This window comes from Virgibacillus halodenitrificans JCM 12304, from assembly GCF_001310895.1.
In the GTDB taxonomy this organism is placed as follows: Bacteria; Bacillota; Bacilli; order Bacillales; family Amphibacillaceae; genus Virgibacillus_Q; species Virgibacillus_Q halodenitrificans.
Genome location: NZ_BAZS01000027.1, coordinates 1 through 57,671, shown reverse-complemented (window position 1 = coordinate 57,671; position 57,671 = coordinate 1). Strand labels below are relative to the sequence as shown.

Below are 57,671 nucleotides of genomic sequence, written 5' to 3'. Positions count from 1 at the left end.
AATTGCCAAAGGAAACTTCCCTTCATATTCCTTGCTGAGCTGCTGTCCAAGCGCTTTGCACTTCTCCTTTATGTCTTCTTCAGAGATAAGGACCTCTTTTATATCGTTATGCATGTATGCTCCTCCTACTTTTAGCCTCTTTCGTAATATATATGGATATACGGGGCATTATTAGCTTGATGTTTAGGTTGTCCTTTTTTCAATCCGATAAGCCATAAAATTTCACCTTGATCATCTACCAGAATTGGCCAGGAAGCCCGTTCTAATTTTGGAATTTTAGCATCTATAAAAATGTCTTTCACTTTTTTACTACCTGCTAAACCCTTCCAACGCATTCTATCTCCCGGTTTGCGAGTACGAATATGTAGAGGGAGCTGAATTTCTTCCAGTTTGCAAACATAGCTATCCCTTTCCCCTAATGGAAGCTGCTCAATCATTTCAGCATGGATCACGGTTCCATCAGGTAACATTGTAGTTCCTGGGATATTTAAAGTTTTGCAATAAGAGGAATCGTGGGGTCCTTGATCAGAGAAATAAAAAGATAAATTATTATATGACTTTTCCAGAGTTAAATCGAACGGAAAATCAATCTGTACATTCCCTTTTCCACCTTCTAACAAAGAAAAAAAATACGCTTCATGGGTGTATGATAAATCTTTGGGTAAACGCTTATACAGATAGTTTAATATTAGATGATAGGCCCGTCTTTGTAAAGCAATTGGATGTTTTTTGAAAAGAGTAATTTCAAATGATGCTCTCTCATAATTCGTAGTGAAATCTACCAGTCTGTTTACCAGCTTTTCAGCTTCATTTCTTAAATAGGCTTCATCTTCAGCAAGTGTTTCACTCAAATGCTGGATTGTATTATGTATATTACTGTTTTTCTCTTTTATTAATGGCAACACAGTATTTCTAAAATAATTCCGTGTATATGTTAATTCCTTATTAGAAGGGTCATATCTTGGTGTAATCCCATTTATCTTGCAATAAGTCTCTATGTCTGACCTTGTAGCAGCTAACAAAGGCCTTATCACCCAACCTGTAGCAAACTCCCTTTTTGCGGGTATTCCACTTAGCGCACTTGAATTGGCTGTTCTTACTAAGCTCATTAACATCGTTTCCAGCTGATCATCACTATGGTGGCCTAATGCTAGGTAACTTGCCTGATGGGCATGCATTTGTTCCTCAAAAAAGCGATAACGCATTTCCCTCGCAGCAACCTGCGTACCAACATGAAGTTCGTTTTTGTAGGATTTCACATCTACTGAGGTACTTTTAAAAGGTATCTCCCACTGTCTGCATATCTCTTCCACATATTTAACATCAGCTATGGATTCTTCCCCCCGTAATTGGTGATCCACTGATATGGCGATTAATTTCAGGTCCCACTCCTCTCGAATAGAGCGAAGAAAATGAAGAAGTGCCATCGAATCGGGGCCACCTGAGACTCCAACCAAAACCGTGGCGTTCTTTTCCAGTAATCGTTGTTTATTTATAAAAGCTATTACGGCCTTATTCATCTTTGTCCCATCTCCAACCTCTTAAGCTGTTTCAAGAATACCATACTTTCCCACCCTATAAAAGCAAGGATAACAAGTAATACATGGTTGCCAACAGTGTAATCCCACCGGCTTCTGCCAGCATCGGTAAAGATGTTGATTTCTGTACATTTTTATTAGTACGTGATCGTGACATCTTCTGCATGTGGTACATACAGTTAATAACCTCTACACGCATTTCTGCACTCGTTTGATACTTACCTTCCACAGCCTTCCTCAGAACAGTACGATATGGGGTTAATTCCTTTACTGCATTGATCTTATTAATTAAAAAAACCTGTGAGGAGGATTGCTTTTTTTCAAACCGCTTTGGATAAAACACATGTAAAAACACCATAACTAATGCGAATAGATCATAGCTTGGTTCAGCCCTTCTTGTACCCAGCCCCCAGTAGCCCCGATCATAAAACTCTGTATACTCCTTAATTGCTCTTCCTATTTTCGTAGTACCACCAACATCGATCCACCGAACTCTGGGCGGAGAATGAAGTACTAAAATGTTATCTGTTTTTAAGTCACCGAAAATCCACCCCGATTGATGAAGCCGCTCCAAATCTTCAAGTAACTGTAGCATAAAAACACCTATCCATTCCTTGCCTTGTTGCCTGATAAACGATGCTAAGGATTGCCCTTGCAAATATTCCATTACATAAAATGTATATTGGTTACCAAGCGGAGAAGTCCAATCATCTATATCTACTAAAGAAGGTCCAAGCGGATTACCTTGGACCTTTTCTAATGACTTTAAGACATTTACTTCCACGGTCATGGATGTACTTGTATCGCTTACTTTCAATGCAGCAGTACGTCCATTCCATTCACATAAATAGACGGTACCAATTGCCCCTGACCCAAGCTCCTTTTTAATAAGGTAGCTGTTCTTATGCCATTTACCTGTAATATGAATGCCTGGTCTAATTTCTTTGTTATGCTTCTTCCACGCCTGGTTCGTTCCCATTTCTAAAGCTCCTTCGTAAGCTCTTTCTGCCAAACTGGTACATTGCTTCACGAATAGCCGGCCCTGTTGGCGTAATCCCTCCACTAGTCAGCTTAGGAAAAACGGTAGAAATAGCATCTAACTGAGGCGACCAATCAAACACTTTTTGAATATCCTTCTTTTTACCTGGAAAGCTATAAATACAAAAACGGTTCCTTCCAATACGGGAATTTAAACTAATGGATAAATCTATTAAGGCTTCTTTCACAGTAGGAAGCTTATCATGCATACTTGCGCTTGTATCAATAAGGACTAAAACTTCTAAATCACATGTTTCTCCCATATCTTCTACCACTTCCATAATTTCGCCTCGTTTTTCAGGCGCGAGATCCTCCATGGATTGGCCAGAACCTAGAATCTGTTGTAACTCCTTATTAACAAACCCTTGCAGTGTTTGTGTCATGGCCTGTTTTGTGACTGCTTGCACGGTCTGCGACAATACCTGTTTATAGACAAGTTGACTGACTCCACCTCCGGATAAGGCAATTTCTTCTACTTCCTGTAAGCCCTCTGGTTGCTCAGTTTGATCATCCAAAATCCCAATTACATTAACAGTGATGCCCTGCTGGTTTGCTAGCGCGGCCGTAGCAGCAGGATCCTCTCCTTTATTGGAACAACCATCCGTGATTAACAATATTTGCTTTAATGTACCTTTTTTCACTCTATATACCTCCCATCATTTTCCACTACCATCATCACCAAAAAACACGGGAAATATACTAGTAGTTGAGTGATTGGAGTCGTATGAGGTAACACAGCATATGTATCAGTAATTTAAAAACTGAACCGCCTTGAAAAGCTAAGGCGATTCAGCTAACTGGACTACATGTGTTTTAATTATTGTGCTTTTTCACCATAGACAGGGACATTTGCCCATTTCGGACTGTTTTTCACCACCTTTGTTACCAGAACAGTCATATCATCTACAATTTCACCAGATCTTGTTCGAATAACCTCCTCTAGAAGCAGGTCTGCCATTTCTTGTGGATCATCTGTCTTCATCTCCCTTATTTTCCTTTTCAACCATACATCCGTGTTTTCCACATCTTTTGGTCCGTCAAATATTCCGTCACTCATCATGATTAATAAATCACCAGACATCAGTTGATCACTGACAATATCTACATCAAACTCCTGGACAATACCCATTGGAAGATTACTTGCTTCTACTTTTATAAGTTGGTCACCTCGTTTAATAAAGCTAGGGGTTGAACCTATTTTCAAAAAACGCACAAATGCATTATGCAAATCAATCACAGCTAAGTCCAAGGTAGCAAAGATCTCATCCGTACTGCGAAGGGACAAGATAGAGTTTATGGACTTTATTGCTACTTTTTCCGGAATCCCTGTTTGTAAGATTTGTTGCAATAAGCGGAGAGTTTCCATACTTTCTTCTCTAGCGCGTTTTCCGTTCCCCATCCCATCACTAATCGCCATTGCAAATTTACCAGCACCGAGCTCAATCGTTGTATAACTATCGCCTGATATCAATCCTCCACCTTTCGCTGCATTTGCAGCACCTGTTTCCACAACAAATTCTTTTGCCGAGCCAAACGCTAAATAACTATATCCATTCGGAAAAGGAGAAATCTCCTCCTGCTTTACGATTACCATTTCATTTAAAATTTCGGATAACACAGGAGCAATTAACTTGGAGCCCTCCCCGTGATAATCATAAAACGTCATTGTCATTTCTATATCTACATTTCCTTTTTCCAAACCATATACATCCAGCTTTTCTAATTGAATTCCTAATTGCTTAAGCGCATGTACAATTTGCAGTTCCTGTTGTTCATGCATTTGCCTTTCTTTAAGAATCTCTTTCGCAAAATCCTCCATCACCTCTGAGACTCCTTGCAATTGATCAGCAACTAATCTCTTACTTTCCATTACTTGTTGTTTTAATTTTTGATTCGCATTAAAGTATGAAATCTCTTCCTTCATGGCATCGACTACTTTTTTTGATTTAACACAGTAATTTTCAAACTCACGGGAAACCCTTCGATTTGGTTCATTCCCATCCGCTATATCATCTTTCATTTCTTCCATAAGTGAATAGGTAGTATCAAACTGTTTCTGCCAGCAACGTTCCTTCATAAAACAAGTTTGGCACGTCTTTTCTGTTACTTGGCTAAGGAAAAAGTCTGTCTCTCTTTTTAGCTCATCATTGTCTGGGGAAGCTATTTCTGTTGTAGCGAAGCTTTTAGAGAGCGCTTCAAAAACATCAGAAAACTGCTCCACTCTTTTTGCCGTTACATTTCGTACCTTTTGCAAATATTGTTCCTGTTCATTGGTATATTCTTCGGTGCCCGGTATATATCTGGATATCCTTTTGAACCAGCTCCCCGGGGTAATTAAAAAGAAACCGATTGCAAAACTTGATTCTATTATAGAAGGAATTAAGGTGGCCGAATCACCATATATTCCAATTAAAAATGTACCCACAAAAAGTCCCACAGCGACACCCGGTTTTTTACCTTCTTTAAGCAAACCGCCAAGTAAACCGGAGAAAGCTAATAAACTCATTTGGTATAAATTTGCAACGTTTGCCAATGATAAAATTAATCCGGCAACAACGCCTACTGTTGATCCAATCGCAGCCCCACCAACATATGCAAGAATTAACACAAAATAACGAGAAAAAATCTGTTCCATTGAGGCATCATAGATCGTCCATCCGATTGTACCAGTAAGTATAGAAGCAATGAGAATAATCATACAGACAACTTCTTCATTTTTTAGGGCTGGTCTGTACCGTTTTGGTGATAATAAAGGAATACTCTGCATAAATATTAGTACTAGAACCGTTCCTAGAACACCTTCAACTACTACCAGCATCCATTCATAGGAGGATAGCTGATCAGTAAATGAATAGATACATATCCTGGCAGCAGCAGTTGATGAAAACACAATAATCGGTAAAACCAACTGCTGATTTTTAACCTTTTTAAATAAACCAGCTAATAATATAAATACAATCATTGCAAGAGTTATAAACAAACTATGGACAACCGAGTAACTTAATGCTCCAGCAATTACAGCGAACATGGATTTGACCGTTTTCTCCCTATGTATAAACCACATAGTCGCCAAAAATGCTACAGCAAAAGGAGATACAACAGAGAGAATAACAGCCCGTCCCAATAAAAAGCCTACAAAAAAGTAAAGCCATCCCTTGTTTAGTAACATGCTTTTTATTGCTGCAGATCCTTTATGCCGAAGTTTTTGTAATTGGCTTATATTCTCCGTCCCCAATACCTTTGGTTCCACCCTCGGAATTGAATTCATCATACATAACCACTCCCTCTTTGTGATATTAAACCACAATATGCCTTCTTTTTTTGTCAAAAGAGCAGGGGGCTTTGCAAGAATCGTTCGACTTGTTTCTAAAAAACAGGCATGATTCAACACGAACATATGGACGTGACTATTGATATATAAGGAAAGGGATTAACGACATACTCTTTTATTTTGTTGAAAATTCTAAGGTCATGGCGAATAAAGCAAAGCAGAGTGTTTTATCACAACTTGGTTTTGTCTCCGGAATATCTATTACTCTTCTAGTTACTTTTCACTTTTCTATTGACATCAGAGAGAGGCTGTTGTATTATATTTTTTGTTGACTTATTTGGCGGCGTAGCTCAGCTGGCGAGAGCGTACGGTTCATACCCGTGAGGTCGTGGGTTCAATCCCCTCCGCCGCTATCAAATAAAAAACCTGCTGGAACAATAGTTCCTGCAGGTTTTTTTATTGCTTGATGTACATTTATTTGATTAACTAATCAGCTGTAGAAGAGATTTAGTGCAATGTTAGATACAACCGCTAGCTCATACATTCATAGTAGGAGGAAACTGCGAACTAACTTAGACTTATTTCTCTGTTAATGCAACAAGACTAAATAACACCGCTACGGAAAAACACTCCGCTTTTCGAGGGCGGCTGATGAGCCTCGGGCCAACACGATGTTGGTCATGAAGGCGTTGCGACAGGACGTCGCGACTTTAGCCTTCCAACCCCTATAACGCATTCCGGGGTCTCACCTATGCCTCATCTCCCCCAGAAGTCTACGTATTTTTCCTTCGCTTAGGAATTTTTCATAACGATTAAAGGAGAGAAATACCTTTTCGGTTATTAATCGCATTAATCAATAGCGTATACCAATTGATTGGAATGGAAGACGATAGGTGGTCTTCTAAGCGTCTTAAAGTAACCTTTTTACTAGTGTATTTTTACAGTAAAACCAAGTTATTTCGCATTCTATCCATTTTCCGAATCATTAGACCACCCAGCATATATTCGAATCTGAAGATTATTATGTAGAATCAAAAAAACCAGCTTCCAATTGGAACCTGGTTTTCATTTATATAGAGCATTGTCTATAGACAGCAACTGCTATCCTCTTTTAGCACCTCGACCCCCGCGTTTGGATTCCGTGTGCTTCTTTAAAGAGGCCAAACGGTCTTCTGAATCTTTGAGGAAACGGTTCATTTTGGATTCAAATGATTCCGTACGCTCACGTGGATCACGCTGTGGACGTTTTGGTTTGTCTTTTGCTTTTTTAATAGACAGACCAATCTTACCGTCCTTTTCAACATTAATAACTTTAACCTTTACTTCTTCACCAACACTAAGGTGTTCATTAATGTCTTTAACATAGTTATCGGCAACCTCACTAATGTGAACCAAGCCTGTTTTCCCTTCCTCAAGCTCCACAAAAGCTCCAAAATTAGTGATACCAGTTACCTTTCCCTGCAGCTTGCTGCCTACTTCGATTGACATAAAAAAAATGCTCCTCCTTAAAATTTTTAGAAAAAATGAAAAATCCATCTTTTCTGGATCCTGATACACTTAGGATCAGAATATCATGTCTTCTCTATTATATTATAGCTAAGCTTATAAATGTGTGTCAATATGACGGCTTTTCTTGAGGTATATTAAAGATTAATTCCCCTTCTTTGGAGAAGAAATAGTTTGTTCTTGCAATTTCCAAGACATACTCTTCATCATTAAGTAAGGTAATTTCCTCTTTCATATTCTTTTCATCTTTCTTTAATGTGGCTAATTCATCCTGCAGCTGTTCATACTCTTCCATTTTTTCCGCCCGGAGATCCCGTTGTTTAAAATGATAGGTTGTTAAGCTTCCGATAGCCAAGAGAGCTATTAAAGAAAATAACACAAGACGCCGAATCAAACGTTGTTTTTTTCTCTTTTGTCTCTCTATGTACACATCATATTGGTGCATGTAATTCGAATCCAGTCTTGTAACTGTTTTTTCTCTCGCTGACAAACCCTTACCTCCTCTTTGACCATATAAAATGTATCCATTTAGTAGTTATATTCTTCATTGTACTACAAAATCCTGCTATGTTGAGTAAAAAACTTTGAATCTTTTTCGGTAACAAGGAGTAGATCATTTTTAACAAACCTCTAATTGGAAAAAACACTACTTTTAAACTAAAAAGAAGAATGATGCCTATTAAATGAATAAGCCAAAGCACTAAAGCGATTAACATACTTATGATCCATTTTATTGGATTAATGAGAAGCAACTGGATAAGCCGCTCAAAAAAGTGATATATAGCAGCAATCACTCGTATAATGTATTCTAATAATTTTTTATATAGTTTAGCGGCCACAACCTGATAAATAGCAAAACCAAGCAGACATGCAGCAATAATGTAAAATCGCAGCTCTCCACCATTAACCCTGAACAGCACATAAAATAGGATGACAGTTTGAGAAGTCCAAAAAAGGACCTCCATGAAATAGGAGAGGAATACATTCTTTTTCCAAAATGACTTGAACCGATAGAAAGTTTCTAGAGCTATACCCAGATAAAAACCACTTAAAACCATAACAAACATGGTCATAAATTGTGTATCTAACGTCATCTGAAGAGCTTGCTAAAGAATCCTTTAGCTTTCTCCTGCTGCTCATCCACATAAGATAGCTCGTACACTTTTCCTTTAATAGTTACATTTCCTTCTCCTACATCAAGGTTTTTTAATTGGAGATTTTGCCCACGTATAATTAAGTAACCCATAACTGTTTCTAGTAGAAATTCTTCGTTATCAAAACTGTCGACTTCCTTTACGCCCGTTATTTCCAGATTTCTTCGATTATTCATTTTTACATAATGGTCTGTTTGCCCACGTGTATCCGTTGTCGTTGGTTTATTTTCATAATAGTTCATTGTAAGAGACCCTCCTTATCCCTATTACTATATGAGCGAGTGGACAAGTATAGAACCTATTACCAACATAATACGAGAGTGTTTCTTGACACCTGCTGATGGATATGATATTTATTTTATGGGATTATCACTCACAAGTAATGAGTGCTAATATGATATCATCAATTTGAAGGGAGTTTTTACGATGGTTAAAAAGCAATTTCAGGCTGAATCCAAGAGATTATTAGAAATGATGATTAACTCGATTTACTCACAAAAAGAAGTATTTCTAAGAGAATTAATATCCAACTCCAGTGATGCCATTGACAAAATATACTACAAAGCACTTACAGACGAGTCCTTGGATTTTGATATGGGTAATTACTACATAAAAATAAGTGCTGATAAAGAAAATCGCTTATTGAAAATCAAGGATACAGGAATCGGAATGACCAAAGAGGAATTGGAAAACAATCTTGGTGTCATCGCTCAAAGTGGTTCATTAGCATTTAAAAAAGAAAATGAATCCAAAGATGGTCATGATATTATTGGGCAATTCGGTGTAGGCTTCTATGCTGCATTCATGGTGGCAGAAGAAGTAAAAGTAATTAGCCGCGCGCTTGGCAATGAGGAAGCCTATGTATGGGAATCCAAAGGTGCTGATGGATATACGATAGAAACAGCTAATAAAGAAGATGTAGGAACAGAGATTATCCTTAAGATCATGGAAAATACCGAAGAAGAAAACTATGATGAATATCTTGAAGAATACCGCTTAAAGCAAATTATTAAAAAATACTCTGACTTCATTCGCTACCCAATTAAGATGGACATTACAAAAAAAGAACCAAAAGAAGAGGGTAGCGAAGATTATACAGAGTATACAGAAGAAGAAACTATAAACAGCATGGTGCCGATCTGGAAAAAGAACAAGAGTGAATTAACAGATGAAGACTATGAAAACTTTTACCAAGAAAAAAGGTATGGCTTTGATAAACCTTTAAAACATATCCATATCCATGTTGATGGAACGATTCGTTATAACTCTATTTTGTATATCCCTGAATCTACACCATATAACTATTACACAGCCGAATATGAAAAAGGCTTGGAATTATATTCTAATGGTGTGTTGATTATGGAAAAATGCGCAGAGCTCTTGCCAGATTACTTTAGCTTTGTGAAGGGATTGGTCGACTCTGAAGACTTATCCTTAAATATCTCTCGGGAGATGCTCCAGCATGACCGTCAATTGAAGTTAATATCGAAAAATATCACAAAGAAAATTAAGCAACAGCTTCTACAGCTGTTAAGAGAAGACCGGGAAGGATATGAGAAATTCTTCGAGTCATTTGGGCGCCAATTAAAATATGGTGTGTACAGCGACTTCGGTGCAAACAAGGATACACTGCAAGATTTGCTCCTTTTCTATTCTTCAAAGGAAAAGAAATTAGTATCACTGGATGAGTATGTGTCCAGAATGCCAGAGGATCAAAAATATATCTATTATGCAACTGGAGAATCTATTGATCGGATTGATAAACTACCGCAAACAGAGCTAGTTGCAGATAAGGGATACGAAATTCTCTACTTTACCGATGAAGTAGATGAGTTCGCTATAAAGATGCTCATGCAATACAAGGACAAGGAATTCCGCTCTGTATCCAGTGGGGATCTTGGATTAGATATGACAGAGGAAAATAATAAAGCAGAGGAAGAAGCAGCTTCCAACAAAGATTTGTTCACAGAAATGAAAAAGCAGCTGGAAGGCAAGGTAAAGGATGTAAAGGTCTCTAACCGACTTAAGTCACACCCTGTTTGCTTATCAACAGACGGAGAGATCTCTGTAGAAATGGAAAAAGTGCTTAGCGCAATGCCTAACAATCAACAAATAAAGGCAGAGAAGGTCCTTGAAATTAACCCGGACCACGAAGTATATCAATCACTAAAGACAGCTTACGAAAGTGATAAAGAAAAATTCGCGTTATATACGAATTTACTTTACAACCAGGCATTACTTATCGAAGGTCTTCCAGTTGGAGATCCAGTAGAATTTACAAATGACATATGTAAAGTGATGGTTTAATCCCCAAAAGCGCAAGCGCCCGTTTAGCAACGTACAAACTGGAAATCTTCTGCATGAGATAAAGGAAACATGCCCCTGCACAAGGGGTATGCCGACGTTGGCCGCAAAGGCCGTTCTTAGTCGGCCTTCCTTCCTATGTATAGCGAATCGATGTTGACTTATCGTAGAAAGAAGATTGAAGTTTGGGGCTGCGCTAAATGCTCGCCCCATCAAAACCTCTGCTAGTTGCTGGGCGCTGGAGCTGGACTTGACTAACCCAGTAATAAAAATCAATCACAGGTTCTAGACTTTATAGTTTCCTAAAGCTCAAAAGCACAAGCGAGGCTAGGACATAACTAAATAACGCTGTTATAAAGACGAACATTCTAAAAGTGTGGGAGCCCCGCTCCGGAAAAACGCTTCGCTTTCCGTGGGCGCTGCTAAGCCTCCTCGTGCTAAGCACTCCGGGGTCTTACCTAGGCTTTTTCTCCCACCGGAGTCTGCGCGTTTTTCCTCCGCTAATTTATTGAAAAAGAAATCCGAACCACGATTCATTAGTAGTACGAATCGGTTCGGATTTTCAATGTATAAAATTCTTTTGTCCCAAGCCTCGCTCTTTTTTATTCGTCCTTTTTTTCCTCTTTTATTACCTTATACAAAGTCTCAGCTTCATCCTTTTTTACAGTTTCTCGAAGAGCTGTAACTTCAATGGTAACCAACTTCTGACCGAATTTTATCATTAGCTCATCCCCTACAGCAACAGTGGAAGAAGCTTTTGCTTGATTCCCATTAATGGTAATTCTACCTTGATCTGCAACTTCTTTTGCCAATGTACGACGTTTAATCAGTCTGGAAATCTTTAAAAATTTATCTAATCTCATACTTTCCTACTCCCTCTCTTTAGCCAAATTCCAAAAATAATCCATCTTCTCTAATGAAACCTGATTAATATCAAGGTTCTTCTCTTGAATCTGTCTTTCAATAAATTGAAAACGAGAATAAAACTTTTGGTTAGACCGATTCAAAGCAATTTCCGGGTTAATCTTATAATACCGTGTTAAATTTGCCAGAACAAACAGGACATCTCCAAACTCTTTTTCCATTTCTTCCTCGTTTCCGGATTGAATGGCCTCTTTTACTTCGTCTATTTCTTCATTTAACTTGTCCCAAATATCGTCTGCATTGTCCCAGTTAAACCCTACTTTGGCAGCCTTCTTTTGTAATTTATATGCTTTTGCCAAGGATGGCAGATGATTAGGGACTCCATCTAACAAGGAGGTTCGCGCCTCCCCTTTTTCCTCTCGTTTTAATTCATCCCAATTTTTATAAACTTGATCAACTGAATCTACAGAGACGTCTGCAAAGACATGTGGATGCCGATGGATCATTTTTGTCGTAATCGAACGAATTACATCATCTACAGTAAAGAATCCGTCATCCTCACCAATCTGACTATGAAGCATCACTTGCAGCAACATATCACCAAGCTCTTCAACGATATTCTCATCATCTTGTTTATCAATTGCTTCTATTAATTCATAAACCTCTTCCACGGCGTATTCCCGCAAGGATTCATGTGTTTGTTCTCTATCCCATGGACAACCATCAGGTCCCCTCAATACGGCTATAACCTCTTTTAGTCGGGAGAATGTATGTTGAAGCAAATTTTCTGGAGCTGGTGGTATATATATGCTTGTTAAATTGCTTATTTCCATGGAATGATCCAGTTCCTCTAATGGCATCGTGCGGATAGATTCCTGTTCACTTCCAGCAGCATGTACTACTTTTATTTCAAATTCTGGTGGTAAATCTTCTAATAAAGCAAGCTTTACCTCAGAAGCAATAAATCGATCATACACCTGGCAAAATATAATATGATTGTGATAATTCAGCTGATTGCGTTTAAAGGATGTCCCATCTACAAATTGGAAGCCTTCGATGGGATCAATTTGTAATGTAGTAAATAAATCATCAAGATAACTTTGTCCCCCAAGGATGTCTACTTCAACCTCTTTTTGATCTAACAATAGCTGAACTGTCTTTTCGGCAAGCATTGGATGCCCTGGGACGGCGTATATAATTGATTCCTTTCTTGCCTTCTCAATTAAGCTTTCGACAATACGCTCATATACATCACCAAAATTAGCTTCTTCTTCATACATCGAGTCAAAAGAGGTAAACAGAACTCCTTCCTCTTCAAGGGATCGAATCACAGGGTGGTCTTTTGTACGGGTATATACCATGTTTTTTTGATTAACTAATTTCTTATAGAGCCCGAGAGGTAACTGATCGATATCTCCAGCTCCTAATCCAATAATTTCAATCTTACTCATATTTATTTCACTCCTTATAAATCCTCGTAAATATGCCTGATGCTGGTAGCATGCGTAATTCTTTTAAAGTAAATGCCTTCCATCTTATCATGCAAAAAATATATAGGCTCCGCCTGTAAAAGAGATGAACAATACGTAAACCAGCAGCTGCCACCGCGATATATCATCAATGAAAGATATAACAAAATTCCCTATCACTAAATAAATAATCATTATACCGGCTGCACCAATAAGCGTCTTCCATTTAATATGTTGATAAAAATGTAATCCAGGGACCTTCCTTCGTAATTCCATTGATACAATAATACTCAGGGTTATCAAGCTGATAATAGTAGCTACTGCTGCACCCGATATTCCTACCAACGGCACGAGAATTTGATTAGCGATCCACTTTATGAAGAAAGCAATTAAAATAAATCCAGCTGTGCGCTTTACATAACCGAGGCCTTGAAGTATAGAAGATGCGGTAATAGCAATAGATGCAAAAACAATAGCAGAAACAAGGATTTGCAGATAACCTGTACCTTGCGTGTTCTGAAATAGCAGTTCATTCACTTCTTTAAAAATAATAATTAATCCAAGAGAAGCTCCTACAGCTAAATAAAAACTGAATTTTAAAGCCCCTCGTATATAAAAATAAAAAGTTTGCGGGTCTTCCTCCAGCGCTTTCGGGAGATAGATGGGAGTAAAGCCAAAGCAAAGGAGGAACCTAGTACGATACCGAGCTGAATTAGTGGCTGTCCTCGATCAAATACACCCTTTGCTTCCATTGCGGTTTGCTTGTCGAGGCCATATCCAATTAAGCTGGGAAGTAATGTAAACGTGTCAGCAAATTGAATAACTAGTAATACCATGTGATTTAATGTTGCAGCCAACCCCAAAATCAGTAATGTGCTTACATAATAATTCCATGGAATAGCAAATGTATCTTCTTGTCTTTTTATTTGTTTATCAGAATACAAAATTAAAATAAACAGTGCAGTAATGGAACCCAATATAGCTGCCCAAACAGCTGCCTGTCCGATGTTATACAAATCGTTCTGCTGAGTTGATATGATGACAGCTGCTCCTACAATAATACATACCCTAACCAGCTGTTCTCCTATTTGAGAGAAGGCAACCGGTTTCATGGAATGATTACTCTGAAACATGCCACGAAGCAAAGCAGTAAAAGGAATAACTAAAAAGGTAAAGGCACCAAAACGATAGATGCCTGCAAGCCGTTCATCACCCACCCAAGCCGCCAGCAAATCAGCGTTAAGTAATAAAAATAAAAACATTGAGCCATTTATACATAATAGGATGAATAGGATGGGCAAATGAAAGGTTTTAAAAGTTAACTTCTTTCCTGTTTGCTTCCATTCCACTGCCATTTTGGAAATTGCTGAAGGGAAGCCATATAAAGAAAGCATAAGAGCAATTCCTAAAATAGGATAAATTTGTTGATAGATATAAAAACCGATATCGCCAGTCAGATTTTGTAATGGAATGCGATAGCCAGCACTTAGCACCTTACTAATAAGTCCTCCCGCCGTTAGTAACAAAGCACTTTTGACGAGTTTATTTGTTTCATTCACGCCCATAAATAACGTCCTTTTTAAAATTACAATGTGGAATTATTATAGCATAGTTGTCCAGCCCACGTGATGCCGAGTACGAACATTACTCTGTTTCTTTTCTATTGTAAATGATGGGAGGATAAACAACTCACCTTCTACATAGCCTTTGTTCTATACAACAAGTTACTACAGAGCTTACTCATTTTGCGATTCATTGAATAACCCCAACATATATATTAGAACTTTTTTAATCCAAAAAAAAAGCAAAAAACAGCTCGTACTGTTTTTTGCTTCTTATATAAGTATTATTCCATTTGTCTTGCCAAGAATCCCGCAGCAGTTTCAATTGATTTTTGCTCTACATTTGTTATTTTATCGCCATCTTTTGAAACAATCATTACACATCCAATTGGGTCTCCATTAGCAATGATAGGACTAATACAATAAGAGTTCACTTCTTCCTCATTACCTTCGACAAGTTCAAGAGTGCTAGCATCTGTAACAAAAGTCTGATTCCTATCTTCAATAATCTTGGTAAGTTGTTTACTAATATTCTTGTTCAAATAGTCCTTTTTTGATTCACCTGCTACTGCAATTATTTCATCACGATCACAGATAAACACAGGAGATTGCAAAGAATCAAATAAAGCCTCTGCATATTCTTTTGCAAAATTACCTAGCTCATTAATCGGAGAATACTTCTTTAAAATAACTTCTCCTTCTCTGTCTACAAATATTTCCAAAGGATCTCCTTCACGGATACGTAAAGTTCTTCTAATCTCTTTTGGGACCACTACTCTCCCTAAATCATCAATACGTCGAACAATTCCTGTTGCTTTCATTCGTTAGCTGCCTCGCTTTCTTTGATGCATTTCTTAGTGATTTTTTGCTTATTTAGATCTTCCATAAATTATCTTGATATTTAAAAATCACCAGCTGTTTTTTTAGTATGGATTAACTTAAGATAACTATACATTTCATTCCATTTTTTTGAATTAAATGATTCTGCAAGTTACCGATATTTCAATTTGTAAGCACGCCGCTATAATCACAGAAGCTTATTCATCTCTATTCACCGTACTTAGTTTTTGTATAAAATCGCCAATTAATTCATATCGATTATGTTTCGTGTCCTTCGTCCATTGATAAACAAATTTCAGCTTTTTATCCTCTGTCCCAAGCTGTATACCACGTCCAAATGTATTAGCAAGTTCAAATAATTTAGACCCATCAATCTCCTGGCTGCGATTTTCATCCATAATAATTTCTAATTTGTTTTTCTTTTCGCTGATCGATTCTGCCTTTTCTTTTTTGGCATACATCTTTAGAGAAGAAACGGTAAATAGATTTCCCACCTCTTCAGGATAATCACCAAAACGATCAATTAATTCATCTTTTAATTCATCCGTATCTTGTGAAGATGAAATGGTTTGAAATTGCTTGTAAATCTCAATTTTTTGTTTTTCATCCCGTATATACGTATCTGGAATATATGCATCAATACTTAGTAATAACTCAGGTTCAAATGGTTTAATATCTTCCACATCTTTACCTGCCTTGCGAGCATCAATGGCATCCTTAAGCATTTGAGAATACATATCAAAACCAACAGAGTCAATAAATCCGTGTTGCTGGGAGCCTAAAAGATTCCCTGTACCACGTATAGAAAGATCACGCATGGCAATTTTGAATCCGGAACCAAGCTCTGTAAATTCTTTAATCGCTTGTAGACGTTTTTCGGCTACTTCAGTAAGAACCTTATCTTTTTGATACGTAAAATAGGCGTAAGCTACTCGATTAGATCTACCTACTCTTCCTCTTAATTGATACAATTGGCTTAATCCCATGCGATCAGCATCATTTACTATTAGCGTGTTTACATTTGGAATATCTACTCCGGTTTCAATTATTGTTGTACTTACTAATACATCATATTCACCAGCTAAGAAGGCAAATATAATACTTTCCAGCTCTGTTTCATTCATTTGGCCATGTGCCACAGCAATTCTCGCATCCTCAACCAAAACACCAAGGTCTCGAGCAACCTTATCAATATTCTCTACACGATTATAAAGGAAGAAAACTTGCCCTCCTCTTGCCATTTCTCTTTCAATGGATTCCCGAATTAAAATAGGATTGTACTCCATTACATATGTTTGGATAGGAAAGCGATTTTCTGGGGGTGTTTCAATAACTGATAAATCTCTTACCCCTAGCATGGACATATGTAAGGTTCTCGGAATTGGTGTAGCTGTAAGGGTCAATACATCTACATTTGTCTTTAACTGTTTTATTTTTTCTTTATGCTTTACTCCAAAACGCTGCTCTTCGTCCACGATAAGTAAACCAAGATCACGATATTCTACATCTTTAGAAAGGATCCGATGGGTACCAACAATTACATCCACAGTTCCCTTGCCCAATCCCTTTATCGTCTCTGTTTGTTGCTTTCTTGTTCTAAATCTGCTTAGGAGACCAACATTAATTGCATGGTCCTGAAACCGTTCGAGCATTGTTTCGTAATGCTGTTGAGCCAAAATGGTAGTAGGAACTAAAATGGCAACCTGCTTCCCATCTGCTATTGCTTTAAAGGCTGCACGAATAGCAACTTCGGTTTTACCATAGCCAACATCTCCACATAACAAACGGTCCATCGGCCGCTCTCTTTCCATATCCTGCTTAATTTCTTCAATACACCGAAGCTGATCCTCTGTCTCCTGATATGGAAAGGAAGCCTCAAACTCCCGTTGCATTTCCGTGTCCTCAGAAAAGGCGTATCCTTTCTTCGCTTCTCTTTCTGCATATAGCTTAATTAAATCATCAGCAATGTCCTCTACGGAAGACTGGACTTTACGCTTTACTTTTGTCCATTCACTACCGCCAAGTTTATAAAGCTTTGGTTCTTTGCCTTCTGAACCAACAAATTTTTGTACCTGATCTATTTGATCAATAGGAACAAATAGCTTGTCATCCCCGGAATACTTGATCAACATATAATCCTTATGCAAATCGCTGACTTCCAATGTTTCGATGCCAAGGTATTTACCTATCCCATGGTTGGCATGAACAACATAATCACCAACTTTTAATTCCTGATAACTCTTAATACGCTCTGCATTAGAGATTTTTTGTTGCTTTCGCTTTCGTTTTGTCCTTTTTTTGAACAATTCATTTTCTGTAATTACCGCCAATTTATGCATTGGAAATTCAATACCATTAGAAATATTCCCAACAGCAATCGTTGGTTTATCAACAGGTAGCTCAAGCTCTTTCGTAACCACTGCTTCCATATCATAATCCGCAAAAATAGATTGGATTTTTTCAGCACGCTTTTCATTTGGCGCCAATACTACTACTGAAAAATCACCTTTCTCCCAACGGTGTAATTCATTTTTCAATAAAGGCATCTGCCCATGAAACTCCTGCATCGCGCGCGTGGATAGATTAATTATATTTTGTGGCTGTGTATTTGGAATATGCCTTAAAAAGATAGACATATACAGACGTTGATGATAAATTTGTCCCCAAACATGTTGCCAATCAAATGAAAAATAACTGTTTTTCACCATTTGGTTGGATTCCAGCAGACTGCTATACCATTCTGCTTCCTCTGTATCAAGGTTTGTAGCAGTCTCTTGAATTCTGCTCATCTCATCAAAAATGATCAGCCCGTCCTTTGGTAAATAATCTAGTAAGCTAGCAGGCTTTTCATAGAAATAGCCAATATACTTATACATTTCTTGAAAATGTTCCAAATTTTTCAGTCGCTCTGTATCATGCTCGATTACTTCAATTAATGTTTCTTTTGCATGAGGGGAAGTCATCTTTTTTAATGTCTCTGCTAAAGCTTCCTCCACTCTTTCGCCACCGGCTAACATGTCACTTTGTGTTAGCAAAAGCTCAGTAGCAGGACCGACCATTACCTGGTTTAATTTATCAAGTGAACGCTGTGTCTCGGCATCAAAATAGCGTATAGAATCTATTTCTTCATCAAATAATTCTATACGTATGGGATGTTCCTCTGTTATTGGATATATATCAATAATGCCACCCCGCCGACTGAATTCTCCTGGGCTGGTTACCATGGAAGCACGTTCATAGCCCATGTCAACTAGAGAAAATAGGTATTGATCTATATCAATTTCTTCGCCAAACGTAAAGTTCAATTGATACTTTTCCCAATACTCAGGTGGCGGCAAGATTCTTTTTAGTGCTGCTACAGGTGCTATTAAAATACCCGATTTCTTTGCTGCCCAAGCTGTCAGTGACTCAATCCGCTGACTTCTTAGCTCTGGACTAGCGATGGCAATTTCTGATGCAATTAATTCATTTACAGGGTAAAGATGTACGTGATCCTCACTGACAAATTCAGCTAAGTCATCATAGAGCTGCTGAGCTTGTACCAATTGATGTGTAACAAGAAGAATTGGTTTATCAAGCGAATCGTTAATTGATGAAACCAGTAAGCTTCTTGCAGAACCGGACAACCCGGCAATAAGCTGTTCTTCCATTCCACTAGTTATTCCATCGAGAATGGACTTTATATCTTCTTTTGATTCTAAATATGAATTTATACCCTTCATTCCTAAACCCCCACCTACACTGTTGCAAATAAGCGCAAAAACGCCTTGGTGCAATACCAAAGCTGTTCCTGCCTATGCTTTATTGAATAAAAAAATCCAATTCATGATAACTCGGGTGACGTCCCAATGTCTCCTCACAATCTTCGCAAATTGCTTGGATTAATATATCCCCATTATCCTGATAATGTATCATTTCTTCTTTTTCCTTCACTGTTAGTTGATCAAATCCTAACATGGATGTATCGACAACATGCTGATGTAATTCACCAATTTTATGACCACAGTGCCTGCACTTATAGACAACCGCCATATAAAAACCTCCTATGGATATGTCTTGATGTCATCATCAGTTTAACCGAAAGAGATTTTATTTATACTTTGGTTGTTCCATGCATTCAATTAAAATTAGTCTATGTAACCATCAATTATTGTATTCATTCATTACTTCTAAAAACGGACTTTTCAGCCAAGCTTCGCATGCGTCTGCTGATTTTGTGATACTAGCTGCAACATCGTCCTGTTCCTCTTTTGGAAACTTACCCAAGACATAGTCTACTACGGGTATTGGCTTAACAGGCCTTCCCACTCCGATTCGGATCCGCTTAAACTCTTTCGTACCTAAATGATCAATAAGCGATCTAATCCCATTGTGGCCACCATGTCCGCCCTTTTGTCTTAAACGGATTTTCCCTGTTGGTAAGTCCAAGTCGTCATAAATAACCAATATATCTTCCACATCAATCTGGTAAAAATCCATTAATGGCCGAAGTGACTCTCCTGAAAGATTCATAAACGTTTGTGGCTGGAGCAAGATGATTTTCTCTCCGTCCACTCTTTCCATCGCGTATTTCCCATTAAACTTTGATTTATCAAGTTCCCAATTATTGCGTTTTACTAATTCATCAATTACCATGAACCCGATGTTATGACGTGTTTCCTTATACTTTCTTCCGGGATTACCCAGACCTACAATACATTTCATTGTTCTTCTTCCTTTATATGAAAGTCAATACAACAATCCTCCTGATGAAAGGAGGGATTGTTGTAGATATCCTTTTATTCTTTATCTTCTGCGTCAGCATCTACCAATTCAGGCTCATTATTTTCATCTGGAGCCTCTTCAACATCATCTAATGTATCTGGTGGCAGCACCGTTGCAATTGTTGTATCTTCATCTTCAAGGAACTCGTAGTTGGATGCTTTCGGCAAGTCAGCTATAGCAATCGTATCACCAATAGCTAATTCGGAAATATCCACCACAATTTCTTCCGGAATATCACCTGGTTTAGCGCGAACCTGTAATTCATACAATGGTTGCTGTAATACTCCTCCATCTTTAGAGCCTTGTGCTTCTCCTTCTAGACGAAGAGGCACTTCCACATCCATTTCTTCAGACATATTAACAATGTAAAAGTCTGCATGTACAAGCTCATCACGAAGTGGATCGATTTGATACTCATGTAACATCACATCTACCGGCTTATCATTCTCAATATTTAATGAAATGATCGCGTTTCTTCCTTCGTCTCTCACTGTCTTAACCAGTTCGACACTATCAACGGAAATGGATTGTGCATCCTTTGCTTTGCCATAAATTACTGCAGGTACTCTTCCTTCATTTCTAATTTGCTTAGTTGTTGATTTTGTAAGATCTTCTCGTTTTGTAGCCTTTAACTTAACTGCCATCTGTATCACCCTCCAAAATTTTAAAAAAACTAATATAAGTTTTCTCTCTTTATTGATTATGTGCGATCATGCAGTAATTCAAAAAACAATCCATTTAGAGATTACCCATAAAATCTACTTTCTAAACATCTAGTCAAAAAGAATGCTTACTGACTGAAGTTCATGTACACGGATAATTGCCTCACCAATCAATGGCGCAACAGAAAGCTCCGTAATTTTATCACTCTGTCTATCTTCTGTTTGAGGAATAGAGTTTGTAATCACAAGCTCCTTAATCTCAGATTGATCAATTCTCTCTAAAGCAGGTCCGGATAAAACAGGGTGTGTACAACAAGCATACACTTCTTTAGCTCCATTCTCCACTAAAGCGTTTGCAGCAAGTGTAATTGTTCCAGCTGTATCAATAATATCATCAATAAGGATTGCTGTTTTCCCTTCAATATTTCCAATAATATTCATAATTTCGGCTACATTTGGACGTGGACGGCGTTTATCGATAATTCCAATTGGAGCCTTTAGACGATCAGCCATTTTCCGGGCACGCGTAACTCCTCCATGATCTGGTGAAACAACGATAATATCATCTAGGTTTTTTGCTTCAAAGTAATCCGACAAAATAGGCACACCCTGTAAATGGTCAATTGGCACATTAAAGAACCCTTGAATTTGCGGGGCATGCAAGTCCAACGTGATAACACGGCTCGCTCCAGCTGTTTCTAATAAATCCGCCACAAGTTTAGCAGTAATAGGCTCCCTTGAACGGGCCTTTCTATCCTGACGGGCATATCCATAATAAGGCATAACAATATTTATGGATCTTGCAGAAGCACGCTTCAACGCATCAATCATGATGAGTAGTTCCATAATATGCTCATTTACTGGAGCACATGTTGATTGAACAACATAAACATCACAACCACGAATGCTTTCTTCAATATTAATTTGTACTTCTCCATCGCTGAATCGTTTAACGGAACATTTACCTAAGCGAGTTCCTATATGATCTGCAATCTGTTCTGCTAATTTAACGTTTGAATTTAAAGAGAACACCTTTAATGATGCGTCTTTATATGTTGATGCCATTGTATTACCCTCCGTTAGTCTTTTTGTCGGTTCTTTATTCTTGAAGCATATCCTTCTTTATTCGTCTGTCTGGCTCTTGCTATTGATAAGGAATCTCCTGGTACATCTTTTGTAATGGTGGAGCCTGCAGCAACATAAGAACCTTTGCCAATGGTTACTGGTGCTATTAAATTGGAATTACAACCAATAAATGCATCATCTTCAATAGTGGTCAAATATTTATTTTTTCCATCATAGTTCACTGTAATTGTACCACAACCGATGTTCACATTGCTTCCTACCTCTGCATCTCCAATGTAGCTTAAATGGGATACTTTACTTTGGTTATCCAGCTTTGTTTTCTTGATTTCTACAAAGTTACCAATTTTCGCTTCATCACCAATTTCAGAAGCTGGTCTAATGTGAGCAAATGGCCCTATATTTACACGTGACCCGATTTTACTATCTGTAGCGACACTTTGCTTTATAACTGTACTTTCTCCAACTTCACAGTTATTTATTTCACTATGTGGGCCTATCTCTGCATCAGTTTTAATTATCGTATTTCCCTTAATTACACAACCGGGGTGAATAATTGCATCCTGTTCAATAACAACATCTGGTTGAATATAGGTGTTGTCTGGATCAATAATGGAGACCCCATTACGCATATGTTTTTCATTCACACGTTTTTTCATAACCTTCTCTGCCTGTGCAAGTGCAACACGATCGTTTACACCTAATGTTTCTTCAAACACCGGCGTTAGGAAGGCAGTAACCTTTTCAGATTGATTGCGCAGAATTTCAATTACATCCGGCAGATAATATTCTCCTTGGGAATTATCATTTGATACGTGTTGAAGCGCTTGAAATAATGCTTTATTATCAAAACAATATGTACCTGTGTTTATTTCAGTTACGCTTAGCTCTTTTTCTGACGCATCTTTATGTTCTACGATTCGCTCGACTTCATTTCTATCATTACGTATAACTCTTCCATACCCAGTTGGGTCTGAAGCATCCGCCGTTAAAATGGTTGCTTTGGCACCCGTCTGTTCATGGTGATTAAATAGCGCCTGGTAAGTTTCGCTTGTAATTAATGGTGTATCACCACATACAACGATGGTCGTTCCTTCTTTATCTCTTAGAAGATCTTCTGCCTGCAACACAGCATGACCCGTTCCCAATTGTTCTTCCTGGATAACGAGTTCACTGTCCTTACCGATATATTCTGCTACCTTCTCTGCACCAAATCCAACAATTGTAACCAATTTATCTAATTCTACTGTTTTTATTTGATCAATTACATGCTGTACCATGGGGCGTCCCATTACAGGATGTAACACTTTATAAAGCTTGGATTTCATTCTAGTTCCTTGTCCGGCTGCGAGAATCACAGCATAGCGGTTAGTCATTAGGAAACCTCCATCCTTCCTTTTTATCCATTATGAATATATCTTAAAAAACGTCGAATTTCAATAGATAATAGCAGATAAGGGGGAAGTTTTGACAATAAGTAATTTTTACCAATTATTAGCCTCTTGTTAGAACAAAAAAAAGAAGGCTAACCTTATGTAGATTAGACCTCTTGTTGAATTACAGGTAAAATTTAGGAAGCACCAGCTTCTTCATATTGTGCCTCAGCTTCAGCTTCTTCTTCTCCTGCACGGCGGTATTCTTCTAATACAGCATCCTGAATCTTGGAACGAGTCCCTGAATTAATAGGATGAGCAATATCCCTAAATTCTCCATCTGGGTACGCTTTGATGGCATGGCCACAAATAAACCATTATTCCCATCAATTACACGAATGTCATGTACCACAAATTCCTGATCCAATGTAATAGATGCAATTGCTCGCATTCTTCCCTCTGTATTAACGCGGCGTAATCTTACGTCAGTTACTTCCATGATGTTTCACCACCTTTTCCCTTTTGAACTTATTTAAATAGTTCAACAAAAGAAAAGAAATTCCTGCTTAATTATTAAAAAAAATAAAATATTTATAAAATAATTTTAAAGCGAAAGAAAAAAGAGCTTATAAATACTTTTTCCTAAGGTGAAAGTACTATGAAAATCGCAAGCGCAACCTTTAAATAAAAATATAAAAAATACCACGCAACTATTTCTAACATATCGGAATCACTCAATGAGTCGAAAAATAAATAAACTGCGATGTAACTTGGTAGTAGTTTATCTCATTTTAAGGAGATGAATGGACCCATTGATTTCCACTGCAGGGGGACGCTTTCCGCCGGCATGGCTTCAGCCGCTTCCTCCGCTACGCTTCGTGCAGGGTCTTCAGCTCATGCTATTCCGGCAGGAGTCGCCCCCTTCCGCTTCAATCAATTCGTACACAGCATATTCTAGGGTATGCAGACGCAATTTTCTTCTTAGGTATAAGTAAATAGTAGCGAAGGAAAAATACGGAGACCTGGGGGAGATGAGGCATCGGTGAGACCCCGGAATGCGTAGCATGAGGAGGCTCATCAGCCGCCCCCGGAAAGCGCAGTATTTTTCCGTAGCGGTGTTATTTAGCTATTTTATATTAATTGGGAAATAAGTTTTCACTACGTCGCAGTTCCCTCCTACTACGAATGTACGAGATAACGTTTTATCCCAACATTTGCAGTAGGACCTATTTAATCAGATTACCTGCATGGACTTCTATACTTTTCTCTTTAATATTTACATTGGATATCTTAACAAGAGATGTATAATCTTCAACGACACGCTCTTCTTCCTCATCATCAGCTTCTGCTAACACACCAATAGAGGTAACATTAGCATTAAATTCATCTAAAAGATTTACAATCCCATTAATTGTGCCTCCGGCTTTCATAAAATCATCAATGATACATACATTAGCACCTTCCCAAAGGCTTCTTTTCGGCAAGACCATTGTTTGAATCTTTCTTGATGATCCAGATACATAATTAATACTTACAGAAGAACCTTCTGTAACCTTAGGATCGCGTCGTACAATAACTACAGGTACATCAAGGAAGGAAGCAACGGCGTATGCAAGAGGAATTCCCTTTGTAGCTACGGTAACAACGACATCAATATTTAAATGTGAAAAAGCAGATGCAAAAATCCTGCCTATTTCTCTCACCATTTTAGGGTCACCAAGCAGATCACTCATATAAAGATACCCACCTGGCAGAATACGTATTGGGTCCTCCAATTCCTTACACAATGTATCAATAAATTGCATGTTCTTTTGCTTAGAGGATTCAGGGATAAACATTACTCCTCCAGCAGCACCTGTTGTCCGCTTAAGAAACCCGAGCCCTTCACTTTGGAACACACTGTCAATGATATCCATATCCTCACTGATTGAAGCTTTTGTTGTATTTAAAAGGTCCACAAAATAAGGAAATTGTGTATGTTTTCTTGGATTTTCAACGAAAAAATTCGTCAATGCAACCAACCGATTACTTCTTTTCATTTCTACACCTCAAAACCGAATATTTACCAATTAATATATCATTATTATATGTTTTTTAGCAATAGCTAGCCTAGCAGTCGTACAAGGTATACCTCGTCACAAAAACCACACATACTATTATAAATTCTTCTGGCTTTACTGTGATGCTCCACTAAGCCGTACACAGTGGGACCACTGCCACTCATTAGAACACCAGACGCTCCCGCCTGTACCATTGCTTTTTTTATGCGTAGAACCTCTGGATGTAAATTCATTGTTATGGCTTCCAATGAATTGCCAATATAGTCACACATCGATTGAAAATCTCCACTGTTTAAAGCTCTAAGTATTTGACTTGTATTCGGATGGGAGATTTCTTTCATATCAATACGCTGAAAAATTGTTCGCGAAGATACTCCAATGTCCGGCTTTGCTAAAACAACCCAGCCAGGTGGGGGTGAAGGAAGTCTTTCTATCTTTTCTCCCCTACCTGTAGCAATCGCTGTTTTACCTTGAACACAAAAGGGCACATCCGTACCAATCATGTCACCCATTTCCTGCAATTTCTCTGTCGGGATATTTAATGACCAAAGCCGATTTAGCCCTCTTAATACAGCTGCCGCATCTGTACTTCCTCCACCAAGACCGGCTGATACAGGAATCGATTTTTCAATATTAATCCGAACTCCCTTACGAATACGATATGTATCCTTGAAGACTTTTGCAGCCTTATATGCTAAATTTCGTTCATCACTCGGTACATATCTGCTCTCCAATGCAACCTCAATCCGGTCTTCAGCGATTTCAGACAACATCACCCTATCTGACAAGTCGATCGTTGTCATAATCATTTCCACATTATGATAACCATCATCTCTTTTACTTAATACATCAAGGGATAAGTTTATTTTTGCAGGGGCATTTTCAAAAAGTGCCATCACCGTCACCTTCTTGTATATAGATATTCAAATTGTAACATATTAATAAACATGAAAGCGACTGCTTAATGATAGGCGAAACAGATGTATTTCTATCTTCACTCCTGGCAGACTTCATCACTTAACTTAATTAAAAGTACATATATTTCTCTTCTTTAAAAAGAGCAAACCCTATTCGGATTTGCCCTTCTGCTGCATATTTTGCTCAGCCATTTCAATAGCCCTCTTTACCATGTTACCGGCATCCCTTGCCCTAATGCCTCCCCAACCTTCCTGCTGTACCGTGTCGTAAAATCCTAACTCTTTAGCAATTTCTTCTTTCAAGTGGTCTGACATAATCCCTCTTCGTCTAGCCATGAAAGAACAACCCCCTTTAATTAATGAGTTACCTTACGACACTTATAGTTTATGTGTTTATGGAGAATTAACTCAGGCAGATACTTGTAAAAAAGGAAATAAATAAAAAAAGACTCAGCGCCTTGCAAGGAAGGGGACAGGCTAAACTCGCTCCGTCCTTCGACACTGGAACGCCCTGTGCGTCGGAGCTGGCCGTTCCTCGATAAGAACAAAAACCAGAATTCCTCACATTTTATACGTTAAAAAGTCATACAAAAAGCAGTAAACAAAATTGTTCACTGCTCAAGGATTGTTGCTATTGTTCTTTCATCTAAAAAACTTAACTCTACGGTTTCCGTTAGAACATCTGCGTAGCTGTATGAAACACGCTCGAATGCATTTTCTTCTTGGTCCAGTTCAACAATAAATACTGAAGGGTAGGTTTCAGCAAGTACACCCGATCGCTCGATCGTTTTTCTGCGACCACCGTTCGCTTTAAGTGTTAAACGCTTTCCAACGTGACCTTCAAGACCTTGCTTAATTTCGATTAATGTTTTAGCCAATACAATCCACCTCACTGATTTAATTATATCACAGGCATGTATTATAGTCAAATAAAACTTTATATTATAACAAGATACCTTTTTTCTTGTCAACAATAATATTTGTCTATTTCTAATATTATTTGTAAATGTTAACAAATTATGTATCCTTTTTTGTCAAAATTATAAAGTGCAGACAAAGAGGTCGTTCTTTCCTCCCTTTTTGTCTGCATAAAAAGTTAGTAATTTTCCAGATTGTCGTCTATATATGGAAGTCCAGTTCGAAGGATACCTCTTGTTTCTACCCCGCCCATTCCTTTTGTGCCAGTAATGTATTACGCAAGGTTTCCCATACATTGACCTTCTCCATAAATGGTGTATACGCTATTCTGGCTGCTACATATACTGGGTCCAAGGCATGAATATTCACCCTTAATGGTGAACTGGCAAAATTGGCACCCGCACGAATAAGCGATTCGAAGTGTGATTGGCAAGCCCCTGCAAAAATAATTAATTGGTCCATGTGTGGATTAATATTTCTCGCTTCCCTTACAGCTTCTGTAAAGTACTTGGAGTGCCTATATGCATGGAGGTCTCTTTTTGCTCCTTTATTCTCCGAATACGAATCATGTCCTGTTATAACAATTATATCTGGTTGTATTTTTTTAACTAAATCCCCAATTTGATGAGGCATATCCTTTTCATGAACATGGACACCATGAATATGCAGTCCCATACGTTGGTATAGCTCAATACACTTTTTCAGATAGGTTTGGTCCCCATCCAAGTGAAGTACCTTTGCAGGCAGTTGAAAATAGCTTTCCTCGTATTTATAACCGTCTGTTGACTGGTAATCGCGTTTTTCCTTCATTAGCTTGTAATCCTGGCGAAATAACCGATAGGAGAACTCTTCTTTTTCTATTTCTTTTTTTCGTCTTTTTTCAAGTTCTCTTCCCTCAACCTTTACCAAATCTTTTGCTGGAGCATCTGCTTCCAGGCGAAAATCCTCTCCGTGTAATTTCACCTTCTCCTGGTGTATCGAAGCAACACGAAATAAAAGATCATGCTTATAAGATATTCGTGTTACTAATTCTCCTTTTGAAAAGCTCATACATTCACCCCACAGCCCTTCAAGACAAAATATTACTTCTATAGGCTATGAAAGCAATTAGCTATCTGTGCCATTAGGGAACCTGGATATTGTGCTAAAGAAGAATATTTTTAAGAAGCGGCAGAAAGGCACAAAAGCTAAAACGCCTATAAGGATGTGGATCTATGATTATTTGCTATATTAAAAAAGCTATTGTGTCAGCCACAATAGCTCTCTTACTATTTTCTATTCCGATAAAACGCATTTGCCATTCGAGCAAATTCCTCCATGCTGAGGGATTCCCCTCTTCTCGTGCCGTCAATCGCTATTTCTTCAAGAAGGAGTGAGATTTCCTCTTTATTATAATCCTGTTTAAAATGACTTAGTAAATTATTTCTTAATGTCTTTCTTCTTTGTGCAAAGCAGGCTTGAACAAGGGTAAAGAAGAAATCTTCATCATCTACCTCTACTGGAGGTTCTTCCCTTGTAACTAAACGCAGAATTGCGGAATCAACATTTGGCTGAGGCATAAATACTTGTTTTGGGACATTCATTACCACTTTTGCATTTGTATAATATTGAATAGCAATCGTTAAGGATCCATAACTTTTACTATTCGGCTGTGCGGCCATCCGTTCTGCAACTTCTTTTTGGATCATAACTGTAAAGCTGGCTACAGGAAGTTTTTCCATTAGTAGCTTCATAAGTATCGGTGTTGTTATATAGTATGGTAAATTTGCTACGAGATGCACAGGCTGATCGGGATGAAAGTACTCTTCTATTGCAGTTCTTACATCTGCTTTAAGAATATCTTGATGTATAATTGTTACATTATTATAATCACTTAGTGTGCTATTTAAAATGGGTAATAAACGCTGATCAATTTCAAATGCGAGCACTTTATCAGCATGTATGGCTAACTGCTCTGTTAATGCACCAATACCTGGGCCGATCTCTATTGCTCCTGCTCCCTTATCAATTCCTGCTTGCTTCAAGATATTTTCCAGAATATTAGCATCCACAAGAAAGTTCTGTCCCAAGCTTTTTTTAAAGTGAAAAGAGTAGGTGGATAAAATTTCCTTTGTACGAGAAGGGGTCGCAATAAACTTTTTAGACATCCTTATTTTCCTCCTGCTGTATCTGATTTATAGCTTGTTCGAACTGTTGCTTTGTTATCTCAAACATGGTAAGCCGCTTAAGTAGTTGTTTTCCATTTGTGTGACCGATATGAAGCAGTTCTCCAATTTTTTCTCTACGCTTGCTCGCTTTATTGCCGCCAAGTAGGCCATAATAAACGAGATCTTCTTTTGTTATCTCACTCGTTTTCTCCTCCGCCAATTCATAAACGCCAAGCAAAGCATTTTGAATTGCTTCATTGGTTGCGTGCTCGATACCAAGGCTTTTATTTTGTGGATGTTTTGCTCGTGCATTATCTTGTGTCAGAAAAGCATGCTTGCATCCTGGAACTGCTTGATCAATAATATGGCGAATACGTTCACCAGGATAATCCGGATCTGTAAAGATAATAATACCTCTTTTATCTTTTGCATGCTTAATCCTTTTTATAATTTCTTTGTTAATAGCTGATCCATTGGTTTCAATTGTATCAGCATGAACAGCTTGTTGGATTCTTGTTGTATCATCTCTTCCTTCTACAACAATTACTTCTTTTATCTTCAATCTTTTTCCTCTTTCTCTATTAAATTAAATTTATGATTGCTTTACCTTTACACAGCTGGAGTAAAATGCGAACTGGAGAAATCTTTTATAAGTATTAAGCCATGGTAGAAGCGGATAACCCCATTGATTTCCACTTCAGGGGGGACGCTTTCCACCGGCATGGCTTCAGCCGCTTCCTCCGCTACGCTCCGTCCAGGGTCTTCAGCTCATGCTATTCCGGTAGGAGTCGCCCCCCTTCCGCTCCAATCAATTTGTACAAAGCACATTCCGGGTGTAGGTGAACGCAATTTTTATTCCTAGATATAATAGTAAATAGTAGCGAAGGGGAAATATGGAGACTCCTCGAAAATGAAAATACACATTTTCTTCGTGCGATGCCCTGCTGACGAAGCTTTCCTTGTCCTGTGGGAGGAGAGGCCTCGATGAGACCCCGCAACGCGTATAGGGGCTGGAAGGCTAAAGACGCGACGTCCTGGGACTTCGTAAACTCGTCCCACCGAAAACATTTGGGGCTGCGCATACTCGCCCCACCAAACCCCATTGTCGCAACGCCTTCATGACCAACATCGTGTTGGCCCGAGGCTCATCAGCCGCCCCCGAAAAGCGCAGTGTTTTTCCGTAGCGGTGTTATTAAGTTAATTTTAGTGATTTATTTTTCGAAACGGCCGTTTAAAGAACTACCAAGTTAGTTCGCAACTTATCTATATTAGGAATTTCTTTACCATTTAAATTACCGTTTAACCATAGTAGAATAAAGAATACTCTTATCATGATATCATGATAAGAGTATTTTTTCCTTTATTTTATGAACTTATAATTAATGCATTGTTAATCAAGAACCTTTACCTGAACTGTTCTTCGTCCCCAGCTGTAGGCGGCGCTTTTCGTTGGTACATGGATATCAATACGATTTCCCACAATATGTCCACCTGTATCACCTGCAATTGCTTCTCCATATCCCTCTACCATACTCGGGAGCCTAACGGGATAACACTTGGGTCTACAGCAATTACTTTTTTGTTTGGATTGGCATTTAAATTAATCCCTGTAGTTGTATAACCAGAACAACCAGAGCAGCTTGCTGTATAAGCACTTGCACTCATTGTGAACACTTTTCCACCAGATTTTTTTTCTGATGGCTCAGACTTCTTACTAGACTTAGGCTTTTCACTGGATAGAGTAACTACATTTGCCTTATCCTTCGCCTGTGCTTTAGGCTGAGGGGCTTTTGTACCAACCGCAACAATATGCTTTTGACTCGCTTTTGTTATTTTTTCATCAATTAATTCACGTTTTACTTCTTTTCCGTTTTCCTTGATCACTTTGTATTTCTTAACTACCGCTCCATTCTCCCCTTGAGAAATAACTTTTTCCTTGCCCTTAGCCAAAGAACTGTCATTTTTTTTCTCTGTTTCAAAAGCAATTGACTCTGTTACCTCATCGGTTACTTTCTCTACATCAATAACTTTAATAGTCATATCTTTATCTACTTGTTTATCAAGACCTGGTTCAATTTTATCATCATCATCATAATCTATATTTGCTTCTGCTAGCAGATCCTTTACCGATCCGCCTGTAGTCCAGCTCTTTTTGTCTTTTTTTCCATCTTTGATTGTAATTTGGTAGGCTTTTTTCACATCAATATGTAGTCCATCTTGAATTGCTTCACTGCTTTTATGTGAGATTGCATCATGATCTGTAAATTCAAGATTATTCTCTGCGAGGAATTCTTTGATAGTAGATTTTGTAGTGTAATATTCCTTTTCTTCTCCATCAATGCTTATAATAACCTTGTTTGCTGTCTTATAATCGATTTCCATACCAGCTTCGATAGGTGTATCCTGTTCATGTGATAATTCATCATGTTCTCCTACACTTATTCCAGCCTCTGCCAGTAACCCTTTTACTGTATCCGCATGTGTTTTTACTGTTTGCTTTTCTCCGTTATCTATTACTATTACTTCTGCCTTCGATGCTTCAAATAGTACGAAACCTGAAAAAACGACAAGTGCCAAAACACCAATACTTGAAATTACCAGCTTCATTTTAGACGCCGGCATCAGCTTTGAAAAGATTCGCATGCTCCTGCCTCCCTTTAACGCATTTTGATTATATTAACAGTTATATGCAAAGTCAAAGCTTTTCCGTTTACGGTTGGTTTACATTTAAATTACATCAGGTTGTCTATATTACATTTATGTAACAAAAGCGCGGGAAAACATTGGCAGGACAATATCCCATGATTTTCCTCCTTTGTAACAAAAAAGACCAGATTATTCATCTGATCTCTAAAAAAATAGTCCTTTTTTCATAATTTGTTAAAAAGGGAAGGATTTTCTCCTTGTGAATTTTGCAATCCTTATGAATTGATCTTAAAAAGATTCCTTGCATTTTCTGTCGTTATTTTACCAACTTCCTCGAAAGATATCCCCCTAATTTCAGCAATTTTTTCTGCCACAAGTTTTACATAAGCTGGCTCATTTCTCTTTCCACGATTTGGATGTGGTGCTAAAAATGGGGCATCTGTTTCGATTAACAACCGATCTAACGGCACCTGTGCTGCGACTTCCTTTGGTAGAGGGGCATTTTTAAATGTTACTGGGCCACCTAACGAAATGTAGAAGTTCATATCCAAGCAGGCTTGCACATAATCAACGGAATCATTATAACAATGCATAATTCCTCCCACTTCTTTTGCATTTTCCTCTTGCAATATTTTTACTATATCCTCCGTAGCTTCCCTGTTATGAATAATAATTGGCATATTTACTTTCTTGGCTAATTGGATTTGCTTACGGAATACATCCTTTTGGATATTAGCAGGTGATTTATCCCAATGATAATCCAATCCCATTTCCCCAATAGCTACTACTTTAGGGTGAGAAGATAATTCTTCAATCCATTGTAAATCTCCATCCGTCATGTCAATTGCATCTACCGGATGCCAGCCTACAGCTGCATATATGGTGTCATAATCCTCTGCTATTTCAATAGCTAAAGGTATCGTCTCTCTATCAAAACCTACCACAACCATGTGCTGTACCCCTGCATCAAACGCCCGCTGAATCGTGTCTGTCCGGTCCTCTTCAAATTGTCTCGCATTTAAATGAACATGTGTATCAAATAGCATGAAATTCCTCCTTGTATATAGCCTGCGTAAAATGGAAAAGGCCAATCATTGATTGACCTTCCCCTCATTATATTTCTTTTATTTAATTACAGATCCGTTAGGTAAAGTTTCATCAACTGCTGTCAGAACAAGCCCTCCATCTGCGTCTTCTCCACAAAGGATCATTCCCTCTGACATCTCGCCACGCAGTTTAACTGGTTTAAGGTTTGTTATACATATTACCTTTTTTCCGATTATATCTTCAGGTTCATAATATTTAGCGATACCAGATACTACTTGGCGTTTTTCTGTCCCTACATCCAACTGTAGTTTTAATAGTTTATCTGCTTTTTTAACTTTATCTGCCTGAATTATTTCAGCAACACGCATATCTACTTTCATAAAGTCATCAAACTCGATAAGCTCTTTGCTTCCACTTTCTTCTTTCACAGGTTTTTTCTCTTCCTGTACTGGTGGTTTTTGCATCATTTGCTTAATTATTTGTACTTCCTTTTCCACTTCTAACCTTGGGAAGATTGGATCACCTTTTTGAACACGCGTGCCTGCTTTAATTTGTCCTTCTGTATAGACACTATCCCATTCTTTTAAAGCTTCTTCTGTAATATTCAACTGTCTGAAGATCTCTGTAGGTGACTCTGTTAAAAATGGCTGAAGCATAACTGCTGCTTTTCTTAGTGACTCTGCTAAATGTGCCATTACGTTACCAAGTCTCTCTTTATTGGACTCTTCTTTTGCCAATACCCATGGCTCTGTTTCATCAATATATTTATTTGTCCGGCTAATCATTTGCCATAGGGATGATAATGCAACAGAGAATTGCATATTTTCCATTGCTTCCTCTACTTTTTCAACGGATTCCTTTGTAAAAGCTTCTAGCGCTTCATCAACAGCTGTTTCAGAAGCCTTATATGCAGGTATTTGTCCATCAAAATACTTCTCAATCATCGCAATTGTACGATTTAGAAGATTTCCTAGATCATTTGCCAAATCATAATTCGTACGTTCTACGAATCCTTCTGGTGTAAATACACCGTCAGATCCAAATGGAACTTCTCGTAATAAATAATAACGTAAAGCATCAAGGCCATAGCGATCAGTTAGTTTTACCGGATCCACTACATTTCCTTTTGATTTAGACATTTTACCGTCCTTCATCAAAATCCAACCATGAGCAAATACCTTTTTAGGTAAAGGTAAATCCAATGCCATTAACATAATCGGCCAGTAAATTGTATGGAAGCGTACAATTTCTTTACTCATTAAATGTACGTCTGCAGGCCAGAATTTCTTATACTTTGATTCATCCTCCGAACCGTAGCCTAATGCAGTGATGTAATTCGTTAAAGCATCGATCCATACATAAATGACATGCTTTGGATCACCCGGCACTTTTATTCCCCAATCAAAGGTAGTTCTTGATACGGCCAAATCCTCTAAACCTGGTTTTATGAAGTTGTTCAGCATTTCATTTTTACGACTTTCCGGTTGAATAAACTCTGGATGCTCATCATAAAACTGAACAAGACGATCAACATATTTACTCATCTTAAAGAAATAAGATTCTTCTTTCACCTTATCTACCGGGCCACCACAATCCGGGCAATGACCGTCATTTAACTGGCGTTCCGTAAAAAAAGATTCACATGAAGTACAGTACCATCCTTCATACTGGTCTAGGTAAATATCTCCTTGTTTAAGAAGCTGATCAAATATTTTTGCAACGACTTTTTTATGTCTTTCTTCAGTGGTTCGAATAAAATCATCATTGGATATTTTTAATTTCTTCCATAGGTCTTGAATGCCACTTACAATATCATCCACATATTCCTGTGGCGTCATGCCTTTTTCTTCTGCCTTTTGCTGGATCTTTTGACCATGTTCATCTGTACCTGTCAGATACATGACTTCATATCCGCGCATCCTTTTATAACGAGCAATTGCATCACCTGCAACTGTAGAATAAGCATGTCCAATGTGTAAATTGCCACTTGGATAGTAAATTGGAGTAGTTATATAAAATGTCTTTCCGTTTTTTTCCATGAATCTACGTTACCTCCTCAATCCATTCCCAACATAAATTTAAAACTATTTCTATTGTAGCTTTTATCACGGATTTTGCCAAATACCGTGCAAGTATAGTATTAACCTAAAAGTGTAATCAATTAACAAATTTTCTATTATATTTTTATTTTTTAGAAAACCATATTGACATAAAAAGGATTACTTGATATTCTATTGCGTAGATATATGTCGAAAAATGACGATTTTTTTATATCATATAATAATAATAAGGGGATTGAATGCTTACATAAAGTAAAATTATTCAGAGCACTCTTTCTACCTAATAAGGGGGACAAATGTTGAAATCTACAGGAATAGTACGTAAAGTTGATGAACTTGGGCGTGTGGTAATACCAATTGAACTGCGTCGTACACTGGATATCCATGAAAAAGACGCTATGGAAATTTACGTGGATAATGATAAAATCATCCTAAAAAAATACCAATCTAATATGAGTTGTCACCTTACTGGGGAAGTATCTGAAGATAATCTTTCTTTAGCAAATGGTAAACTTATAGTTAGCCCGGAAAGTGCTAAACAATTGGTTGACGAAATCCAATCCAGTCTCAACAAAGAATAAAGAGAAACGTTGAGCTGGTCTTGGGGGTCGCTAAAAAGCTTGATATCCATTAAAAGAACAAGAGCTGTCAAATGACAGCTCTTGTTCTTTTATTTATAACTATTAATGAGATTAAAGTAATTCGTAAAATAGATAAACTACGACGTAACTGTAAGTATTGTAAATTACTGTTTCTAAAAGATACACTACTAAAATATATTTTAATACGTTTTGATGATCATCTACCGCCATTGATTTCCATTACAGATGAACGCTTTCCGCCGGCATGGCTTCAGCCGCTTCCTCCGCTACGCTCCGTGCAGGGTCTTCAGCTCATGCTATTCCGGCAGGAGTCGTCATCTTCCATTCCAATCAATTGGTATGTGCTATTGATTAATTTGAGGTATTTAAGAATTGAATAATTAGCTCTTATCTTTAATCTTTGAGATATACACCTTAGCGAAGGAAAGATATGAAGACTCCTCGAAAATGAAAATACACATTTTCTTCGTGCGATGCCTTGCTGACGTAGCTTTCCTTGTCCTGCGGGAAAAGCGAGACTAGCGAGACCCCGCAGAACGTAACGCTAGTGGAGTTCGAGGAGGCTTGCAGGCCGCCCGCGGAAAGCGTAATATTTTTCCGCAGCGAGATTTGGTGCTCCACCACTAGTTCGCATTTCCCTCCAACTACGCATTAATGCTTGATTTAACTAAAGCCTGTTTATTCCTCTTCTATATGATACGCCTGATAAATTTCCCTTTTTGGCACATTGCGATCAACTGCTGTTTGCTTAATTGCCTGTTTACTTGATAATTGCTTTGAATCAATATAATTGTTTACATGTTCCATAACAGATAATTCTTCCCACCATACAGTTTGTTCTGATTCCTCTTCTTCGGAGTCATTACCTTCAACAACTAAACAAAACTCTCCCTTCAGTTCCCCATTCTCTGACCAGGAGATTAGCTCTTCTATGGAACCACGAGCATACTCTTCAAACCGCTTCGTAAGTTCACGTGCAATAACTAAGCGTCGATTCCCAAACACTTCCATCATTGCTTTTAACGTATCCTTTAAACGATATGGCGATTCATAAAATAATAAGGTTGCTTGCAGCTTTGCCAACCTATTTAGCTCATTCATTTTGTCCTTCTTTTTACGAGGTAAAAATCCGTAAAAATAAAAAGCATCTGTAGGAAGACCAGAGCCAACCAGTGCACAGAGAGCAGCATTCGCGCCAGGAAGTACAACAACCTTTTGATCCTGTTCAATTGCGTGCTTTACCAATTCATAACCTGGATCCGATATTGCAGGCATACCGGCATCACTTACAATAGCAACCTGCTCCCCTTTTCCCAGCCTAGTTATTAATTGATCTTCCCTACTCATTTTATTATGCTCATGATAACTAATTAACTTTGTTTTAATTTCAAAGTGATTTAATAGCTTTCTTGTGTTCCTCGTATCCTCAGCCGCAATAATATGTGCATTTTTAAGGGTTTGTAAGGCACGATAAGTAATGTCTTCTAAATTACCAATAGGAGTGGGCACAACATAAAGCGTGCCCGCTTCTTCTTTTTCAAAGCTTTTTTGAATTCTCATGTTCAATCACTTCTTTCAACCTGCCCCGGATTAATTGAAATTTTTCAGTCCGTGACAATTGTTTAATCTGATATTCCTTTTGCATAGCCTCTTGCTTTGTAGGGAATTTTTCAATATACATTACTTGAAACGGGCCTCGCCCTCTTGTATATTTTGCCCCTTTTCCTTCTTCATGCATATTTAACCTATGCTCCATGTCATTTGTATAACCAGTATACAATGTGCCATCACTACATTTTAATATATATACAGTATGTTCATATTCTGTCATAAATAATATCCTCAGCCTCTTTTGTGTAAGTTCCATCATCTTCATAAATATATAATGGTGGTAAAACTTTTAGATCCGGCTTCCCATCTCGAATGCCTTCAATTAAAAGCATATTTGCTTCCTTATTTCTTTTTGGATAAACGAATTGAATTCGTTTCGGTTCCAGCTTATATTGTCGGTAAAGATTGATAATGTCAACCAACCTCCCCGGGCGATGTACCATTGCTACTTTACCACCTGGGCGTACATGAAGCTTACATGCCTTGACTACATCTTCCAAGGTACAGTAAACCTCATGCCTGGCAATCGTTAAATATTCGTTTTGATTATGTTCTGTTTTAGAAGGTGTAGGAAAATAAGGAGGATTGCATGTCACTACATCAAACGTGCTTTGCCCTAAAACGGGCTGCATTTCTTTCAAATCACCATGAAGGACCTGAAGCTGTTCACCCAGTTCATTTAAATCTATATTCCGTTCAGCCATGTGGAAGATTCGCTTTTGGATCTCTACACCTGTAATTTTTGCTTTCGTTTTACCAGATAATAATAATGGAATGACCCCATTGCCTGTACATAAATCCAAAATACTTCCTTTTTTTCTTGGTATAGATGCAAAATAAGCGAGTAAAACTGCATCAAGGGAAAACGAAAACGCGGAAGGACTTTGAATAATTTTCATACTCTCATCTGCCAGCAAATAATCCAAGCGTTCATCATCATATAATTGTACCATTTCTTTTTCCTTTCTAAGCTGCTTACAACAGGCCGCTTAAAAGAAAGGCTGTCCCAAAACGGAGACAGCCTTTCTTTTATTTCGTTTTATTTAAAAAATCCAGGCAAAACATACAATCCTCATTACGCCTTGGGCTACCAAATTCAAGATTACATATATGGAATCCTTCTTCATATAATCTCGCTAAATTATCATAGCCTTCACCAGGGAAGCTCTTTGATTTTTGTTTGTTTTTAACTTTTGCCTCTTGTTCTTTATTTGTATGTTCCAAGTGGTTTCGCAAATTGTGGTTTTCCATAGCTAATCGGTGATTTTCCTCTAACAAATCACTTAATCGGCCTTTCAAATCACCTAATTGTTCATATAGTTCACCTATTTGCTTTTCCATATCAGAAACCTGATCAAAAATTTGCCTGTTTTTCACGCCTACTCACCCCATTATTCTGTGGCTTGCGCTAGAATTCCTTCTTCTATTAGTTCATCCATAGTATATTCGATTACTCGTTCTAATTCTGGAATTTCGATTTGGATGAGTCGTTCTAGGATGTTTAGACCAACTACTTTTCCTTTACCTAATGGTGTTCGAATAGTTTGTCCAATATCAGGTAACACACGTTTTGCTTCCTCGTATTCGTCATTTTCATACTTGAGGCAGCACATTAACCGACCACATAAACCGGAAATCTTTGCTGGATTAAGAGATAAGTTTTGATCCTTGGCCATTTTAATTGAAACAGGTTCAAAATCCCCCAAAAATGTGGAACAGCAAAGCATTCTTCCACACGGACCAATACCTCCAAGCATTTTTGCCTCATCACGGACACCTATTTGCCGTAATTCAATCCGTGTTTTAAACATCGCTGCCAAGTCCTTAACAAGATTACGAAAATCAATTCGGCCATCTGCTGTAAAATAAAAGATAATCTTATTCCGATCAAATGTATATTCTACTTCTACTAGATTCATATCCAGTTTATGTTCTATAATCTTTTGGGTACATGTATCAAAAGCTTTTTTTGCATGTTCCTGATTTTCAACTATAGTAAGCTTGTCTTTTTCATCTGCTAAGCGTAGTACCTTTTTCAATGGAAGTACGACATCTTCTTCGTCAACCTGCTTACTCGCAAGGACAACCTTCCCGAATTCCACGCCACGAACTGTTTCTACAATAACATAACTGTCCAATTCTATTGCATGATCTCCTGGATCAAAATAATATATCTTACCCGCTTTTTTAAAGCGGACACCAATCACTTCTATCAAATCACTCACCTCTGTATCTGAAGTGCTAACTGCTCTATTACTAATGTTGGCTGCACATTTTGCTTCAGCTTTCTTTTTGCTTGTAACACAGCATCCAATGTCTCTATTAACATATGTTGTGAAAAAGACATTGCCGCTTTTTGAAGCAACTCATCATCCAAAGTAAAGAATACGAGCGAGCTTTCATTACCTATTTGGTAGTAAAGAATATCTTTAAATGCTAAAAGCAGCAAATCCATGCCTTGTTCTTGTTCCGTCTTATCTTTAAAATGATTTATCCAATGGTTATGAACAAAAAGAAAGACATCTTTCGGATTCGTTACAAACATTTCTACTAATTGTACCACTATCTTTCTTGCTGACGCAAACCACTCATCATTGCTCATTTCAAAGGCTTCATTTAAATTATTAGTTAATGCACTCATCAGGGCAGCATTTTTGTTTGTCATGCCCTGCTCTAATAATTGCTGTTGAAAATCTCTGGTGTTTAGTGGCTTTAAATCAATAATTTGACATCTGGAGCGGATCGTCGGAAGAATGGACTGGCTATTTTCAGTAAGCATGATTGCTGTTGTTTGTTTGCTTGGCTCTTCCAGAAACTTAAGAATTCGGTTCGCCGCATTTGTTGTTAACGTTTCGGCTCCCTGAATAATATATACTTTTTGATTTGACTCCAATCCGGAATACGTAAACTCCTTTTGGAGATTTCTTATTTGTTCTATTTTAATTGATTGTCCTTCTGGAATTACCCAATGCACATCAGGGTGATTTCCTGAATCAATTCGTTTACACTCGGTGCATGAATGACAAGGCTCTATCCCATTTTTCTCTTTACAAAAAAGCCCTTTTGCAAGTAAGCGTGCAATATTCTCTTTTCCGGTTCCTCTTTTCCCCTGTAGTAAATAAGCATGGGAAATGCGATTTTTTTTCATACTGTTCATCAATATTTTTCCAGCTAACGGTTGAATATCTGCTACTTCTGCCCATGTCTTCATCTCTATCCGTCCTTATAAAAAACTTCTCACGTATATATATTAATAAGTAGTCCTTTAATTTCTCCAATCAGGCCTAAAATATCTACAGACTTCTTTTCTTGATTCATAATTTCTTCTGTCAATTCAACAAGCTTTTCATCCACTTCCTGAACGATAGATAATTGGCGGCTGCCCCCATCCATACTGAAGCTATGCGATGTGTGCAGCCCAAAACCTTTTGAAACCGTCTCCTGCAAGAAGCCTTTCACCATTCGTTTAAACTTGGCCAGTTCACGGAAAGTACGGTAACGAGCCAGTTTATCCCCCTGCAAGGAAATATCCTTAATCAATTGTTGCAAGCCTTGTTCACCTAAACGATGTACCTGGGATTGCAGTTGTTGATTAAAAGCCTTAGCATCAGCCTGTGTAGGACGAGAATAGGTTGCTTCGGTTTTTGCCTTCATTTCTGAATTAATTTTCATATAATCAGTTCCTTTTAACCAGTGCTAACAAGCTTTAGCAATGATTTATTAAAATTGAAAGAAGGATTCAATAGGCAGGATGAAACAGGTTGCCCCTCCAACCTCTACTTTTACTGGTTTTGGAATATAAGAATCCGCATTACCACCCATAGGTGAAATCGGAGCAACCATCTGCTCCCGATGAGAGCAATTTGCTTTAATGATTTCCAAAGCCTCATCTACATACGCATCCTCACAACCGATCATAAGGGTAGTATTTCCTTCCTTCAGAAACCCTCCAGTAGTGGCTAGCTTGGTTGTCTTAAAATTTTCACTACCTAACGCATCAACGAGCCGATTAGAATCTTTATCTTGGATAACCGCAATAATTAACTTCATTTCTTCATCTCCCTTTTTGCTAAATTAGTAGTAATACAATCAAATGCTTCACTCTCAACAGCATCTACCGTTTGGTCTGCATTAATTGTGTGAATACGCTCAGGGAATTTCTTAATTAATAGCTGATAAGCTTCATAAACCTGTTCATGAAAATGAAGCTTTTCCAAGTCCAAACGGTTTCTTTCTCTATTTTTATTCGCCGAAATACGTTCTAATCCTTTTTTTGGTGAAATATCAAAAAAAAGTGTTAAATCAGGCATGCAATCCTGTATGGCAAATTGGTTAATTGAAAATACCTCATCCATCCCTATTCCTCGTGCAAAACCTTGGTAAGCCAAGCTGCTATCTATAAAACGATCACATAGGACGATCTTTCCGTTTTCTAATGCCGGCAATACCTTTTCCACTAAATGTTGGCGCCTTGCTGCGGCATACAATAACGCTTCCGTTCTTTTTTCCATTTTAATGTTTAATGGATCAAGAATTACCCTCCTGATTTGCTCAGCAATTTCAATACCACCAGGCTCTCGTGTAGCTAGTACATCATAGCCGCTGGCTGTTAAATGTTGTGTCAATGATTCAAGAACAGTACTTTTCCCTGCTCCTTCGCCACCTTCAATTGTTATAAAATATCCGCTCACGTCGTTTCTTCTCCTTCATCAATCCCTGTAAAAATCCGAATCCCACTTTGATCCCGTAATTGGATTTTCACACCTTGCTTTGCCAACTTTTCTATAGCACTTATCTGATTTCCAGTAATCCTCTGCCCTTTTAATATCAGCGGGATTCCAGGCGGGTAAGGGATTACTGCTTCTGCCGCTATATATCCTAATGCCTTTTTATAAGACACTTTTTTAGAACTATACTGCTTCATTTCACTATATGACAATGCTAATTCCTCTATTTTTTCCGGAAAAAGCGTTGTTAATTCTATTGTATCATGCTTATGACTATTTTTTAATTGATCATTTATTCTTTTCACTGCTTTTTTTAACCTATTAATATGTTCGAAGGGTTTTAATCCAAGTACAAGTAATAGTTGGTTATGGGTTACGAGCTCTGGGTATATTCCTTCTGATTCAAAAAGCTTAGCTATTTCATTTGCAGAAGCAAATTGTTTCACGTGTAACGTTAATTTTAGTGGATCTTGTCCCCTTCTTACCAACCAATAATCTGATTCATTTAATAATTGCTCTACTTCTGCTGATTTTTCAATAATCATTACTTTATCCTCTGTAGTTACTGTCGCCAAAAAGAAGCGTGAAAGATCAAGTGAAGCCATCATTGGATAAGATGGACTGCTGGATTGCAGTGCTTGCAAATAGTGAGCAATACTTTGTTCAGAAACTCTTTCTGTTCGCATATGTAAATAAGAAGACATTGTCATCGCTGGAGCCATTTTGTGTGCCGATTGCACAACTACATCTGCTCCTAACTCCAAAGCGGACGGCGGAAATGGTCGGCCGATTGAAAAATGCACCCCATGTGCCTCATCCACTAAAACAGGTATATTATATGCATGTGCTTCTTCTATCATAGCCTGGAGATCATATGTATTACCATAATAGTCAGGATATGTTAATAGTACTGCTTTGGCATCTGGATATGTGTGAATTGCCTTCTGTAATGTTGCCATACTTGGATGAGTATATCTTTCTAATTCATCATCATATTCAGGATTTATAAAAATGGGACAGGCGCCACTAAGCTCCACCCCGTTCATAATAGACTTATGACTATTGCGCTGAACAATGACTCGCTCTCCAGACGAACATGTTGCCAGTATCATCGCAAGATTGCCGACAGTACTTCCTCCAACCAAGAAAAATGTATTGTTCGCTTGAAAAAAGTTGGCTGCCAATTCCTCTGCCTCTGCGATTATTCCATTTGGAGCATGTAGATCATCCAATCCACTTAACTCTGTCAGATCCATATGTAAAAGTGGATGAAAATAATCTTTCGCAAACTCGGGAAATATTTCTCCATTTTTATGACCTGGTACGTGGAAAGATAATGGTCTTTGTTTTGCATGGTTAATTAGTGCTTGATATATTGGTGTCTTTCTATGATCCATTTCTATTTCCTCCACCAGCTTTTTCTATAAGTGTAAATCACTTTAGTATAAAACCCCAAATAAAAAAGCGTAGGCGCTGGAGCTGGACATGGCTCATCCAGTAATAAAAAGCAGCCAGAGATTCTAAATTTAATAGTTTCCTAAGCAAACAAAAAAAGCCTTTGCGAGCAAAGACTTGTATCTATTTACGAATATAGCTTTGGTTTAGTTATATTTTTTAATTTTTGTAGGTAGTATGCATATTTTTCTTCTCTTGGTTCAGTGTGTATCATGTTATGCTCACACTCACAGCAGATAAACATGGTATATAGATGAATACCCTTCTCCTTCGGTTCTTCACAAATACCGCAACGTTCATTGTAAGTTGATTTATTCATTTCCCCACCTCCGTTAGAAATTAGTATCTCCTAATCTAACGGAAAATATTCATAGAATATTAGTTTATATTATAAATAAATGAATTGCTGCAAGAGAGGCTACTCCAAAAAGACCCAAAAATCCGGATATGCTCGCTGTAAATAGATTAATAGGAATATGCAGACCAAAGGCTCCGCCAAATACATTTACGAAAAATAAAAACAGAATGCCAATACCTAACTTTACTGTAGCCTGTCCAATAAAGCGCATCGGTTTTATTGGCGCGCCTACAAACAATAAGAGCACAATTAAACCAATCATAATAGAAATGATGATGGTCGAACTCATTATATTACCACTTCCTTCCCTCTTCCCCTTTCTAGTATATATGTAGGAGAGAAGAAAAAAAGAACCCCACTTCATGAAGGTAGTCTCGTAGGTGAGGATGGAGATATCAGCAGGAGAGCGAATTTATCCGCTGGAGAATTAATTAATCAGCAGGAGATAATTTTGTTTAAACTTAGTGGGTCTCCTATCACTCAAGCTACTTTTTGGTATTTAGACAACAAGAAAGGCAGGAAAATTATCCTGCCTTTCTTGTATACTTATTTATACCATTTCGCACTGACGTTTCGATGCCTTGCTTCTCTTAGCAAAAATAAGTATTTGGCTCGGGCTAATGTTTCCTGTTGCCTGCCTGCTTGATTTGCTTCGAAGCTTCTACCCATGAAAGATTCTATCTGCTTCCACTCATTCTCTATTTCATAAAAGGCGTCAAGCAATTGCCTATCTACATCATACTTCTTTATTTTTTTCCCCATGAGAAACCACACCTAATCCTATACATCTCTTCTGCCTTCCAATGCTTTTGAAAGGGTTACTTCATCCGCATATTCAAGATCTCCGCCTACTGGTAACCCGTGTGCAATTCGGGTTGTTCGAATACCTGATGGTCTAACAAGTCTGGATATATACATTGCGGTAGCTTCCCCTTCAATATTCGGGTTTGTCGCTAATATTAACTCTTTTACCTCTTCATCCTTCAGACGATTTATTAAATCAGGTACGTTAATATCTTCAGGTCCGATACCATCCATCGGAGAGATTGCGCCATGAAGCACGTGATATTTCCCGTGGTATTCTTTCATTTTTTCCATTGCGATAACATCTTTTGGATCCTGCACAACACAAATAATGGACTGATCTCTCGTCGTATCCTGACAGATAGAACAAGGGTCCTGATCCGTAATATGACCACAAATGGAGCAATGTGTTAACTCTCTCTTTGCGTTCACCAATGCATTCGCAAAGTCAAGAACATCATCATCCTTCATATTTAAAACGAAAAATGCCAGTCGGACTGCGGTTTTCGGCCCAATGCCTGGCAATTTTGTAAAGCTGTCAATTAATTTTGAAATTGGCTCTGGATAATACATGAAGTGTGCCTCCTAAAAACAAAAGCGCAAGCGCCTTGGTCACCCCTGACAAGCTTAAGCAAGAAATCGTAATGGCGAAGCAGCTAATTTCAATAACTTCTTGAAGTACTGCTTGAATATGCCTCATGCAGCTTTGCGATGAGCGTAGCGCAAGAGCATATCTCTTTTTTGCCATGTAGAGTTATTGCTTAAGACCTCGAGGGGGTAGGTGCTGGAGCTGGACATGGCTAATTCAGTAATATTAATTAATCACAGGTCCTAAAATTTATAGTTTCCTAAGCAAGAACAAAAGCGCAAGCGCCTATAAAAAGGACAGATCTAAACTGCCCTGCCCTGGACAATAGCGACTTATAGCTTTCAAATACTTGAATTTATAAGTCGCTAAAGCAATTTAGAACATTCCTGGCATGTTCATTCCTTTTGTAAACTGTCCCATTGTATCATTTGTTTTATCATCAATTTGCTTCAATACATCATTGGTTGCAGCAAGAATAAGGTCTTGTAGCATATCAACATCATCAGGATCTACTACTTCTTCTTTAATCTGAACATCAGTAATTTCTTTTTTACCATTTGCTACTACGGTAACCATTCCGCCCCCAGCAGATGCTTCAAACGTCATTTCGTGAAGCTCATCCTGTGCCTTCATCATTTTCTTTTGCATTTTTTGCATCTGCTTCATCATGTTACCCATATTTCCCATACCTTTCATGGAAAAACGCCTCCTTTATATTCAGCTCATTTTTATTTTTTATTAATCATGTATTTCTAACAAATCATCACCAACGAGCTTACGTGCTTCCTCAATTAATGGATCTGCTTGCTCCTGTTCAGAATCTGCTGGTTTTTCTTGTTTATTAATATATTCAGCTCTTAGTTCTGTCCAAGCTTTTTCAGGAATAGGTATAATCGTTAAGTTTTTACCCATCACTGCTTCCAACACAGATTCTACAGTCTCCCTGTTATCCATAAATAATGAACAATGAATTTCGTATTTAAATGCGACAATTAATATTTCATCCGAAGCTGCTGCTGGCTTACTATCCTGTATTGTAGCATGTGCAGGTGCATTTGTCGTTTTTAATTTACTTAGAAAATCAGCCCAGTGTGATTGCACACTTTTTAATGCTGGTTTTCCAGCCTGTTTTAAAGCATCCCGTATGCGATCATATGGAATCTTAAAACCATTTTTTGAAGAGCGCGCTGGTGCTCTTCTTGTTTCCCTCTGTGGTACAGGCTGAGATTGAACAACCGGATTTTCCTTTAACATGGTCAATTCTTTCTCAAGTGTAGCTAATCTCGAAGTAAGCTTTGTGACCATCTCTGTGTCACCGGACGCTGAAGGTGTTTCTTCTTTTTGAACTCTATTTGTAAGACTTAAAATAGTTATTTCTATAAATACTTTCGGACTGTTGGTCCATTTTATTTCCTGTTGACACTGGTTTAATTGCATAATAGCATGTTGAACCCAATCAATGGAAATCATGTCAGCCAGCTGAGTAAATTCCTCTTCCACCCGGGCGCGTTCAAGTAGCCTTCAAGGTCTGGTGCACTCTTGAAAAGTAGTAAATCACGCATAAAGTAAATCATGTCATAAACAAACCGACCCGGGTCTTTGCCATTTTGAATCAGTTCATCAAGTAACCGTAATGCATCTTCTACATTTCTTTCGTACATTGCCATTACAATGCGATTAAGGATTTGTTGTGAAACTCCACCAGTAACAGCCAACACATCCTCCAATTCGACCGATTCCTCACTATAAGAGATGGCTTGATCTAGAATGCTTAAGGCATCTCTCATCCCACCTTCAGCAGCCAAAGCTACTGTCTCTAAGGCTTCAGAGGAAACAGAAATATTTTCTGTGCCAATAATTGTTTGCATGCGCTCGACGATTGCCTGATTGGAAATCGGCTTAAAGTCAAAACGCTGGCATCTGGAAAGAATGGTTAATGGTATCTTGTGCGGCTCCGTTGTAGCAAGAATAAATACTACATGCTTTGGTGGTTCTTCCAAGGTTTTCAGTAATGCATTAAATGCATTAACAGAAATCATATGCACTTCGTCAATAATATATACTTTGTACGGAACAACACTTGATGCATATTTCACCTTGTCCCTAATTTCACGAATATCATCAACACTGGTATTGGAAGCTGCGTCAATTTCGATTACATCAGAAATAGAACCATCCTGAATCCCACGACATGCGGCACATTCATTGCATGGTTCTTTTACCGGCGCGTGTTCACAATTAATCGTCTTTGCAAAAATTTTTGCAGCACTTGTTTTCCCCGTCCCTCTTGGACCGGAGAATAAGTAAGCATGTGAAAATTTTTCCTGAATAATTGCGTTCTGCAATGTTCGGGTAATATGTGTTTGTCCAACAACATCCTGGAATTTCCTAGGACGCCAAACGCGGTATAAAGCTTGATAGCTCATAATATGATTCCCCTCTACAATCTCTTTTTATTATACTCTATTTAAGGGGTAAATGTGAACCTTAGGTGATTGAATTTATTCCTTAAGGAAGGGTGACTTTTTATGTTGAAACGAGGTGACTTACATTGTCATGAAGCAGGCTTCTTGCTGTGTCATTTCCGAATGTTTATTTAACAGGTCATCAAGTTGTTGACTACACTCTACGGTTCGTTCATCGTTCAAACCATATTGCATTCCTAACATAATCATCTCCTGTTTCACCATAATGATATCAGTTATTAGTTTGTTTAAGGCTGGATCTTTTTGTACCATTTCGTCATTTCCTCCATATTTTTTATCCATTATTGTTCCTAGTACATTAGTACTTAAACACACGAGAGCAATTATGCCATTTTACGAAAATAAAGCAAGGCTTTCTACAAAAAAAGTCAAAAAAAGCTAGTAATAGACAGTGATTTTGCTGAATGAAGTTGAACGCAAATAGTATAAATGGCACCCACCTGGAAAATGATGTTTATCTTTGGAGTAGATTGCTGTCTAAATATAGAGCAGTGTGGAAGATTAATCGTCAGAAGGGAAATTTTATTCCGCCTGAAATCAGATTAACCGGATTGGAGGAAATTCTTCCTCATAGATGGTGTTCTCTGCAAAATGGTAGAGAGTAACAATTTCCCACAAACAATAAAAAATCTCCTGTCACTGACAGAAGATTTTCATTCTATGTATACCGTGCACCCATCGTTGATGGAAAGTCCCTATGCGTTACTTAAGTTCATGGCTCGGCTTAGGCGATCCCGCGGCACACAGAAATGACCACTTACTGCTGCTTCCTTCCGGACCTGACAGGATTCATGGGTTTCTGTTGCGCAGGACCTAAGCGTCAACACCACTCCCTTAAGGCAGACCATAAAGACATTCCACCTCGGATGGGAATTCGACCTCGCTATAGCGGATTGCGAGTACAGGGCACCGCTACCTCCCCGCTTAGCACGGCATTAATTATTATAACTATTAATGGAGAGAAATGCAATGGAAAATAATTGATCCACTACTTTTTTCTGTTTCTTAATTGCTTAAAAAAATCTTTCAAGAGCATACTGCACTCTTTTTCCATTACTCCACTTGTCAATTCTACTTGATGGTTAAAGCGAGGATCTTGCAACAAATTCATTAATGAACCTGCACATCCCGCCTTTGGATCTGCAGCACCATATACTACCCGCTTTATTCTTGATTGAACAATTGCCCCTGCACACATTGGACAAGGTTCCAAGGTTACATATAGAGTACAGTCTTCCAAACGCCAGCTGCCAATGATTTGGTTTGCCTGTTCAATTGCAATAAGCTCCGCATGGGAAAGTGTAGTTTGAGAGCTCTCTCGCACATTATGTCCTGTTGCAATGATTTCATTTTTAAAAACGATAACTGCACCAATTGGAACTTCATTTATTGTTTGAGCCTTTTTAGCCTCTTCTATTGCTTGTAACATAAATTCTTCATCAAAAATTTAAAACCTCTCCTTTCTTTAAAAAATTTGTTTTAAAAACTACAGAAAGGAAATAAATGAATATGGAATGCCTAAGCTATTACTTAGTCTAGTCCAAAAAAGGAGAATTAAAATGGAAAATACCCATGACAATACTGCAGTTTTATTTGTTGATATTATAAATCATTTTGACTTCGAAGGTGGAGAGAAGTTATATGCGCATACAAAGGAAATTCTCCCCAACTTAAAGAAGCTTAAAAACTATGCGAGAGAAAATAACTTACCTATTATTTATGTAAACGACCACTATGGGTTATGGCAAGCAGACTTCCGAAAAATTATCGACCATTGCCATAATGATCGAAGTCAAGAAATCATTGAAGAGCTTAAACCAGATGATCATGATTACTTTCTTATTAAACCACAGCATTCTGCATTTTTCCAAACACCACTTCAATCATTACTAAATGAATTAGGCAAGACACATTTAATTATGGCAGGTATAGCTGGTGATATATGTATCCTGTTTACAGCAAAAGACGCCTACATGTACCAATTTGATATGCATATTCCAAAAAATTGTATGGCGTCAGAGGAAAAAGATAATAACAATTATGCTTTGTATCTAATGAGCTCAGTCATGAAGGCAAATATAGATTCCTTTTAATCATGCAGGTATATAAAAACCCTTCCTCTCATAGTATGTAAGTAGCACATACGGAGAAGGAAGGTGACTTACTTGCAAATTCATGTCGTCCGGCAGGGAGATACAGTGTTCAGGATTGCTAATTTATATAATACATCAAGTCAACAAATTATTAATGCCAATGAATTGGATGCACCAAACAACCTGGTGGTAGGTCAGGCACTTGTTATCCCGATCATTGGTCAATTTTACTTTGTAAAACAAGGAGATACTTTGTACAGCATTGGACAACAATTTGGAATATCCCCACAGGAACTAATCCAAATAAATAATTTACCTGCAAATTTCGTTCTTCCTGTGGGCTTTCGTCTATATATTCCACCACAACCAAAAAGAGAGATAACCTCTGTTGCGTATATTGAGCCTTCCGGAGGTTCTGTGTCCCCTACATTAGAGAATGCAGCAGAAAAGACATCACCCTATCTAACCTATCTTGCTATATTCAGCTATAATGTAAACAGAGACGGTACACTATCTCCCCCGCCGTTAGGTAATTTAAAGCAAATAGCTGAGGGGGATAATACCAGTCTAATGCTCGTCGTAAGTAATTTAGAAGAGGGTTCTTTCAGTGCAGAGCTTGGCCACATCATCTTGACAGTGCAAGCTGTGCAAAATACATTATTGGATAATATTATCAATGTTGCTAAGGAAGTTGGCTTTAAAGATGTGCATTTTGATTTTGAATTTCTCAAGGCAGAAGACCGGGAAGCATATAATCGGTTTTTACGGAAAGCAAAAGAACGTTTGTCCCAAGAAGGCTTAATGCTTTCCACTGCACTAGCACCTAAGACAAGTGCCACGCAGACCGGACAGTGGTATCAGGCACATGATTATGCTGCGCATGGCGAAATTGTAGACATGGTTGTTTTAATGACCTATGAATGGGGATATAGTTATGGGCCTCCTATGGCTGTCTCACCGATTAATGAGGTTAGAAAAGTAGTAGAGTATGCAATAACAGAGATACCTCCTGAAAAGATTTTGCTTGGTCAAAATCTATACGGGTATGATTGGACATTACCGTTTGTACAAGGTGGTCCTGCTGCCCGCGCGCTCAGTCCCCAGCAGGCAATTACTCTGGCGCGAAAAGAACAAGCTGAAATTCAATATGATACGACAGCAAAGGCTCCCTTTTTTACGTATTGGGATGAAGCGGGAAAACAACACGAGGTATGGTTTGAAGATGCAAGATCCATTCAAGCCAAATTTAATTTAATTAAAGAATTAGGCTTACGTGGTATTGCATATTGGAAGCTTGGTTTAGCCTTTCCACAAAATTGGTTATTATTAAATGATCAATTTACTATCACAAAACTTGAATAACAGTTCCCATTTAATAAGGATAATTTATCCGCAAAAATGTGTATGTAATAGATTACTTACATTCAGATCTACAAGCTAATAAGCCCCTCTGCTCATTGCAGAGGGGCTTATTTATCTATGAGTTTATCTAAACTTAGGGGGTTAAGTTTATTTTAATAAATTTAATGCTTCACGGTTGAAGGCTGGAATATCATCCGGCTGACGACTGGTTACTAGCTGATCTTGGCAAACAACTACTTCTTTGTCTTCCACAGTAGCACCTGCATATTCCATATCTACTTGAATAGAAGTAAATCCTGTTGCTTTTCTTCCTTCCAGTGTTTTTGCTGTTATTAATAACTGTGGGCCGTGACAGATTGCAAAGACTGGTTTCTTTTCGTCCATGAAATGCTTAGCAAATTTAACAAAGCGCTCATCTGCACGTAATTGATCTGGTGAAAAACCACCCGGAATAAATAATGCGTCGAACTCAGACGGTTTTACATCGTCGATAGATGCATCAATTTTCACCGTTGCTTCTTTATTCTTACCAGTAACTTCTTTTCCCTTTTCCTTCTCAATTGTTACAACTTCATGGCCAGCTTCTTTAAATGCCTTTGCCGGATCTGTATATTCAACATCTTCAAACATATCTGTTAGTACAGTTGCTATTTTTTTACCCATTATCGATACGCTCCTTTAGTTGAGTTATTACATAACTATATCTTCCCACTCCCACAAATTTAAAACATAGTTATTTCAATCCCATTAATTGACGGAGCTCTTCCTCGTTATGAATTAAATCTGCAATTGTATATTCATCCAACACCTTTAAAAAGGCATGAAGTGCTTTATTTAATGCATGCTTTAATGTACAGCCAGGAGAAATAACACAATGATTTGTTTCTTTATCAAAACATTCCAGAATAGTAAAGTCACTCTCCAACATTCGCACAATCCTGCCAACATTCATTTCATCTGCAGGTTTAGCCAATCGAATACCGCCATTTCTTCCACGAATAGATTCTACTAATTCTAGCTTGGTTAATTGATGTACGATCTTTCCTAAATGATGTGTAGAAATATTGTAAACAGAAGAAATCTCTTTAATACTAGCAAGCTCTCCTTCTTTCTTCATGCCTGTAAAGATGAGGACACGCAATCCATAATCCGTATATTTTTTTAAATTCATTATAATCTGCTCCTTGTTACTATCTTCACATAATTGTAACATAAATTGACGTTTTCACTGTTGTCATAGTGTTTACTTCATTATACAATAAACATGTATTCAAAATACATCTTTTAATTTTCAAAGGGAGTGCTTTGTTATGACTACTCAAACAGTTGGATTAGATAAGGGAACAAAGGATATTATTAAAGCTACTGTACCGGTTCTACAAGAACACGGTGCTGAAATTACAAAACGTTTTTATGAATTAATGCTGGGGAATCATCCAGAACTAAAGAATATTTTTAATCAGACAAACCAACGAAAAGGCGATCAGCCAAAAGCGCTGGCAAATACGGTTTATGCAGCAGCTGCCAATATTGATCATTTAGAGGTAATTCTACCCCATGTAAAGCAGATTGCGCATAAGCACAGAAGCCTGAATATTAAGCCTGAGCAATATCCGATTGTTGGAAAGCATTTATTATTAGCCATCAAAGATGTGTTGGGGGACGCAGCTACTGATGATATTATTAATGCATGGGAAAAAGCATATGGTGTAATCGCTGATATATTCATCAGTGTGGAGAAGGAAATGTATGAGGAAACACTTAATAAGACCGGCGGATGGGTTGATTTTAGAGATTTTAAAGTGATTAAAAAGGTGAAAGAAAGTGATGTTATTACATCTTTCTATTTGGAACCAGTAGATGGCATGCCATTTCCTATTTATCAACCAGGACAATACATTACAGTAAAAGCAGAAATAGAGGGAGAAAAGTATAATCATCTTCGTCAATACAGCTTATCATGTGCACCTGGTGAAGGATATTATCGAATTAGCGTAAAACGTGAGGACTCTATTGGCGATTTGCCTGCAGGTGTTGTATCTACTTATTTACATGAACAAGTAGAAGAAGGCTCTATTTTACCAATTAGTGCTCCATCTGGAGATTTCTACTTGGAAAAGAATGATACTCGTCCATTAATACTAATGAGCGGAGGCGTAGGTCTCACTCCAATGGTTAGTATGTTGGAAACGGTAATTAAAGAGCAACCAGATAGAAAAGTAGTATTCATTCATGCAGCTCAATCAAGTAAAGTTCATGCAATGAAGGATAGAATAACAGAAATTAGTAAGCAACATATCAATGTAGAAAGTTATATCGTGTATGATAAACCATGTGAAGGTGATGCATGTGATAAAGTTGGATATATTGATGCGGAATGGCTAAAAGAAATTTTACCAACTAACGACGCAGCATTTTACTTCTGTGGACCAAAAGGATTTATGCGTGCAGCTTATCAGAACTTGAAAAAGTATCAGGTAGAGGATCAGGATATTCATTTTGAAATATTCGGACCAGCAGAAGATATCACAGCTTAAAGAAAAAAGCGCAAGTAACCAGTAATGGTTGCTTGCGCTTTTATGTTGGTTCTAATATATATGTTGGGGTTACTCAATGATTCGTAGAAGATATACTACGAACTAACTTGGAAGGGCTTGTAAACTACCGATTAGTTTGCTCTCCGGCGGATTACCTCGATCTCCTGCCGATTGTTCCCACACTAGTTCGCATTTTCCTCCGACTACGTTTTCGCCCACAAAATTTGCAGGAGAACCTTCATACATTTAGTCTAATTTATTTATATATTGTCGCTTATTGTCAGTGATTCCAGCTAAACAGATAGGTGCCGGGTCCTGCTTTACATCCAACTCTATCGTAGATCCATCAGTTGGTAGTGTATTGGAAAAAATCTCTTCATACTGCTCTACTGATAATTCTTCTCTGGATGAGAACAATTTAGCATGTTGCTCCGTATTTAAGTGAGCTTGGTAATTCGGCTGTAAAACTCCTGTAAAAAACTCACCTACAGCCCCGGAACCATAACTAAAGAAACCGATTCGAGAACCTACTTTTAAGCTCTCCTGTTGTTCAATAAGTGATAAGAAACTTAGATAGAGCGAACCGGTGTAGATATTACCAACTCTGCGGTTATATTGCGTACTTGTTTTATAATTCTCCAATAAGCGCTCTTTGTCTTGCTCTTCAGCCTCATCAATTACCGTGCGTAAAGCTTTCAATCCCATTTTTGTATATGGAAGGTGATAACAAATCGCCTCAAAATCAGCTAATTGAAGTCCTGTTTTCTCTTTATACTGCTCCCATACCTTTTGGAAAAATAGAATATATTGCTCATTAGAGAACTTACCATCTACAAAGGCCTGTTCCGAATATATAGGTCTCCAAAAATCCATAATGTCATTTGTTAAATAAACATCTTCATTTTCAAGTGCAAGAATTCCAGGATTAGCACCGATTAATAAGGCAACAGCACCCGCTCCCTGTGTCGCTTCTCCAGAAGTGTTTAAACCATAGCGAGCGATATCAGCTCCTAATACCAATACCTTACTTTCAGGATGTAAAGCGACATGTCCTTTGGCCATTTGAATAGCAGCAGTGGCGCCATAGCACGCTTGCTTTACTTCTATTGCACGTGCTTGTGGCTTCAAACCAAGCAATTTATGTACATAAACTGCTCCTGATTTAGAATGGTCAATACCTGATTCTGTACCAAAAATAACAAAATCTATTGCTTCTTTGTCCTCTTCGCTAATAATTTGTAGTGCTGCATTTGCAGCTAAGGTAACAGAATCCTGCGTGATGGGTGCAAGTGCCATCTCTTCTTGTCCAATTCCAATCGTAAACTTTTCCGGTTCGACATTTCTTGCTACAGCCAAATTATTCATATCAACATATTGATGTGGTGTATAAAATCCTATTTTATCTATCCCAATTTCCATACTATTTACTCCCTTATAAAAAATATTCTAGACACTCATTTATAATTAAACAAAATTCTTCTTTGTTAGACATTAATATACAATTAGCTTACTCCAATACACTCTATAATAATACGATTAGAGATGAAAAACAATTAATGGAACGCTAGAAAGAGAATTAATTAATCTTGTTTTTCTCCCTATGCTTTAGCGTTTAAAAGTTACAACAAGGGATAGATGCCGAGAATAATTATTACGCTCAGCAGGAGGGAAGTATGTTCACCTTAGTGACTCTGGGTTAGGAGGAGAAAAGTTTTTTCCATTATATAAAAGCAGTGCCCGTATGTTAGCACTAACTAAGACTTCACTAAATCACACAGAAAAAAACGCTGGTATAATACCAACGTTTTTTTCATTCTTTTTATTCTTATTACTCCTCTAATGTTGACGTATCACCTGTTGGTAAGCCGAGTTCCCAAGACTTCAGAAGACGACGCATAATCTTACCACTTCTGGTTTTTGGAATGGAATCTCTTATTTCCATTTCCCTTGGTGCGGCATGTGCACTTAAACCTGTTTTAACAAATTGTCTTATTTCTTCCAACAGATCATCTGATTCCTCGTAGCCATCATTTAGCGTAATAAATGCCTTAATAATTTCGCCACGTTCCGGATGTGGCTTACCAATTACCCCAGCTTCCGCCACTGCAGGATGTTCAATTAATTTACTCTCTACTTCAAATGGCCCAACACGCTCACCAGATGTATTGATAACATCATCCAAACGTCCCTGGAACCAGAAATAGCCATCTTCATCTTTATATGCACTATCTCCGGATACGTACCATCCATTAATAAAGTAGCTCTCAAATTTTTCAGGTCTCTTCCAAACAGCACGCATCATGCTGGCCATCCTTCTTTAATAGCCAAGTTACCCATTTGATTTGGTGGCAGTTCATTTCCTTCATTATCCACAATGGACGCTTCTACACCCGGAATAGGTTTACCCATTGAGCCAGGTCTTATTTCCATGGAAGGTATATTAACGATAAGCTGAGCTCCCGTCTCTGTCATCCACCACGTATCATGGATACGTAAATCAAATGCTTTTAATCCCCATGTTACGACTTCTGGATTTAATGGTTCCCCAACACTCATGATGTGTCTTAAAGAAGAAAGATCATGCCGCTTCACAGCTTCCTCACCAGCACTTACCAGCTTTCTTAACGCGGTTGGTGCGGTATACCATACTGTCACTTTAAATTTTTCAATTGTGCCATACCAGTCATCTGGTGTAAATCTGCCACCACGCACTACATTTGTGACTCCATGCAGCCATGGAGCAAATATACCGTAACTTGTTCCTGTTACCCAGCCTGGATCTGCTGTACACCAATACACATCATCCTCTTCCAAGTCCAGCACCCATTCACCAGTAGCGTAATGCTGAATCATGGCATTATGAACATGGTAAACACCTTTTGGTTTGCCAGTAGATCCTGACGTGTAGTGTAATAACATTCCATCTTCCAAATCGAGCCATTCGATAGCAAAATCCTCGGATGCTGATTTCATTTCCTCATGGTAATCAATGTATTGTTCGCCACTTTCATTATTTTCACCAACTAGAATAATTTTTTCTAGTGATGGGAGATCTTCTTGTGGCACTCGATATAATAGATCCGGTGTAGTAATAAGTACAGTTGCTTCACTATCCTGCAAACGATCGCGTACCGCTTGCTCCATAAATGCTTCAAATAATGGGCCTGCAATTGCACCTGTTTTTAAAATGCCAAAGAAAGCAGCGTAAAATTCAGGGCTTCTTGGCATGAATAAAAACACTCTGTCACCTTTTTTTACATCATACTTTTTTAATACATTTGCAAACTGATTACTTTGCTTACTTAAATCTGAGAAAGTAAGCTTTTCCTCTCGATCAGGAGAAGAATATAACAATGCCGTCTTATCCTTTTTCTCTGGATTCTCTGCATGGCGGTCTATTGCTTCATAAGCCATGTTTACTTTTCCTGTTTCATTCCAGGAGAAATTCTTTTTCATATCTTCCCAAGAAAATTGTTCACGCATTTTTTCATAGTTTTTTAGATTATGATTTCCTTCTCTTGCCGGTATTTTCTGCACATCCATCTAATCACCTCATCCTTAATTATGAAACCGATTCCAACAAACGGTTAATTATAAATAGTTAAAACATTTTGGTAACTAATTTCTATTTTAGAATATTTTGTGACAATTTTAAAGTAATATAATCCATTAAATGAAATTTCCCTGTAAGAAAGTCAATAAACCTTGTTTATTTCTATATTGCATATGTTAGGGTTCAAACGCTACCTCGTCCATTCATAGTAGGAGGAAACTGCGACGTAACTTTATTGATGAAAAGCTCAATGAAATATTTGAGGAGAAGT

General features: G+C 38.0%; 55 protein-coding genes, 1 tRNA gene, 1 other RNA gene and 5 pseudogenes (1 of these 62 running past the window's edge). 7 read left to right on the top strand and 55 right to left on the bottom strand.

Going from position 1 to position 57,671, the window contains the following annotated elements:
* The 5 genes from hpt to spoIIE form a co-directional block, all read right to left on the bottom strand.
* Positions 1-114: the beginning of a hypoxanthine phosphoribosyltransferase gene (gene hpt, locus JCM12304_RS13890; RefSeq protein ID WP_019376351.1), read on the bottom strand. The gene continues 429 nt to the left of window position 1, outside the view; 114 of the gene's 543 nt are visible here — the first part of the coding sequence; its start codon is at positions 112-114; its stop codon lies beyond the left edge, outside the window.
* A 17-nt stretch (positions 115-131) separates the two neighbouring features.
* Complete coding sequence (gene tilS, locus JCM12304_RS13885) at positions 132-1,520, bottom strand: tRNA lysidine(34) synthetase TilS (protein ID WP_060681025.1); 1,389 nt, start codon at positions 1,518-1,520, stop codon at positions 132-134.
* Positions 1,521-1,575: 55 nt separating this feature from the next.
* Positions 1,576-2,517: a serine/threonine protein kinase PrkT gene (gene prkT / locus JCM12304_RS13880; RefSeq protein ID WP_060681023.1), complete on the bottom strand. Its 942-nt coding sequence runs from the start codon at positions 2,515-2,517 to the stop codon at positions 1,576-1,578.
* Positions 2,486-3,217 (bottom strand): VWA domain-containing protein, encoded by a 732-nt coding sequence (locus JCM12304_RS13875; RefSeq protein WP_019376354.1) that lies wholly within the window; start codon positions 3,215-3,217, stop codon positions 2,486-2,488. Before JCM12304_RS13875 ends, prkT begins: the two co-directional genes overlap by 32 nt.
* Positions 3,218-3,393: 176 nt before the next feature.
* Positions 3,394-5,847, bottom strand: coding sequence for a stage II sporulation protein E (spoIIE, locus tag JCM12304_RS13870; protein WP_060681021.1), 2,454 nt, complete (start codon positions 5,845-5,847; stop codon positions 3,394-3,396).
* Positions 5,848-6,186: 339 nt separating this feature from the next.
* On the opposite strand from spoIIE, the gene JCM12304_RS13865 reads away from it, so the two are divergent.
* Positions 6,187-6,260, top strand: a tRNA-Met gene (locus JCM12304_RS13865).
* Between the two features lie 688 nt (positions 6,261-6,948).
* Here JCM12304_RS13865 and JCM12304_RS13860 read toward each other — a convergent pair.
* The 4 genes from JCM12304_RS13860 to yabP all read right to left on the bottom strand — a co-directional run bounded on the left by JCM12304_RS13860 (position 6,949) and on the right by yabP (position 8,749).
* On the bottom strand, positions 6,949-7,335 hold the full coding sequence (locus JCM12304_RS13860) for a S1 domain-containing RNA-binding protein (protein ID WP_019376356.1): 387 nt from the start codon (positions 7,333-7,335) through the stop codon (positions 6,949-6,951).
* Positions 7,336-7,462: 127 nt separating this feature from the next.
* On the bottom strand, positions 7,463-7,843 hold the full coding sequence (locus JCM12304_RS13855) for an FtsB family cell division protein (protein WP_019376357.1): 381 nt from the start codon (positions 7,841-7,843) through the stop codon (positions 7,463-7,465).
* Positions 7,844-7,847: 4 nt separating this feature from the next.
* Positions 7,848-8,447, bottom strand: a complete 600-nt coding sequence (gene yabQ, locus JCM12304_RS13850; RefSeq protein ID WP_060681020.1) for a spore cortex biosynthesis protein YabQ — start codon at positions 8,445-8,447, stop codon at positions 7,848-7,850.
* Positions 8,444-8,749: a sporulation protein YabP gene (gene yabP, locus JCM12304_RS13845; protein WP_019376359.1), complete on the bottom strand. Its 306-nt coding sequence runs from the start codon at positions 8,747-8,749 to the stop codon at positions 8,444-8,446. Before yabP ends, yabQ begins: the two co-directional genes overlap by 4 nt.
* Positions 8,750-8,933: 184 nt before the next feature.
* Between yabP and htpG the strand changes: the two genes are divergently transcribed.
* Complete coding sequence (htpG, locus tag JCM12304_RS13840) at positions 8,934-10,814, top strand: molecular chaperone HtpG (RefSeq protein WP_060681019.1); 1,881 nt, start codon at positions 8,934-8,936, stop codon at positions 10,812-10,814.
* A gap of 599 nt (positions 10,815-11,413) precedes the next feature.
* On the opposite strand, the gene JCM12304_RS13835 is transcribed toward htpG, so the two are convergent.
* The 23 genes and pseudogenes from JCM12304_RS13835 to metG all read right to left on the bottom strand — a co-directional run bounded on the left by JCM12304_RS13835 (position 11,414) and on the right by metG (position 35,202).
* A complete protein-coding gene (locus JCM12304_RS13835) occupies positions 11,414-11,674 on the bottom strand; it encodes an RNA-binding S4 domain-containing protein (protein WP_060681017.1) in 261 nt (86 codons plus the stop codon).
* Between the two features lie 6 nt (positions 11,675-11,680).
* Complete coding sequence (yabN, locus tag JCM12304_RS13830; RefSeq protein ID WP_060681015.1) at positions 11,681-13,126, bottom strand: bifunctional methyltransferase/pyrophosphohydrolase YabN; 1,446 nt, start codon at positions 13,124-13,126, stop codon at positions 11,681-11,683.
* Positions 13,127-13,213: 87 nt separating this feature from the next.
* Positions 13,214-13,681: a polysaccharide biosynthesis C-terminal domain-containing protein gene (locus tag JCM12304_RS20125; RefSeq protein WP_256200836.1), complete on the bottom strand. Its 468-nt coding sequence runs from the start codon at positions 13,679-13,681 to the stop codon at positions 13,214-13,216.
* Between the two features lie 59 nt (positions 13,682-13,740).
* Complete coding sequence (locus JCM12304_RS20120; protein WP_256200835.1) at positions 13,741-14,709, bottom strand: oligosaccharide flippase family protein; 969 nt, start codon at positions 14,707-14,709, stop codon at positions 13,741-13,743.
* A gap of 281 nt (positions 14,710-14,990) precedes the next feature.
* Positions 14,991-15,527, bottom strand: coding sequence for a stage V sporulation protein T (gene spoVT / locus JCM12304_RS13820; protein ID WP_019376364.1), 537 nt, complete (start codon positions 15,525-15,527; stop codon positions 14,991-14,993).
* Between the two features lie 216 nt (positions 15,528-15,743).
* Entirely contained in the window at positions 15,744-19,268 is a 3,525-nt protein-coding gene (gene mfd, locus JCM12304_RS13815) for a transcription-repair coupling factor (RefSeq protein ID WP_060681014.1), read from the bottom strand.
* 79 nt (positions 19,269-19,347) lie between these two features.
* On the bottom strand, positions 19,348-19,578 hold the full coding sequence (gene fin, locus JCM12304_RS13810) for an anti-sigma-F factor Fin (protein WP_019376366.1): 231 nt from the start codon (positions 19,576-19,578) through the stop codon (positions 19,348-19,350).
* Positions 19,579-19,689: 111 nt separating this feature from the next.
* Positions 19,690-20,250 carry an aminoacyl-tRNA hydrolase gene (gene pth, locus JCM12304_RS13805; RefSeq protein ID WP_019376367.1) on the bottom strand — a complete coding sequence of 187 codons (561 nt, stop codon included), beginning with the start codon at positions 20,248-20,250 and terminating at the stop codon, positions 19,690-19,692.
* Between the two features lie 74 nt (positions 20,251-20,324).
* Positions 20,325-20,954 (bottom strand): 50S ribosomal protein L25/general stress protein Ctc, encoded by a 630-nt coding sequence (locus JCM12304_RS13800; protein ID WP_019376368.1) that lies wholly within the window; start codon positions 20,952-20,954, stop codon positions 20,325-20,327.
* Between the two features lie 129 nt (positions 20,955-21,083).
* The gene (locus JCM12304_RS13795) at positions 21,084-22,037 is read right to left on the bottom strand and encodes a ribose-phosphate diphosphokinase (protein WP_019376369.1); all 954 of its coding nucleotides are present in this window, start codon (positions 22,035-22,037) and stop codon (positions 21,084-21,086) included.
* A 14-nt stretch (positions 22,038-22,051) separates the two neighbouring features.
* Positions 22,052-23,431 carry a bifunctional UDP-N-acetylglucosamine diphosphorylase/glucosamine-1-phosphate N-acetyltransferase GlmU gene (gene glmU, locus JCM12304_RS13790; protein WP_060681012.1) on the bottom strand — a complete coding sequence of 460 codons (1,380 nt, stop codon included), beginning with the start codon at positions 23,429-23,431 and terminating at the stop codon, positions 22,052-22,054.
* A gap of 194 nt (positions 23,432-23,625) precedes the next feature.
* Positions 23,626-23,927 (bottom strand): annotated as a pseudogene (spoVG, locus tag JCM12304_RS13785) (septation regulator SpoVG).
* 727 nt (positions 23,928-24,654) lie between these two features.
* Positions 24,655-25,467 (bottom strand): pur operon repressor, encoded by an 813-nt coding sequence (purR, locus tag JCM12304_RS13780; RefSeq protein ID WP_019376372.1) that lies wholly within the window; start codon positions 25,465-25,467, stop codon positions 24,655-24,657.
* Positions 25,468-25,532: 65 nt separating this feature from the next.
* On the bottom strand, positions 25,533-26,384 hold the full coding sequence (ispE, locus tag JCM12304_RS13775) for a 4-(cytidine 5'-diphospho)-2-C-methyl-D-erythritol kinase (RefSeq protein WP_060681010.1): 852 nt from the start codon (positions 26,382-26,384) through the stop codon (positions 25,533-25,535).
* Positions 26,385-26,555: 171 nt separating this feature from the next.
* On the bottom strand, positions 26,556-26,741 hold the full coding sequence (locus tag JCM12304_RS13770; RefSeq protein ID WP_019376374.1) for a small, acid-soluble spore protein, alpha/beta type: 186 nt from the start codon (positions 26,739-26,741) through the stop codon (positions 26,556-26,558).
* Between the two features lie 275 nt (positions 26,742-27,016).
* On the bottom strand, positions 27,017-27,283 hold the full coding sequence (gene veg, locus JCM12304_RS13765) for a biofilm formation stimulator Veg (RefSeq protein WP_019376375.1): 267 nt from the start codon (positions 27,281-27,283) through the stop codon (positions 27,017-27,019).
* Positions 27,284-27,501: 218 nt separating this feature from the next.
* Positions 27,502-28,373, bottom strand: a pseudogene (gene yabG / locus JCM12304_RS13760) (sporulation peptidase YabG).
* A 218-nt stretch (positions 28,374-28,591) separates the two neighbouring features.
* A complete protein-coding gene (rsmA, locus tag JCM12304_RS13755; protein ID WP_019376377.1) occupies positions 28,592-29,470 on the bottom strand; it encodes a 16S rRNA (adenine(1518)-N(6)/adenine(1519)-N(6))-dimethyltransferase RsmA in 879 nt (292 codons plus the stop codon).
* Positions 29,463-30,032, bottom strand: a complete 570-nt coding sequence (gene rnmV, locus JCM12304_RS13750; RefSeq protein WP_019376378.1) for a ribonuclease M5 — start codon at positions 30,030-30,032, stop codon at positions 29,463-29,465. Before rnmV ends, rsmA begins: the two co-directional genes overlap by 8 nt.
* Positions 30,033-30,860: 828 nt before the next feature.
* Positions 30,861-31,001 (bottom strand): 3D domain-containing protein, encoded by a 141-nt coding sequence (locus tag JCM12304_RS20410; RefSeq protein ID WP_369813170.1) that lies wholly within the window; start codon positions 30,999-31,001, stop codon positions 30,861-30,863.
* Positions 30,995-32,113, bottom strand: coding sequence for a resuscitation-promoting factor (locus tag JCM12304_RS13740; RefSeq protein ID WP_369813169.1), 1,119 nt, complete (start codon positions 32,111-32,113; stop codon positions 30,995-30,997). Before JCM12304_RS13740 ends, JCM12304_RS20410 begins: the two co-directional genes overlap by 7 nt.
* Before the next feature lie 278 nt (positions 32,114-32,391).
* Entirely contained in the window at positions 32,392-33,162 is a 771-nt protein-coding gene (locus tag JCM12304_RS13735) for a TatD family hydrolase (protein WP_060681006.1), read from the bottom strand.
* 78 nt (positions 33,163-33,240) lie between these two features.
* The gene (gene metG / locus JCM12304_RS13730; RefSeq protein WP_060681004.1) at positions 33,241-35,202 is read right to left on the bottom strand and encodes a methionine--tRNA ligase; all 1,962 of its coding nucleotides are present in this window, start codon (positions 35,200-35,202) and stop codon (positions 33,241-33,243) included.
* Positions 35,203-35,522: 320 nt separating this feature from the next.
* Here metG and abrB point away from each other — a divergent pair, with 320 nt between their 5' ends.
* Together abrB and JCM12304_RS19410 are read left to right on the top strand one after the other, a co-directional pair.
* Positions 35,523-35,804, top strand: coding sequence for a transition state genes transcriptional regulator AbrB (gene abrB / locus JCM12304_RS13725; protein ID WP_019376382.1), 282 nt, complete (start codon positions 35,523-35,525; stop codon positions 35,802-35,804).
* Positions 35,805-35,875: 71 nt separating this feature from the next.
* Positions 35,876-36,205 (top strand): hypothetical protein, encoded by a 330-nt coding sequence (locus JCM12304_RS19410; protein ID WP_040953883.1) that lies wholly within the window; start codon positions 35,876-35,878, stop codon positions 36,203-36,205.
* 298 nt (positions 36,206-36,503) lie between these two features.
* Here JCM12304_RS19410 and rsmI read toward each other — a convergent pair whose 3' ends face one another.
* The 19 genes and pseudogenes from rsmI to tadA form a co-directional block, all read right to left on the bottom strand.
* A complete protein-coding gene (gene rsmI / locus JCM12304_RS13715; protein WP_060681002.1) occupies positions 36,504-37,385 on the bottom strand; it encodes a 16S rRNA (cytidine(1402)-2'-O)-methyltransferase in 882 nt (293 codons plus the stop codon).
* Positions 37,363-37,656 carry a GIY-YIG nuclease family protein gene (locus JCM12304_RS13710; RefSeq protein WP_060681000.1) on the bottom strand — a complete coding sequence of 98 codons (294 nt, stop codon included), beginning with the start codon at positions 37,654-37,656 and terminating at the stop codon, positions 37,363-37,365. Before JCM12304_RS13710 ends, rsmI begins: the two co-directional genes overlap by 23 nt.
* Positions 37,643-38,389: a tRNA1(Val) (adenine(37)-N6)-methyltransferase gene (locus JCM12304_RS13705; RefSeq protein ID WP_060680998.1), complete on the bottom strand. Its 747-nt coding sequence runs from the start codon at positions 38,387-38,389 to the stop codon at positions 37,643-37,645. The genes JCM12304_RS13710 and JCM12304_RS13705 overlap by 14 nt, the downstream gene beginning before the upstream one ends.
* A 76-nt stretch (positions 38,390-38,465) precedes the next feature.
* Complete coding sequence (gene yabA / locus JCM12304_RS13700; protein WP_202395589.1) at positions 38,466-38,777, bottom strand: DNA replication initiation control protein YabA; 312 nt, start codon at positions 38,775-38,777, stop codon at positions 38,466-38,468.
* A gap of 50 nt (positions 38,778-38,827) precedes the next feature.
* Positions 38,828-39,652 (bottom strand): PSP1 domain-containing protein, encoded by an 825-nt coding sequence (locus JCM12304_RS13695; protein ID WP_019378917.1) that lies wholly within the window; start codon positions 39,650-39,652, stop codon positions 38,828-38,830.
* 5 nt (positions 39,653-39,657) lie between these two features.
* Positions 39,658-40,647: a DNA polymerase III subunit delta' gene (gene holB, locus JCM12304_RS13690; protein WP_060680996.1), complete on the bottom strand. Its 990-nt coding sequence runs from the start codon at positions 40,645-40,647 to the stop codon at positions 39,658-39,660.
* A gap of 26 nt (positions 40,648-40,673) precedes the next feature.
* The gene (locus JCM12304_RS13685; RefSeq protein WP_317617847.1) at positions 40,674-41,090 is read right to left on the bottom strand and encodes a YaaR family protein; all 417 of its coding nucleotides are present in this window, start codon (positions 41,088-41,090) and stop codon (positions 40,674-40,676) included.
* 66 nt (positions 41,091-41,156) lie between these two features.
* Positions 41,157-41,486: a cyclic di-AMP receptor DarA gene (gene darA, locus JCM12304_RS13680; RefSeq protein ID WP_019378914.1), complete on the bottom strand. Its 330-nt coding sequence runs from the start codon at positions 41,484-41,486 to the stop codon at positions 41,157-41,159.
* Positions 41,455-42,127 (bottom strand): annotated as a pseudogene (gene tmk, locus JCM12304_RS13675) (dTMP kinase). The gene darA and the pseudogene tmk overlap by 32 nt, the downstream one beginning before the upstream one ends.
* The gene (locus JCM12304_RS13670) at positions 42,124-43,560 is read right to left on the bottom strand and encodes an aminotransferase class I/II-fold pyridoxal phosphate-dependent enzyme (protein WP_060680992.1); all 1,437 of its coding nucleotides are present in this window, start codon (positions 43,558-43,560) and stop codon (positions 42,124-42,126) included. Before JCM12304_RS13670 ends, tmk begins: the two are co-directional and overlap by 4 nt.
* A gap of 185 nt (positions 43,561-43,745) precedes the next feature.
* Positions 43,746-43,937 (bottom strand): sigma factor G inhibitor Gin, encoded by a 192-nt coding sequence (locus tag JCM12304_RS13665; RefSeq protein WP_019378911.1) that lies wholly within the window; start codon positions 43,935-43,937, stop codon positions 43,746-43,748.
* A 64-nt stretch (positions 43,938-44,001) separates the two neighbouring features.
* On the bottom strand, positions 44,002-44,265 hold the full coding sequence (locus JCM12304_RS13660) for a pro-sigmaK processing inhibitor BofA family protein (protein WP_019378910.1): 264 nt from the start codon (positions 44,263-44,265) through the stop codon (positions 44,002-44,004).
* A 257-nt stretch (positions 44,266-44,522) separates the two neighbouring features.
* Complete coding sequence (locus JCM12304_RS13655; RefSeq protein WP_060680990.1) at positions 44,523-44,738, bottom strand: YaaL family protein; 216 nt, start codon at positions 44,736-44,738, stop codon at positions 44,523-44,525.
* 18 nt (positions 44,739-44,756) lie between these two features.
* Positions 44,757-45,353, bottom strand: a complete 597-nt coding sequence (gene recR / locus JCM12304_RS13650; protein WP_019378908.1) for a recombination mediator RecR — start codon at positions 45,351-45,353, stop codon at positions 44,757-44,759.
* 391 nt (positions 45,354-45,744) lie between these two features.
* Positions 45,745-46,065: a YbaB/EbfC family nucleoid-associated protein gene (locus JCM12304_RS13645; RefSeq protein WP_019378907.1), complete on the bottom strand. Its 321-nt coding sequence runs from the start codon at positions 46,063-46,065 to the stop codon at positions 45,745-45,747.
* A 42-nt stretch (positions 46,066-46,107) separates the two neighbouring features.
* A pseudogene (gene dnaX / locus JCM12304_RS13640) lies at positions 46,108-47,795 on the bottom strand (DNA polymerase III subunit gamma/tau).
* Positions 47,796-47,915: 120 nt separating this feature from the next.
* Positions 47,916-48,137, bottom strand: a complete 222-nt coding sequence (locus tag JCM12304_RS13635; RefSeq protein ID WP_082388047.1) for an aspartyl-phosphate phosphatase Spo0E family protein — start codon at positions 48,135-48,137, stop codon at positions 47,916-47,918.
* A 385-nt stretch (positions 48,138-48,522) separates the two neighbouring features.
* An RNA gene (ffs, locus tag JCM12304_RS13630) (signal recognition particle sRNA large type) lies at positions 48,523-48,788 on the bottom strand.
* Positions 48,789-48,843: 55 nt separating this feature from the next.
* Positions 48,844-49,284 (bottom strand): tRNA adenosine(34) deaminase TadA, encoded by a 441-nt coding sequence (gene tadA / locus JCM12304_RS13625; RefSeq protein WP_019378904.1) that lies wholly within the window; start codon positions 49,282-49,284, stop codon positions 48,844-48,846.
* Positions 49,285-49,414: 130 nt separating this feature from the next.
* Here tadA and JCM12304_RS13620 point away from each other — a divergent pair, with 130 nt between their 5' ends.
* Both JCM12304_RS13620 and JCM12304_RS13615 read left to right on the top strand, forming a co-directional pair.
* Positions 49,415-49,948 (top strand): cysteine hydrolase family protein, encoded by a 534-nt coding sequence (locus JCM12304_RS13620; RefSeq protein ID WP_060680986.1) that lies wholly within the window; start codon positions 49,415-49,417, stop codon positions 49,946-49,948.
* A 72-nt stretch (positions 49,949-50,020) separates the two neighbouring features.
* Positions 50,021-51,310: a LysM peptidoglycan-binding domain-containing protein gene (locus JCM12304_RS13615; RefSeq protein ID WP_060680984.1), complete on the top strand. Its 1,290-nt coding sequence runs from the start codon at positions 50,021-50,023 to the stop codon at positions 51,308-51,310.
* Positions 51,311-51,457: 147 nt separating this feature from the next.
* Here the strand turns inward: JCM12304_RS13615 and JCM12304_RS13610 are convergent, their stop codons facing one another.
* Both JCM12304_RS13610 and JCM12304_RS13605 read right to left on the bottom strand, forming a co-directional pair.
* Complete coding sequence (locus tag JCM12304_RS13610; protein WP_060680981.1) at positions 51,458-51,973, bottom strand: type 1 glutamine amidotransferase domain-containing protein; 516 nt, start codon at positions 51,971-51,973, stop codon at positions 51,458-51,460.
* Positions 51,974-52,043: 70 nt separating this feature from the next.
* On the bottom strand, positions 52,044-52,481 hold the full coding sequence (locus tag JCM12304_RS13605) for an Rrf2 family transcriptional regulator (protein ID WP_060680979.1): 438 nt from the start codon (positions 52,479-52,481) through the stop codon (positions 52,044-52,046).
* A gap of 139 nt (positions 52,482-52,620) precedes the next feature.
* Between JCM12304_RS13605 and hmpA the strand changes: the two genes are divergently transcribed.
* A complete protein-coding gene (hmpA, locus tag JCM12304_RS13600; RefSeq protein WP_060680977.1) occupies positions 52,621-53,847 on the top strand; it encodes an NO-inducible flavohemoprotein in 1,227 nt (408 codons plus the stop codon).
* Positions 53,848-54,093: 246 nt separating this feature from the next.
* Here hmpA and JCM12304_RS13595 read toward each other — a convergent pair whose 3' ends face one another.
* Both JCM12304_RS13595 and acsA read right to left on the bottom strand, forming a co-directional pair.
* Positions 54,094-55,266, bottom strand: a complete 1,173-nt coding sequence (locus JCM12304_RS13595; RefSeq protein ID WP_060680975.1) for a hydroxymethylglutaryl-CoA synthase — start codon at positions 55,264-55,266, stop codon at positions 54,094-54,096.
* A 409-nt stretch (positions 55,267-55,675) separates the two neighbouring features.
* A pseudogene (gene acsA / locus JCM12304_RS13590) lies at positions 55,676-57,390 on the bottom strand (acetate--CoA ligase).
* Positions 57,391-57,671: the final 281 nt, after the last annotated feature.

Bases quoted from the DNA above. Each gene is read 5' to 3' on its own strand.
- tilS (WP_060681025.1), bottom strand. From the start codon at position 1,520: ATGAATAAGGCCGTAATAGCTTTTATAAATAAACAACGATTACTGGAA.
- prkT (WP_060681023.1), bottom strand. From the start codon at position 2,517: ATGGGAACGAACCAGGCGTGGAAGAAGCATAACAAAGAAATTAGACCA.
- spoIIE (WP_060681021.1), bottom strand. From the start codon at position 5,847: ATGATGAATTCAATTCCGAGGGTGGAACCAAAGGTATTGGGGACGGAG.
- JCM12304_RS13860 (WP_019376356.1), bottom strand. From the start codon at position 7,335: ATGTCAATCGAAGTAGGCAGCAAGCTGCAGGGAAAGGTAACTGGTATC.
- yabQ (WP_060681020.1), bottom strand. From the start codon at position 8,447: ATGACGTTAGATACACAATTTATGACCATGTTTGTTATGGTTTTAAGT.
- yabP (WP_019376359.1), bottom strand. From the start codon at position 8,749: ATGAACTATTATGAAAATAAACCAACGACAACGGATACACGTGGGCAA.
- htpG (WP_060681019.1), top strand. From the start codon at position 8,934: ATGGTTAAAAAGCAATTTCAGGCTGAATCCAAGAGATTATTAGAAATG.
- JCM12304_RS13835 (WP_060681017.1), bottom strand. From the start codon at position 11,674: ATGAGATTAGATAAATTTTTAAAGATTTCCAGACTGATTAAACGTCGT.
- yabN (WP_060681015.1), bottom strand. From the start codon at position 13,126: ATGAGTAAGATTGAAATTATTGGATTAGGAGCTGGAGATATCGATCAG.
- JCM12304_RS20120 (WP_256200835.1), bottom strand. From the start codon at position 14,709: ATGGGCGTGAATGAAACAAATAAACTCGTCAAAAGTGCTTTGTTACTA.
- spoVT (WP_019376364.1), bottom strand. From the start codon at position 15,527: ATGAAAGCAACAGGAATTGTTCGACGTATTGATGATTTAGGGAGAGTA.
- mfd (WP_060681014.1), bottom strand. From the start codon at position 19,268: ATGAAGGGTATAAATTCATATTTAGAATCAAAAGAAGATATAAAGTCC.
- fin (WP_019376366.1), bottom strand. From the start codon at position 19,578: ATGGCGGTTGTCTATAAGTGCAGGCACTGTGGTCATAAAATTGGTGAA.
- pth (WP_019376367.1), bottom strand. From the start codon at position 20,250: ATGAAATGTATTGTAGGTCTGGGTAATCCCGGAAGAAAGTATAAGGAA.
- JCM12304_RS13800 (WP_019376368.1), bottom strand. From the start codon at position 20,954: ATGGCAGTTAAGTTAAAGGCTACAAAACGAGAAGATCTTACAAAATCA.
- JCM12304_RS13795 (WP_019376369.1), bottom strand. From the start codon at position 22,037: ATGGCATCAACATATAAAGACGCATCATTAAAGGTGTTCTCTTTAAAT.
- glmU (WP_060681012.1), bottom strand. From the start codon at position 23,431: ATGACTAACCGCTATGCTGTGATTCTCGCAGCCGGACAAGGAACTAGA.
- purR (WP_019376372.1), bottom strand. From the start codon at position 25,467: ATGAAAAGAAGTAATCGGTTGGTTGCATTGACGAATTTTTTCGTTGAA.
- ispE (WP_060681010.1), bottom strand. From the start codon at position 26,384: ATGGCACTTTTTGAAAATGCCCCTGCAAAAATAAACTTATCCCTTGAT.
- JCM12304_RS13770 (WP_019376374.1), bottom strand. From the start codon at position 26,741: ATGGCTAGACGAAGAGGGATTATGTCAGACCACTTGAAAGAAGAAATT.
- rsmA (WP_019376377.1), bottom strand. From the start codon at position 29,470: ATGTCTAAAAAGTTTATTGCGACCCCTTCTCGTACAAAGGAAATTTTA.
- JCM12304_RS20410 (WP_369813170.1), bottom strand. From the start codon at position 31,001: ATGGTAGAGGGATATGGAGAAGCAATTGCAGGTGATACAGGTGGACAT.
- JCM12304_RS13740 (WP_369813169.1), bottom strand. From the start codon at position 32,113: ATGCGAATCTTTTCAAAGCTGATGCCGGCGTCTAAAATGAAGCTGGTA.
- JCM12304_RS13735 (WP_060681006.1), bottom strand. From the start codon at position 33,162: ATGCTATTTGATACACATGTTCATTTAAATGCGAGACAATTTGAAGAG.
- metG (WP_060681004.1), bottom strand. From the start codon at position 35,202: ATGGAAAAAAACGGAAAGACATTTTATATAACTACTCCAATTTACTAT.
- JCM12304_RS19410 (WP_040953883.1), top strand. From the start codon at position 35,876: ATGACAGCTCTTGTTCTTTTATTTATAACTATTAATGAGATTAAAGTA.
- rsmI (WP_060681002.1), bottom strand. From the start codon at position 37,385: ATGAGAATTCAAAAAAGCTTTGAAAAAGAAGAAGCGGGCACGCTTTAT.
- JCM12304_RS13710 (WP_060681000.1), bottom strand. From the start codon at position 37,656: ATGACAGAATATGAACATACTGTATATATATTAAAATGTAGTGATGGC.
- JCM12304_RS13705 (WP_060680998.1), bottom strand. From the start codon at position 38,389: ATGGTACAATTATATGATGATGAACGCTTGGATTATTTGCTGGCAGAT.
- yabA (WP_202395589.1), bottom strand. From the start codon at position 38,777: ATGGAAAAGCAAATAGGTGAACTATATGAACAATTAGGTGATTTGAAA.
- holB (WP_060680996.1), bottom strand. From the start codon at position 40,647: ATGAAGACATGGGCAGAAGTAGCAGATATTCAACCGTTAGCTGGAAAA.
- JCM12304_RS13685 (WP_317617847.1), bottom strand. From the start codon at position 41,090: ATGAAGGCAAAAACCGAAGCAACCTATTCTCGTCCTACACAGGCTGAT.
- darA (WP_019378914.1), bottom strand. From the start codon at position 41,486: ATGAAGTTAATTATTGCGGTTATCCAAGATAAAGATTCTAATCGGCTC.
- JCM12304_RS13670 (WP_060680992.1), bottom strand. From the start codon at position 43,560: ATGGATCATAGAAAGACACCAATATATCAAGCACTAATTAACCATGCA.
- JCM12304_RS13665 (WP_019378911.1), bottom strand. From the start codon at position 43,937: ATGAATAAATCAACTTACAATGAACGTTGCGGTATTTGTGAAGAACCG.
- JCM12304_RS13660 (WP_019378910.1), bottom strand. From the start codon at position 44,265: ATGAGTTCGACCATCATCATTTCTATTATGATTGGTTTAATTGTGCTC.
- JCM12304_RS13655 (WP_060680990.1), bottom strand. From the start codon at position 44,738: ATGGGGAAAAAAATAAAGAAGTATGATGTAGATAGGCAATTGCTTGAC.
- recR (WP_019378908.1), bottom strand. From the start codon at position 45,353: ATGTATTATCCAGAGCCAATTTCAAAATTAATTGACAGCTTTACAAAA.
- JCM12304_RS13645 (WP_019378907.1), bottom strand. From the start codon at position 46,065: ATGAAAGGTATGGGAAATATGGGTAACATGATGAAGCAGATGCAAAAA.
- JCM12304_RS13635 (WP_082388047.1), bottom strand. From the start codon at position 48,137: ATGGATAAAAAATATGGAGGAAATGACGAAATGGTACAAAAAGATCCA.
- tadA (WP_019378904.1), bottom strand. From the start codon at position 49,284: ATGTTACAAGCAATAGAAGAGGCTAAAAAGGCTCAAACAATAAATGAA.
- JCM12304_RS13620 (WP_060680986.1), top strand. From the start codon at position 49,415: ATGGAAAATACCCATGACAATACTGCAGTTTTATTTGTTGATATTATA.
- JCM12304_RS13610 (WP_060680981.1), bottom strand. From the start codon at position 51,973: ATGGGTAAAAAAATAGCAACTGTACTAACAGATATGTTTGAAGATGTT.
- JCM12304_RS13605 (WP_060680979.1), bottom strand. From the start codon at position 52,481: ATGAATTTAAAAAAATATACGGATTATGGATTGCGTGTCCTCATCTTT.
- hmpA (WP_060680977.1), top strand. From the start codon at position 52,621: ATGACTACTCAAACAGTTGGATTAGATAAGGGAACAAAGGATATTATT.
- JCM12304_RS13595 (WP_060680975.1), bottom strand. From the start codon at position 55,266: ATGGAAATTGGGATAGATAAAATAGGATTTTATACACCACATCAATAT.